This is a genomic window from Streptomyces sp. (assembly GCF_036524955.1).
Classification (GTDB): Bacteria; Actinomycetota; Actinomycetes; order Streptomycetales; family Streptomycetaceae; genus Actinacidiphila.
Window position 1 is genome coordinate 1 of record NZ_DATDBG010000267.1, and the last position, 44678, is coordinate 44678.

Below are 44678 nucleotides of genomic sequence, written 5' to 3' on the forward strand. Positions count from 1 at the left end.
CCCCGGCCTTCGTCCGGGCCCGCGCCTTCGCCTTCGCAGCGGCCTGCCTGCGGGCCTCCTCCGCGGCGGTCCTCGCGGCGTCGGCGGCCCTGTGCTGGGCGGCGGCCTGGCCGGACACCTTCCGGGCCAGCGCACCGGTCACGTCCACGGCCTGGGTGAAAACGGTGTCCCCGGCGGGCGCGGCGGAGTGGGCCCGCCCGGGGCTGGCCGCCGCCGTGGCACCGAGGGCGCCGAACGCGCCGGCCGCGGAGAGTACGGCGGCGCCGGCGATCGAGACCCGGCCCCGTCCGGGGCCGCGACGGGCACGGCGGTGCTTCCGGCCGGAAGCGGGCAGAACGGTGAACGCCATGAGGCGGCGTCGCTCCTTTCCTTCCTTCTCGCCTGCCGGGTCAGCTGACGGGTTCGGAGCAGGAAGGTCTCCTACGGGGCCGCCGCCACTGGGCGGAAGGTCCCGATTCACCCCAGGGACACGGTGGTTCCCCGGCTCCCCTGACGGGGACTCGGCGATGGACGCCCGGTGCCGCCGGACGCGGCAGGTGCGGACGGGCACCGAGACGCTAACCGGGCACCGGTCCGTCCATCAAACAGATCGGGCGATATGTAGCGTGGGCCACACACATCCGCCCAGTGATCCTAAACACCCGGAAAGCCTCCGGAAACGCCCGGAACCCCGGCGCCACCAGGGCTGCCGGGGTTCCGGGCGTCGCGGTCGCGGAGCTTTCCGGACGGGGGATCAGGTGACGATGTTCACAGGCCCGATGCCCAGTTCGCGCACCGGCTCGGCGATCGCCGAGGCGTCGCCGACGAGGACCACCACCAGGCGGTCCAGCGGGAAGGCGTTGACCACCGCGGCGGTGGCCTCCACGGTGCCGGTGGCCGCCAGACGCGCGTACAGCCGGGCCTGGAAGTCGTCCGGGAGCTGCTGTTCGACCTGGTCGGCGAGAGTGCCGGCGACCGCGGCTGCGGTCTCGTAGCGCAGCGGCGCCACGCCGACCAGGTTCTGCACGGCGACGTCGCGCTCCTCGTCGGTGAGCCCGCCCTCGGCGAGGGTGCGGATGACCTGCCAGGTGTCGGCCAGGGCGGGCCCGGTGACCTCGGTGGCGACCGAGCCGCTGATGCCGAGCAGCGCGGCGCCGGTGCCGTCCGCGGACGACAGCACCACCTGACCGAAGGCCCGTACGCCGTAGGTGTAGCCCTTCTCCTCGCGCAGCACGCGGTCCAGCCGGGAGGTGAGGGTGCCGCCGAGGCAGTACACGCCGAGCAGTTGCGCGGCCCACACCGGGTCCTGCCGGTCCGGGCCGGTGCGCCCGATGAGCAGCTGGGTCTGGACGGCGCCCGGCCGGTCCACGATCACCACGCGGGCGGTGTCGTCCGAGGTGATCGCCGGGCGCGGGCGGGGCGCGGCCTCGGCTCCGGTCCACCGGCCGAGGGTGGCGTCCAGCAGTGCCGGCAGGTCGATGCCGGTGAAGTCGCCGACCACGACGGCGGTCGCGGTGGCCGGCCGGACGTGGGCCTCGTAGAAGGCACGGACCGACTCGGCGTCGATCCTGCGGACGGTGTCCTCGGTGCCCTGGCGGGGCCGGGAGCAGCGCAGTTCGGCCGGGTAGAGCTCCTTGGACAGGGCCATGGCGGCGCGGCGGGCCGGGTTGGCCAGCTCGTGCGGGATCTCGTCCAGCCGGTTGGCGACCAGGCGCTTGACCTCGTCCTCGGGGAAGGCGGGGGCGCGCAGCGCCTCGGCGAGCAGGCCGAGCGCCTTGTCCAGCCGGGAGGCGGGCACCTCGAGGGAGACCCGGACACCGGAGTGGTCGGCGTGCGCGTCCAAGGTGGCGCCGCAGCGCTCCAGTTCGGCGGCGAACTCCTCGGCGGTGTGCTCGTCGGTGCCCTCCGACAGCGCCCTGGCCATGATGGTGGCCACGCCGTCCAGGCCTTCCGGCTCAGCGTCCAGCGGCGCGGCGAGCAGCACCTCGACGGCGATGACCTGCCGGCCGGGGCGGTGGCTGGTGAGCAGGGTCAGGCCGTTGGACAGGGTGCCGCGCTCGGGCGCGGGAAAGGCCCACGGCTTCGGCTCACCGGCCTGCGGCTGCGGATGGAACGTCATGACCGCGGCGGTGTCGTTCACAGCTCACCCTCTGCTTTCTGGTTCTTGCCGGTCGGCTCGTAGACCAGCACGGCGCGGTTGTCGGGCCGCAGCCGGGCCGCGGCCACCTCCCGAACCTCTTCGGGGGTGACGGACAGCACCCGCTGGACGGCGGTCAGCGCGAGCTGCGGGTCGCCGAAGAGCACCGCGAACCGGCACAGTTCGTCCGCGCGCCCGCCCACTGTCGCCAGCCGGTCCAGCCACTCCCGCTCCAGCTGCGCCTGGGCCCGCTCCATCTCCTCGGGCGTGGGGCCCTCGGCCGCGAACCGGGCCAGCTCCTCGTCCACCGCGGCCTCGATCACCGGCAGTTCGACCCCGCTGGACGCCTTGATGTCCAGCCAGCCCAGCGACGGCGCGCCGGCCAGCCGCAGCAGCCCGAAACCGGCGGTCACGGCGGTGCGGTCCCGCCGTACCAGCCGGTTGTGCAGCCGGGACGACTCGCCCCCACCGAGCACCGTCAGCGCCAGGTCGGCGGCGTCCCCGCCCCGGATGCCGTCCTGCGGCAGCCGGTAGGCGGCCATCAGGGCGCGGGCGGGCACGTCCTCCTCGATCACCTCCCGGAGCTGGCCGCCCATGGTGTCGGGCAGCGATCCGTCGCGGGGCGCGGGCTTGCCGTCGTGCGCCGGGATGGAGCCGAAGTACTTCTCGACCCAGCCCAGCGTCCGCTCCGGGTCGATGTCGCCGACCACCGCGAGCACCGCGTTGCCGGGTGCGTAGTACGTGCGGAAGAACGTACGGGCGTCCTCCAGGGAGGCGGCGTCCAGGTCGGCCATCGAACCGATGGGGGTGTGGTGGTAAGGGTGACCGTCGGGGTAGGCGAGGGCGGTGAGGCGCTCGAAGGCGGTGCCGTAGGGCACGTTGTCGTACCGCTGGCGGCGCTCGTTCTTCACGACGTCGCGCTGGTTGTCCAGGCTCTCCTGGTCCAGGGCGGCCAGCAGGCTGCCCATCCGGTCTGCCTCCAGCCACAGGGCCAGTTCGACCTGGTGGGCGGGCATGGTCTCGAAGTAGTTGGTGCGCTCGAAGCTGGTGGTGCCGTTCAGCGAGCCGCCGGCCCCCTGGACCAGCTCGAAGTGGCCGTTGCCCTTCACGCTGGCCGAGCCCTGGAACATCAGGTGCTCGAAGAGGTGGGCGAGCCCGGTACGGCCCTTGACCTCGTGCCGGGAGCCGACGTCGTACCAGAGGCAGACGGCCGCGACCGGGGTGAGGTGGTCCTCGGAGAGCACCACCCGCAGGCCGTTCGCCAGGCGGTGCTCGGTGGCTGTCAGGCCGCTGGAGTGTGCCTCCGGCGTGGCCGTGTGACCCATGGGCAAGCTGTCCTTCCGGTCGCGTGCGCGTGACTGCGTACAGTGCTGCCACTCTAGGCAAGCGAGTCGGGGGTCCGCGAAGTTCCCGCCGTACCGCGCGGTCGTGCCGGGTAGTGGTCCACGCTGTCGGTGGCGCGGTCCACAATGGTCGGCGTCAGTCCACCGGTCCAGATGAGGGAGCGCCGCCGAAATGGCCCGCCGCACGACGAAGACCCCGCCCCCCGACGACTTCGAGGAGCGCATCCTCGACATCGACGTCGTGGACGAGATGCAGGGCTCCTTCCTTGAGTACGCCTACTCGGTGATCTACTCACGCGCGCTGCCCGACGCCCGCGACGGTATGAAGCCGGTGCACCGCCGCATCGTGTACCAGATGAACGAGATGGGCCTGCGCCCGGACCGCGGCTTCGTCAAGTGCGCCCGTGTCGTCGGCGAGGTGATGGGCAAACTGCACCCGCACGGCGACGCGTCGATCTACGACGCGATGGTGCGGATGGCGCAGCCCTTCTCGCAGCGGCTGCCGCTGGTCGACGGCCACGGCAACTTCGGCTCGCTGGACGACCTGCCCGCCGCCATGCGGTACACCGAGGCGCGGATGTCCGGCCCGGCCCAGCTCATGGTGGAGTCGATCGACGAGGACACCGTCGACTTCGCCCCCAACTACGACGGCCAGGAGCGCGAACCCGGCGTCCTGCCCTCCGCCTACCCCAACCTGCTGGTCAACGGCGCGTCCGGGATCGCGGTGGGCATGGCCACCAACATGCCGCCGCACAACCTGGGCGAGGTCGTCGCCGCCGCCCGCCACCTCATCCGGCACCCGGGCGCCGACCTGGACGCCCTGATGCGGTACGTGCCGGGCCCGGACCTGCCGACCGGCGGCCGGATCATCGGCCTGACCGGCATCCGGGACGCGTACGAGACCGGCCGCGGCACCTTCAAGATCCGCGCGACGGTCTCCGTGGAGGACGTCACGCCGCGCCGCAAGGGCCTGGTGGTCACCGAACTGCCGTTCACCGTCGGCCCCGAGAAGGTCATCGCCAAGATCAAGGACATGGTCGGCGCGAAGAAGCTCCAGGGCATCGCCGACGTCAAGGACCTCACCGACCGCGAGCACGGGCTGCGCCTGGTCATCGAGATCAAGAACGGCTTCAACCCGGAGGCCGTGCTCGAACAGCTCTACAAGCTGACGCCGATGGAGGACTCCTTCGGCATCAACAACGTGGCCCTGGTGGACGGCCAGCCGCTGACCCTCGGCCTCAAGGAGCTCCTGGAGGTCTATGTCGACCACCGCTTCGAGGTGGTGCGCCGGCGCAGCGAGTTCCGCCGTACCAAGCGCCGCGACCGGCTCCACCTGGTGGACGGCCTGCTGGTCGCGCTGGTCGACATCGACGAGGTCATCGCGATCATCCGGGCCAGCGAGAACGCGGCGCAGGCCAAGGAGCGGCTGATCGAACGGTTCGGCCTGTCGGAGATCCAGACGCAGTACATCCTCGACACCCCGCTGCGCCGCCTCACCCGGTTCGACCGGATCGAGCTGGAGTCCGAGCGGGACCGGCTCACCGCGGAGATCGCCGAGCTGACCCGGATCCTGGAGTCCGACGCGGAGCTGCGCAAGCTGGTCTCCTCCGAACTGGCCGCGGTCGCCAAGAAGTACGGCACCGAGCGGCGCACCGTGCTGCTGGAGTCGGCCGGCACGCCGGTCGCCGCGGTACCGCTGGAGGTCGCGGACGACCCGTGCCGGGTGCTGCTCTCCTCCAACGGTCTGCTGGCCCGTACCGCGGGCGGTGAGGAGATCGGCGACGGCGGCGGCAAGCGCGCCAAGCACGACGTGATCGTGTCGGCGGTGCCGACCACGGCCCGCGCCGACGTGGGCGTGGTGACCTCGGCCGGCCGCCTGCTACGGCTCACCGTGATCGACCTGCCGGTGCTGCCGGACACCGCTGGCGCTCCGTCGCTGGCCGGCGGCGCGCCGCTGACCGAGTTCCTGTCGCTGGAGGAGGGCGAGCGGGCGCTGTGTCTGACCACGCTCGACGAGTCCTCGCCGGGGCTGGCGCTCGGCACCGAACAGGGCGTGGTCAAGCGCGTGGTCCCGGACTATCCGGCCAACAAGGACGACCTGGAGGTCATCTCCCTCAGGGAGGGTGACGCGGTGGTCGGCGCGGTCGAGCTGCGCACCGGCGAGGAGGACCTGGTCTTCATCACCGACGACGCGCAACTGCTGCGCTATCCGGCCTCGCAGGTACGGCCGCAGGGCCGCCCGGCGGGCGGTATGGCGGGTATCAAGCTCGCTGAGGGCGCGAAGGTGATCTCCTTCACGGCGGTGGAACCGGCGGCGGAGGCGGTCGTCTTCACTCTGGCCAGGAGCGAGGGCACCCTTGAGGGCGCCGGTGAGGGCACGGCCAAGCTCACCCCCTTCGACCAGTACCCGCGGAAGGGCCGCGCCACCGGCGGCGTGCGCTGCCAGCGATTCCTGCGGGGTGAGACCGGGCTGCTGCTCGCCTGGGCCGGACCTGTCCCGGCCCGCGCCGCCACGGCCGCCGGCGCCCCGGCCGACCTGCCGCCGAAGGACCCCCGCCGCGACGGGTCGGGCGTCCCGCTGGCCAAGCGGGTGGCGGTGGTGGCGGGGCCGGTGTAGGCGGACCGGCGCGCGATCTCCTGCTGGGACCGTGCCGCGCGGGCGTACGCCGCGCGGTGGTCCGGCCGCCGTCGGCGCCTGGCCGCTGCCGTACCGGCAGGGCCGCGGCCGAGGCGGCTGCCCATGGTCGGCTCGGGTCGTCCCGCGGCAGCGCGGGAACCGTGCTCGGCCATGGCGTGCGTGGCACCCGGCCGCGCCGCCGGGCCTGGGTGCGGGAGCGTCGGCGGCGCCGGTTACGCTCGGGCGCGTGACCATGTGTACGCGGGCCTCGATCGAGCTGGCCGAGCCGTTGGCCGGGACCGCGGCCGTCGCGCGGACGTGGCTGCTGATCGAGCAGCCGGGGCCGTGGGGCGCGAAGGCGCTCACCGGGAGCAGGCTGGACCCGGCAGTGGGCCGCGCCCTGGACCGGGCCGCGAACGGCACCGGCGTGCGGGTGGCGCTGATCCGCCGACCCGGCCCGCACGCCGACCGGCACCGGCCCAGCCGCCGCCGGGTCCTGCTCGCGCACACCGCGCCCCACGACCCGTGGGTCCGCACCGCCGACCTCGCGGACCCGGCGGACCTGACCGGCCTGGACTTCGCGGCACTGGGTGCGGGCGCGCACGGCGGTTTCGGGACCGGGTACCAGGGGCCGCCGATCGTCGCGGTGTGCACCAACGGCAAGCGCGACCGCTGCTGCGCCCTGTACGGCCGCCCGCTCGCCACAGAGCTCGCCGCCTCGGACGGTCAGAACGTCTGGGAGATCACCCACCTCGGCGGCCACCGTTTCGCACCGACCATGCTCGTACTCCCCTACGGCTACACGTACGGCCGGGTGGACGGCCACCACGCCAAGGACGTGCTGGAGGCGGCGCGCTCCGGGCGGGTCGTACTGGACGGCTGCCGGGGCCGGTCGGCCTGGGACCGCCCGGGGCAGGCGGCCGACCTGGCCGTACGCGCCCTGACCGGCGAGGGCCGGGCGGACGCGGTCACCGTGGAAGGTACCGAGGAGGCCCCCGGCGGGTGGGCCGTACGGGTCGCGCACGCCGACGGGCGGGCCTGGCGGGTCGCGGTGGCGCGGACCGTGTCGCAGCCGCCGCGCCCGGAGAGCTGCGGCGCGGCCCTCGGCACTCCGGCCCGCGCAGAGGTCACGGGCATCGAAGCGGTGGCCGGGGGCGGGGTCGGCCGGCCCCGCCGAGCGCAGGGCGCCGCCTGACGTTCTTCACGAACTCCGTGGTCGTCCTGGCCGGTTCGACCGTCGCGTGCCGAAGGTCCGGGTTGAACGCCTTGAGTACGCCCTCCAGGTCGCGGGTCCGTCGGCCGATCGGCCGGTGCGCCCAAGCACGGACAGAGCGGGAAGATCCAGGTCCAAGTGCAAGCCCAACAAGCAGAAACCTTCACCCCACCAGGTGAAGGGGCGGCACCGCGTGGTGCTGAGAGCCACCGCCGCGGTGCCAGGGGCTGCCGCCGCGGTGACTACACGTCGATACGGGACCGGTCCAGCGTCGCCGCCGAACTGGTGATGAACTCCTTGCGCGGCGCCACCTCGTTGCCCATCAGCAGGTCGAACGCCTGCTCCGCGGCCTCCAGATCGCTGATGTTGATCCGCCGCAGCGTGCGGTGCCGCGGGTCCATCGTCGTTTCGGCGAGCTGGTTGGCGTCCATTTCGCCGAGGCCCTTGTAGCGCTGGATGCTGTCCTTGAAGCGGATGTTGCGGCGCTGGAGGTCGAGCACGGTCTGCCGCAGTTCGTTGTCGGAGTAGGTGTAGACGTACTTGTCCTGGCCCTTCTTGGGCTGGACCAGTTCGATGCGGTGCAGCGGCGGCACCGCTGAAAAGACCCGGCCTTCCTCCACCATCGGCCGCATGTACCGCTGGAAGAGCGTGAGCAGCAGGCAACGGATGTGGGCGCCGTCCACATCGGCGTCGGCGAGGAAGATCACCTTGCCGTAGCGCGCCTGGTCGATGTCGAAGGTGCGGCCGGAACCGGCCCCTATGACCTGGATGATCGCGCCGCACTCGGCGTTCTTCAACATGTCCGAGACCGAGGACTTCTGGACGTTGAGGATCTTGCCGCGGATCGGCAGCAGCGCCTGGAACTCGGAGTTGCGGGCCAGCTTGGCGGTGCCCAGCGCCGAGTCGCCCTCGACGATGAACAGTTCACTGCGCTCCACGTCGTCGCTGCGGCAGTCGGCGAGCTTGGCGGGCAGCGAGGAGGTCTCCAGGGCGGTCTTCCTGCGCTGCGCCTCCTTGTGCTGCCTGGCCGCGATCCGGGTCCTGGCGGCGGCGACAGCCTTGTCCAGCACGGCCCGCGCCTGGGCCTTGGTGTCGCGCCGGGCGGAGGTCAGGAACTCCTTGAGTTCTTTGGCCACCACCGTGGCCACGATCCGGTTGGCCGCCGAGGTGCCCAGCACCTCCTTGGTCTGCCCCTCGAACTGCGGCTCGGCGAGCCGGACGGTGACCACCGCTGTGAGGCCCTCCATCGCGTCGTCCTTGACGATGTCCTCCTCGGCGACGCGCAGCATCTTGGTGGCCCGCAGCACCTCGTTGACGGTCTTGGTGACGGAGCGCTCGAAGCCGCTCACGTGGGTGCCGCCTTTGGGGGTGGCGATGATGTTGACGAAGGACCTGGTGGTGGTCTCGTAGCCGGTGCCCCAGCGCAGCGCGACATCCACGCCCAGTTCGCGGGTGACCTCGGTGGGCGTCATGTGGCCGCGGTCGTCCAGTACGGGCACGGTCTCCTTGAACGTCCCGGTGCCGGTCAGCCGGAGCACGTCGCAGATCGGCTTGTCGGGCGCGAGGAACTCGCAGAACTCGCTGATCCCGCCGTCGAAGTGGAAGACCTCCTCGACCGGCTCGGCCGACTCGATGCCGCGCTCGTCACGCACCACGATGGTCAGCCCGGGCACCAGGAAGGCGGTCTGGCGGGCGCGCTGGTGCAGGGTCTCCAGGGAGATCTTGGCGTCCTTGAGGAAGATCTGCCGGTCCGCCCAGTAGCGCACGCGGGTGCCGGTACGGGTCCGGGGGATCCTCTTGGTCTTGGTCAGGCCGCCAGCCGGGTCGAAGGGCGCGTCGGGTCCCGCCCCGGTGAAGATCCCGGGGACGCCACGGCGGAAGCTGATGGCGTGGGTGTGACCGCCGCGGTCCACCTCGACGTCGAGCCGGGACGACAGGGCGTTCACCACCGACGCGCCGACACCGTGCAGACCGCCGGAGGCCGCGTACGAGCCACCGCCGAACTTGCCGCCGGCGTGCAGTTTGGTCATCACGACCTCGACGCCGGACAGTCCCGTCTTGGGCTCGACGTCGACCGGGATGCCGCGGCCGTTGTCCCGTACCTCGATGGAGGTGTCCTGGTGCAGGATCACCTCGATACGGGCGCCGTGGCCGGCCAGCGCCTCGTCGACGGAGTTGTCGATGATCTCCCAGACGCAGTGCATCAGGCCGCGACTGTCCGTCGATCCGATGTACATACCCGGCCGCTTGCGGACCGCTTCGAGTCCTTCGAGGACGAGGAGGTGCCGCGCGGTGTAGTTGGAGCCGTCGCGATCTGCGCCCGTCAGCAGCGCGGAGGGCGGCACGGATGTTTCGGCGGTCACGCGGGCAGCTCCTCGATCCGGATGTTCTCTGAAGTTTTACGGCCGTGTCGGTGAGAGGGTACCGAGGCCGGACCGGGGAGTTGTCATGCGACCCGGCCCCGGGAACGCCCATACTAGCCTTTATCGAGTATCCGTTCGATAACCCGTGGGAGTGATAGACATGTCACGTTCCCAAAGACGCATGAACCATTTAGGCTCCGGGCACGTCCTCTCCAATACCTGGCAAGCCAGCCGAGGTGCAGATCCGGACAACACATCCATATGCGACATCTGACGCAACTGACTCCTATCCGCCGCCAATCGGTAACACCCAGTCATTCCGAGGTCGGTTCTCAAGGAAAAAGGGCCGACAGCGGGAACGTTTTCGACCTGGTTGGATGTTGACCCTGGTACGACAGCTCGTCGAGCTAGAGAAGAGGCGACGTGACTACTGTTCTGACCCCCGCAAGTCCGCTGACAGCGGCAGACCGCTGCGACCGTTGCGGCGCTCAGGCCTACCTGCGCGTCGTCCTCGTCAGTGGCGGAGAGCTGCTCTTCTGCGCACACCACGGCCGGAAGTTCGAGCCGGAACTCAAGAAGATCGCATCGGAAATACAGGACGAGACCGGCAGGCTGACCGACACCCCGGCCTCGGCGGGAGACGACGAGCGCTGACACGTCGCACCCGCGACGAGGTCGCACAGGCGACGAGTTCGGACCTGCGGGCGGACAGACCCCTCCAGGGGGTGTCCGCCCGCCGGCCTGCCCGGATCCTTCTTTCTGCGGCGTGCGGTCGCCGGGCTCACAGGTACGGCGCGACCAGCGCCGCCATGGCGGACATCCTCGTGTAGACCCCCGGGTACGCGGCCTGCGCGCAGCCCGTCCCCCACGAGACCAGCCCCACCAGGCGGCCCGCCACCACCAGCGGCCCTCCGCTGTCCCCCTGGCAGGCGTCCCGGCCGCCACCCTCAAGTCCCGCGCACATCATGGTGGCCCGTACATAAGTGCCGTCCGCACTCCCCGGGTACGCCTCCTCGCAGACCGTGTCCGCGAGAACTGCGACGGACGCCGCATGCAGCACGTTGGCGTAGTCGGCGTCCCCGGTCGTGTCACCCCAGCCGTACACCTGCGCCGCCGTACCCGGCACGTAGTCCGCGGTGTCCGACGACTCCGCCATCGCGATCGCGGCGCCGCTCGGCAGCGCCTCCCTCAGGGTGAGCACCGCGATGTCCCCGGAGTTGGTCACCGGATCGAACTCCGGATTCACCCACACCTGCGACAACCTCAGCTCCACGCCGTCGGTCCCGGACAGATCGGTCCGGCCCTCGATGACCCGCAGATCCTTGAGCTGCCGCCAGTCGGAGACGCCCAGCACCTCACTGCCGAGACAGTGCGCGGCGGTCAGCACCGTACGGGGCGCGACGGCCACTCCCCCGCAGAACTGCCCCGAACGCTCGGCGCCGAAGCGGGAACGGCTGGCAAGGGCGACCGCCCATGGCTGCTGGTCCGTGGTGGTCGGGGCGCCCCCCACCACGATCCCGTTGGCGGCGGCCGGCGCCACGGGAGCGGTCAGTGGTACGGCGAGGGCGGGCAGCAGCGCCAGCGCACCGGCCAGTACGGTGCGGCGGCCGTTTCTTCTGGCATTCGCGGCCCCAACTGGACTCACCGCACTCACTGCACTCGCTGCACTTGTGACGCTTGTGGCACAGCCATCGCGTGCGCCACGGCGTACGGCACGGCTTATGGCATGGAAGGCGGAACGCATGCGGCCTCCTGACTCTGTGGGTAACTCCGGATACCCAGAGTTATCGACAGAGCCGGAGGCCGCATCCGCAAGACACGCCGATCCGGGTCGCGGCCGGGGTCGCACCCGGCGCGTACCGGACTCCCTGCGAAACGTGAGCCGAGCGCGTCAGTCGAGGTAGTCGCGCAGCACCTGCGAGCGCGACGGGTGGCGCAGCTTGGACATGGTCTTGGACTCGATCTGGCGAATCCGCTCGCGCGTGACACCGTAGACCTTGCCGATCTCGTCCAGCGTCTTCGGCTGGCCGTCGGTGAGGCCGAAGCGCATCGAGACGACGCCGGCCTCCCGCTCGGAGAGCGTGTCGAGGACTGAGTGGAGCTGCTCCTGCAGAAGCGTGAAGCTGACCGCGTCGGCCGGGACGACCGCCTCGGAGTCCTCGATGAGGTCACCGAACTCGCTGTCGCCGTCCTCGCCCAGCGGGGTGTGCAGGGAGATCGGCTCGCGGCCGTACTTCTGCACCTCGATGACCTTCTCGGGGGTCATGTCGAGTTCCTTGGCCAGCTCCTCCGGGGTGGGCTCGCGGCCCAGGTCCTGGAGCATCTGGCGCTGGACGCGGGCCAGCTTGTTGATGACCTCGACCATGTGCACCGGGATACGGATGGTGCGGGCCTGGTCGGCCATGGCGCGGGTGATCGCCTGCCGGATCCACCAGGTGGCGTAGGTGGAGAACTTGAAGCCCTTGGTGTAGTCGAACTTCTCGACCGCACGGATCAGGCCCAGGTTCCCTTCCTGGATCAGGTCGAGGAAGAGCATGCCGCGGCCGGTGTAGCGCTTGGCCAGCGACACCACGAGCCGGAGGTTGGCCTCCAGCAGGTGGTTCTTGGCCCAGCGGCCGTCCTCGGCGATGATCTCCAGCTCACGCTTGAGCTTGGGGGCGAGCTTGTCGGCCGCGGCCAGCTTGTCCTCGGCGAACAGGCCGGCCTCGATCCGCTTGGCGAGCTCGACCTCCTGCTCGGCGTTGAGCAGCGGGACCTTGCCGATCTGTTTGAGGTAGTCCTTGACCGGGTCGGCGGTGGCGCCGGCGACGGCGACCTGCTGGGCCGGCGCGTCGTCCTCGTCGTCGTCGGAGAGCACGAAGCTCTCGGACTCCGCCTTCTCCGGCTCGTCGTCGCCCTTGCCGGGCACGACCTCCTCGATCAGGTCCTCCGCCTCGACTGCCTCGTCCTCGCCGGGCGAGGCTGCGGTCTTCTTGGCCGCCACCTTCTTGGCGGGGGCCTTCTTGGCAGCCGTCTTCTTGGCGACGGTCTTCTTCGCGGGTGCCTTCTTGGCTGGGGTTTCCGCCTCCACCGATGGCTCCACCGTGGTCTCGGCCTCGGGCGGCGCCTCGGGAGCGACGGCCTTGGGCGCTACGGTCTTCTTGGCAGGGGCCGCCTTGGAGGCGACCGTCTTGGTGGCAGTACGCTTCGCCGGACTCTTGGCTGCGACGCTCTTACGGGTGCGCTTGGGCGCCTCAGCGGCAGTCACCATCAGCGTCACACCCTCCTCGTCGAGGACCTGGTTGAGGCTGCGCAGAACGTTCTTCCACTGGGTTGCCGGAATCTGGTCCGCTTCGAACGCCCGACGCACGTCGTCGCCGGCGATCTGGCCCTGGGCCTTACCCTGCTCGATGAGCGCCATCAGAGACTCGGATTCGGCGATCTCGGACGGGAGCGTACGGGATGTGCTGGCCGACACGAACAACCTCTCGGAACGATGGGAACGACTCGGTGGATCCGCACTGCGGCTCAGCGCCAGACGCGACGCTGAATATTCCTCGTACGGCCGCCACCTCTTAAGTCATCGCGCTGCCTCGTCTGGCGTTACGCCCAGCTTACGTGGCCCGAGTCACACCCCAAATCGTTTGATCAACATTGAAACCGGACATCTGCCGCCAAGGGTCGGCCGGGCCCGGTACGGATGGGGCGAGTGGGGGACGGGGCGGGCACGGACGCGCCGGTACGGAGGCCGGTACCCGACGGGGTCGGCGCCGGTGCGAGTGGGCCCACCGCACGGGGGCCCGCGGGCGGGGCCGCCGCCGGTCCCCGTGGCGCGTGGTGCGGTGCGGGACCTGCGGCGGCCGGGGCGCGGTCAGTGCTCGCGGGGGGCGGGAACGACGTTCTTGTCGGGGGCGGCGGCCGGCTGCTCGGTCGGCACCGCCAGCAACTGGCGCATCGCAGCCTCGGCCGTACCGCCGTCGCCCTCGGCGAGCGCTTCGACGATGCGGTGGTGCAGGCCGACGGAGGTGTCGCCGGGGCGCTCGCAGCCGGTGACGGTGCCGCCGGAGACATGCAGCGCGGAGGAGACGATCCCCGACAGGTGCTCCAGCATGCGGTTGCCGGCGACCTGGAGGAGCAGGGTGTGGAACTCGATGTCGGCGCGGGTGAAGGTGAGCGCGTCACCCTGGGCGGCGGCGTGCGCCATGATCTCCGCCATGTCGGCGAGGCGCTGCTGTACGTCCTCGCGGCCGTGCCCAGCGGCGAGCCGGGCGGCCAGCGGTTCGATGGTCCAGCGCAGTTCGAGCAGTTCGCGGCGCTGGTCGTCGCGCTGGGGGCCGAACGCGCGCCACTCGATGATGTCGGGGTCCAGCAGGTTCCAGTCGCTGACCGGGCGGACCCGGGTGCCGACGTTCGGTCTGGCGCTGACCAGGCCCTTGGCCTCCAGCACGCGCAGGGACTCGCGCACCACCGTGCGGGAGACCTCGAAGCGCTGGCCGATCTCCTCGGGGACCAGGGGCCGGTCGGCGCCGAGGTCTCCGGAGACGATCATCTGCCCGAGCTGCTGGACGAGTTGACCGTGCAGTCCCCGGCCCCGACTGCCGCCCGCGCGGCGGCCGACCCGGCTCATGTCCGGCTCCACGCCTTCCCAGGACGCGAGTCCGGGTCGGTCGGTACCGGGGGCTTCGGCGTTCGAGTAGCGATCCAGCTCGCCCGGACCGGCGATACCGGAGTCGGTGGAGCGAGCCGCGGTCATCATGGAATGCGCAAGGGTACTCACGCATCCTTTGTCGGCGATGCACCTGCGGGCCTTGAGGGCTTTGCTGAAAAGCACACGAAAGGGTGAGCGCTCATCACCTCATAATTGACGCTTATGGGGATGAATCGCCACTTGTTACTGGTGGGCGGTCAGTTAGATCGGTTGTTACGGGAGTTGACCGGCCTCCGCACCGCCTTCGGTGGCCCCCTCGACAACCCTGGCGTGCCGTGGACTTGGCGTGAGCCCTTCTTCTTGTCGATGTCCTTGACGATGTCCTTGACGCCGCGCACGTCGGCGACCGCGCAACGAGCTTGCCGCGCAGGCCCCGGCCAGCGCCGTGAGCGACAACGCGAGGGCGATGACGAACGGTTGGGTGACGAAGCGCAGCACACCGGAGGCCGTGCTGCCGCCCTCCTGCGGCGCTCCGCTCACCACCGACCACAACGCATCACCGGCGTCGACGAGTTCGGCCGCCACCCGCTTTCCGAGGAGTGCCCCTACGGCCGGTGCGACCAGCACCGGTACGGCGAGGACGACCGCGAGCCCGAGCGCGGTGGTGCGGAGGACCGCCGCCGCGAGCACTCCGACACAGGCGCAGCCGATGCAGAGCGCCGCCCAGCCGACCAGTGCGGCGGGGACGGCGAGGGGGTCGGGCGCCCGGCCTGAGCCGAGAGGGGAACGCAGCAGCGCGAGATCGACGGTGGCTGCCAGCGCTGCGAGGACAAGGGCGGCTACCGCGCTGACCGCGAGCTTGGCGGCGAGCAGGCGCGGGCTGCGGGGCTCCGGACCGTAGCCAGGTGCGAGCGCGGGGTAGCGGTATTCCTGCCCGTAGGTCAGCGCGCCGAGAGCTCCGGCGCCGATCGCGGCGGCGGGCAGCGGCAGTTCTGCCGGCCAGCCGGAGATCAGCCTCAGCGGCGCGGCGGGGGTGGTGCCGACGCGCGTCACGAGGAGAGTGGCGAGGACCGAACCGAGCAGCGCGGTCGCGGCGATCGGCCACGGAGTACGCAACCCGAGGCCCCGGCGCACCTCGTAGCCGAGCGGACGGACGGGGCCGGTGCGGCGCCCGGTTCCCCGCGGCGGCGCGTACCTCCGCCGGTACGTCAGCGCGTTGTCGCTGCTCCCCTCCGCGGACACGGCCGGGTCCGCGGTCTCGTCGGCGAGCTGGTGCAACAGGATCCCGTGCCGGTACGCGGTTTCCCCGACGACCGCCGCGCTCGGCCCGTACACCGCGATCCGGCTCCCGCTCGCTGCCACCACCTCGGCCCCTTTTTCGCTCAGCAACTCCCCCAGCCGCCCGGCATAAGGGGACCGCACGGCCACATGCGGACGCAGCCGGGTCCGCGCGAAGTGCGCGGCCGATTCGTCGGCCACGAGCCGCCCGTGGTCCAGTGCGATCACATGATCAGCGGTACGCGCCATCACCCGCGCGTCCCTGCCGGTGAGCAGGACCGCCCCGCCACCCGCCGCGTGCAGCCGGACCAGTTCGTGCACCCAGGCTGCCTCGCGCGGCGGCAGTCCCCGCGCGGGGTCGTCCAGGATCAGCGCGCGGGGTGAGGCGAGAAGCGCCACAGCAACGCCGAGCCGCCGGTCCATGCCGAGCGAGTACGTGCCCAGCCGCTGCCCGGCGACGGCCTGGAGTCCTACGAGGTCCAGGACTTCGTCGGCGCGGGACGGCGGCACCCCGAAGGCGGCGCACAGCATACGGAGATGTCCGCGGGCGGTACGTCGCGGGTGCCCTGGCACATCACCGACCAGCGCGCCGATCTCCCGCACGGGATCGGGCAGATCGTGCAGCGGACGGCCGTCGACGAGGGTGGTGCCGCGCCCCGTCTCCATCCCGAGCAGCAGGCGCAGGGCGGTGGACTTGCCGGACCTGGCCGGCCCGACCAGCGCGGTCACCTCGCCCGCACGGACGTCGAAGGTCAGGCCGGCGACGGCGGGCGGCGCCTTGCGGCGGGACGTGCTGGTCAGTCCGATGGCCTGGATCACCTCAGCACCATAACCCCCAAAAGGTACAGAAGCCCCGAAAATTACACCTCGGGTCGCAGCATCGGCGGATTGAGCAACGTCGCGCCACCGGCCCTGAACAACTGTGCCGGACGCCCACCCTGACGCGTCGTCGTCCCTCCGGTCGGCACCAGGAACCCCACCGTGCCCGTCACCTTCCGGTGGAAGTTGCGCGGATCGAGCGCCACGCCCCACACCGCCTCGTAGACCCGCCGCAACTCCCCCACCGTGAACTCGGGCGGACAGAACGCGGTGGCCAGCGACGAATACTCGATCTTGGACCGCGCCCGCTCCACCCCGTCCGCGAGGATCCGGCTGTGATCGAATGCGAGCGGCGCGGCGTCGCCCGCGTGATCCTGACCGGCCTCCCCCAACAACGTCCCCACCGGGGCCCACCGGGCACTCTTCGCATCGCCTCCCGCGCGGGGTGCGGGCAGATCCGGCGCCAGTACCAGGTGCGCGACGCTGACCACCCTCATCCGAGGGTCCCGCTGCGGGTCGCCGTAGGTGGCGAGCTGCTCCAGGTGCGCGCCGTTCTGTGCGCGCAGGCCCGTCTCCTCGGCGAGTTCGCGGGCCGCGGCCTGCGAAAGATCCTCGTCGATGCGCACGAACCCGCCCGGCAGCGCCCACTTCCCCTGGAACGGCGGCTCACCACGACGGACGGACAGCGCGCACAGCGCGTGGTCCCGCACCGTGAGCACCACCAGGTCGACGGTGACAGCGAAGGGCGGAAAGGCCGACGGGTCGTAGGGCGACATGCCGCGATCATAGTCGTCTGCCTGACGATAATCAGCCGGATCGGCAGCACTTCGCGATCAATCCCCGAGGTTTTCCCACCGCCGGGCATTCCCTGCCGAGCCCCCGGCCAGGCGCCTGGGCGCCTCGCCGTCCTGATCGCTCAGCCCTCCTTTCCGGGGGAGCGCCGGTGCCGGATGTGCGGCACACCGCGGAACGATTCCTCACCGTCCTCCTTCCTGGGGAGCGCGTCATGGCGGGGGCATCCTCGCTCGGGGTCTCCCGCACGGCTCGACGCGGGCGGCGGGCAGGGCGGGCGTGCACGGGGCGGGCGGTGCGCGGGTCCGGGACCCGTACCGCGTATTCGGGGAGCCTCACGGAACCCGGCGGGCGTTTGCGGCGCCTTCCGGAGCCCGGCCGTGCGGTGCGGCGCCGCGCGGGACCACTCACCGGCGGGTTCGGACACGGTGGCCTCCGGGTGAGTGGCGGCCGGGTCCTCGACCGGCTGGTCCCGCCGGTCCGCGGCGGGCCTTGGCCGCGGCGATCACCCGGTCGCGGCGTTCCTGTCGCAGGCAGCGGCGGAGCAGTTCCGGGTCCAGGCCCTCGTTGACGGAGTGGTGGAGCAGCCGGGCGAAGGTGTAGTGCGGTTCGAGTTCGAGGGCCAGACCGAGGGCCACGCGTGCCTCGGCCTCGTCACCGGAGGACCACGCGACCCATCCGGCCAGGGTGAGGGGTGCCGCCGCGTGCTCGCCGTAAGGCCCGGCACAGCGGCGGGCCAGTGCTCGCCACAACCGCAGGGCCGCGTCCGCCTGCGCCGGTTCCATCCATTCCGCGGCCCGGTCGCGGGTCCGCCTGTCCTGCAGTCCGAGGATGATCGCCGCCGCCTCGTCGTCGCCGAGCAGCTTGTCGTCCCGCTGGTCGCCGCGGGCGGGATCGGTGACCGGCGGCGCTGCGCGGAACCTCTCCAGAGCGGCACGAGCCAGCGCGAGGGTGCGGTTCCTGGCGTCCTCGCCGTCACCGTCGGCCAGCATGCGCGGCACCAGTTCGGCACACGCCATGTCGAGGGCGGTCTCTTGCCCGCGGTTGCGTGGCTGGGCGGGCTTGAGCCTGGATTCCATGTCGCGGAGCGAGGCCGGGGCGGGCAGGCCCACGTAGGCGGCGGTGGCGGCGATGTTCGACGTACCGGGCGGTGGAAGCGCGACCCCGTCCTCCGGTGTGGCGGCCTCCTCGGGCCGGCAGTAGGACCACCAGCGGCCCGCCGACACGCACAGGGCCTCGACGACAGGCACGTTCAGCTCGCCGCAGGCGACGCGCAGCAGCTGGGCGAGTGGTCGCAGCCGCACCGTCACCTCCGACGACCGCTCGCCCTCGCACGGGTCCTGGCAGAGGAAGGCAACGACGGCATCGGGCCGGGCGCCGCGCCGCGTGCTGTTGTTCACCAGGCATTCGGCGAGTTGCCTGGCGACCTCGGGCCATTCGTCCGGGTCCTGCGGGAGCCCGAGCCGGAGTCGGCCGCCGAAGCGGCCGTGCACTCCGTGCAGGGCCACGAGGACGATGCTGTCGTTGGGATGGAAACCCATCAGAAAGGGCAAGGCGTCTGCGAGCTCGGCGGGGCCGCGCAAGGTGACCTTGACGTCGACCGCCCGTTTTGATGACTGTCCGTGGTTGATCTGGTTGCTCTGCGTCATGAGTCGACGATGGCGCATCGGGCATGTTCCGCACCAGACCCCCCAAAAAAACCTGTGGATAACTTCCGCAGAGTTATCCACAGCTCACGGAGTGCAGTTCGCGGGATGTCGGTGCTATGGGGTTGCATGGAGCCATGACCGAAACGACCACCGCGCTGCGTACCGCGGCCGACACCGTACTGAGCCGACTCGTCGGCGCCGAGCCGGGCGCCGCGAGGCTCCGTGAGGACCAGTGGCTCGCCGTCGAGGCACTGGTCGCGCACGGCCGCAGAACCCTGGTCGTGCAGCGCACCGGATGGGGCAAGTCGGCGGTCTATTTCGTGGCGACGGCCCTGCTCCGCGAACGCGGCAGCGGACCGACGGTGATCGTGTCACCGCTGCTCGCTCTGATGCGCAATCAGGTGGAGGCCGCGGCGCGGGCGGGAATCAGGGCCCGCACCATCAACTCCTCCAACAGCGAGGAGTGGGGAGACGTCGAAGCCGGGGTCGCAGCCGGCGAGGTGGACGTGCTGCTGGTGAGCCCGGAGCGGCTCAACAACCCGGACTTCCGCGATCAGGTGCTGCCCAAGCTCGCTGCGACGACGGGCCTTCTCGTCGTCGACGAAGCGCACTGCATCTCGGACTGGGGCCACGATTTCCGCCCCGACTATCGGCGGCTGCGCACGATGCTCGCCGATCTGCCGCCGGGCGTGCCCGTCCTGGCCACGACGGCGACGGCGAACGCCAGGGTGACCGCCGATGTGGCGGAGCAGCTCGGCACCGGTACCTCCGGCGACGAGGAAGGCGCGCTCGTGCTGCGCGGGCCGCTGGACCGCGAGAGTCTGTCACTCGCCGTGCTGAGGCTGCCGGACGCCGCCCACCGGCTGGCCTGGCTCGCCGACCACCTCGGCGCACTCCCGGGCTCCGGCATCATCTACACCCTGACAGTGGCCGCCGCGGACGAGATCACCGCCTTCCTGCGGCAGCGCGGCTACGTGGTGGCCTCCTACTCCGGCCGGACGGAGAACGCCGAACGCCAGGCCGCCGAGGCCGACCTGCTCGCCAACCGGGTCAAGGCACTGGTGGCCACATCGGCGCTGGGCATGGGCTTCGACAAACCCGATCTCGGGTTCGTCGTCCACGTCGGATCGCCCTCGTCGCCGATCGCGTACTACCAGCAGGTCGGCCGGGCCGGACGCGGCGTCGACCACGCCGAGGTGCTGCTGCTTCCCGGCCCTGAGGACGCGTCGATCTGGCGGTATTTCGCGTCCCTCGCCTTTCCACCGGAGGAGCAGGTCCGGCGCACGCTGGACATCCTCGCCGCAGCGGAGAGGCCGCTGTCCGTCCCCGCGCTCGAAGCTCGCGTCGATCTGCGCCGCTCCCGGCTGGAGATCATGCTCAAGGTGCTGGACGTGGACGGCGCCGTACGCCGGGTGCGCGGCGGATGGACCGCCACCGGGAAGCCCTGGGGCTACGACACCGAGCGCTACGCCTGGGTGGCGCGTCAGCGCGAGGCCGAGCAGCAGGCGATGCGGGAGTACGCGAACGCGACGGGTTGCCGGATGGAGTTCCTGCGCCGGCAACTGGACGACGGGCAGGCCGCGCCGTGCGGGCGGTGTGACAACTGCGCGGGCGCCCGTTTCCCGGTGGAGGTCTCCACCGCTGCACTGGATGCCGCCCGGGCTGCCCTCGGCCGGCCCGGCGTCGAGCTGGAGCCGCGCAAGATGTGGCCGACCGGCCTGGAGGCGACAGGGGTGGCGCTCAAGGGCCGGATCCCGGCCGCCGAACAGGCGGCGCCGGGCCGGGCCCTGGGCAGGCTCTCCGACATCGGCTGGGGCAACCGCCTTCGCCCGCTGTTCGCCGAGGGCGCCGCCGACCAGCCGGTGCCACCCGACGCGGTGGACGCGGTGGTGCAGGTGCTCGCCGAGTGGGCCACGGGTCCCGGTGGTTGGGCCTGCGGAGAGCCGGACGCGCCCGAGCGCCCGGTCGGCGTGGTGGGCGTCGCCTCGCGGCGGCACGGCCGACTGGTCGAGTCGCTGAGCGCCCGGATCTCGGGAGTCGGCCGGATACCGCTGCTCGGCCAGGTGGACTACGCGGAGAACGGCGACCCCGGCGGCGTGCCGCGCAGCAACAGTGCGCAGCGGGTGCGGGCGCTGCAGGGAGCCTTCTCGCTGTCCGGTGAGTTGACTGCGGCGCTCCGACAGACACCGGGTCCGGTGCTGCTGGTGGACGACTTCGCGGACACCGGGTGGACCCTCGCGGTCGTCGCTCGGCTGCTGCGGCGAGCCGGGGCAACCGCGGTGTTCCCGCTGGTCCTGGCGGTTCAGGGATGAGCGGGCGGTGGCCAGCGGACAGCGGACGGCCGCGAGTCGGCGGGGATCTATACGGCGGACAGGTCCATACCGGTCGGAGACTCCAATTGCCCGTTGCCGCACAGCAACACGGGAGGAAGAATTGGGGGCGGATCCCCGATCGGCTCTTGGAGCCCCCTGACCGGCGTGTGCCCGCAGCCGGTCCACGGGTGTATCCGTGAAGGGAGGACCGTGACCATAGGCTTCGTTACGGCGACGTCCACCGCTACCGCCTCCCGCGCCACGCGCAATCTGGAACCGGCCGACTGGACCGGCGCCGTAGTGCCGTTGCTGGCCAATCCGCGTGACGTGATCAAGGACCTGCACGCCCGGCACCTGCCGTGCCCGTCCACGGCGGTGGTCGCGGTGTACGACGCGGACGGGCGGATACGGGCGAGCGCGTCGTTCACCGGTCGCGGTGGCGTGGTGGACGGCTGGGAGCGGCGCAACGCCCTGCTGTCCCATCTGCGCCGGGTGATCCCGCACGACCTGCGGCTGCGCCACCCGGTGCGGACCGCCGTACTGCTCGTCTGCCGGGACGGCTCCACCGGGTGGACGGAGGAGGACGGCGCGTGGATGTGGGGTCTGCGGGACGCCTGTGTCCTGCACGGCCTGCGCTGCGGGTCGTACGTGGCGCTCACCGGCGACGGGTGGAGCGTCATCGGTGAGAACCGCACCGGTCGAACGCCGAACGCCACCTCCTGGTCCCGGCGGGCAGCGACCGCATCGGCGCCGCTTTCCAGCGGGACCCCGCGGCCACTGCCCCGGGCCGCCGTGCTCTGACCGTCAGGCGCTCGCACCCAGCAGCGTGTTGATCCTGGCCGGGTCGCCGCACACGATGAGCAGCACCCCCGCGCGGGAGAGCGCACCCGCGAGTGCGCGAGGCATCGTTTCGTCAGTGCCGCCGTTCATCGCCACGACCACGACGGGCCGGCCGGTGGCGCGTTCGGCGCGGATGTCGGCGTAGAAGACGTCGTCGGCCGCGTCGTGCTGAGCCCAGTAGGAGGCCTCGCCGAAGGAGAGTTCGTGCGCGGCCCAGGGGTGCGGGTCGCCGGTGGTGAGGACAAGGATCTCGCCGGGCGGACGGCCGGTGTCCAGCAGCAGGTCCACCGTCTCGTCCGCGGCGTCGACGGCGCCGGACACGGGAGCGGGGATCAACTGGATCCGGGCGGTGGTGGGTTCGGCGGCGGGTTCGGGAACGGAGGCACGCCGCGGCGGCGCCGGGGTGGCTGCCTTCGGCGGCGCCGGTCGCGGCACCGGGGGCCGCGGCGGACCGGGTACGGGACGGGGGGCCGACGCACTCCGGCCGCTGGCCGGAGCAGTGCGGGGACCCGGGACACTCTCGTGAATCGGAGGCTCCTCGGGGGTGAGAGGCATGAGTTGATGTCTATCAAATACGCAGTGAATGCGCAGCGGGGGACGGGGCCTGGATCAGAAATCGAAACCGAGTTGTTCCCCTGTGTCGACGCCCTCCCGGACCTTCTTCAGGTGCTGCCAGCGCGGCATGGCGTCCAGGTACGACCAGGACAGGCGGTGCAGCGCGGTCGGGCCCAGCTCCTCAAGGGCGGCGCGGTGGACGGGCGAGGGATATCCAACGTTCTCCGCGAATGCGAACGGGGCGTATTCCAGGCCGAGTTCGGCCATCGCGGCATCCCGCCGCACCTTGGCGATGACGGATGCGGCGGCCACCGCGACACACGACTGGTCTCCCTTGATGACGGTCCGCACCTGCCAGGACCCGCCCAGGTAGTTGTGCTTGCCGTCGAGGATGACCGCGTCGGGCTGCTCTGGAAGCGCCGCCAGCGCGCGTTCCGCCGCCATCCGCAGCGCGGCCGTCATCCCGAACCCGTCGATCTCCTCCGGAGAGGCGTGGCCGAGCGCATACGAGCTCACCCACTCGGTGAGGACGGCGGCGAGCCGCGTGCGGCGCTTGGGGGTGATGAGTTTGGAGTCGGTCAGGCCGTCCGGCGGGCGGCGCAGTCCGGTGATTGCGGCGCACACGGTGACGGGTCCGGCCCAGGCACCGCGCCCCACCTCGTCCACACCGGCGACGGTCCGCACCCCGAGGGTGGCGCGCATCGAGCGTTCGACGCTGTGAGTAGGTGGTTCGTAGGCCATGGCAGCTTCAGACTACCCTTCGGCGAAACGGCCGCCACAGGGGGGCGTTCAGGCCGTGGCGGCCCACTCCGGAAGGGTTTCGGTCCGTTCGGTCCATGTACGCGGCGGTTCGCCGCCCGGCCGGGACGCGACCATGCCGCCGACGATGGCGCAGGTGGTGTCCACGTCACCGCCCGCTCGCGCCGTTGTCCAGAACGCGCGCTCGTAGTCACCGAGATTCCGGGCCGCTGCCCACAACGTGAACGGCACCGTGTCGTGGGCGCTGGTCCGCCGCCCGCAGCCGAGCACGGCGGCGACGGTCGCCACGTCGGCGTCGTCGAGCATGTCGCGGGCTCGCCCGATTCCGGAATGCACGGCGCTGCGCGGTACGAGGTCCAGCACCGCGCCGAGCAGCGCCTCGGGGTCCCGCGGGCCGGCCGGGTCGGCGGTGAGCGCGGCGGCGACGGCCACCGCCGTCGCGCCGGCCACCGCCTCGCGGTGCTGGTGGGTCGGGTACGCCGAGAGCTCCGCCTGGTGGGCGGCCTCTGCGGGGTCGCCGGCGTACCAGGCGCCCAGCGGCGCCACCCGCATCGCGGCTCCGTTGCCCCATGACCCCTGCTCGTTGAACAGACCCGCGGCCAGTTCCCGCCAGTCCGCGCCCTCCTGCCGGATCAGCCGCAGCATCCGGTTCACGGCCGGGCCGTAGCCGCGGTCGAAGTCGTGGTGCTCGGCGAAGGACAGCGCCAGAGCGTCCTGGTCGATGCGCCCGTACCGGACCACGACCGCCAGCACCGAACAGGCCATCTCCGTATCGTCGGTCCAGCCCCAGGGACCGGGCGGCAGCTCGCCGTGCTGCAGCAACGCATAGTTGGCGGGGACGAAGAACTGCGATCCCAGTGCGTCCCCGACCGCCAGCCCACGGAGGCTGGCCAGGGCGCGGGAGGTACGTGCGGCTTCGGAGGAGTCAGCGGTCATGGCGTCGAGAACTCTGACAGCGCTCCTGATCCGGGTCAATCACCGTGTGCCGCAACTCACCCGGCGCCGCCGCCCGGCGGGCCGGGGGTGCCCCACCGCTCGAACGGCCGGTCGAGGAAGTAGTGGCCGTCGGGTCCGAGCAGCAGTGAGCGGGTCTCGGCGTTGGCCGGGTTGGACAGCGTCTCGAACTCCTCCACCGTCCAGTGGAACCAACGCATGCAGAACAACCGCATGGTCAGCCCGTGCGTGACCAGCAGGACGTTCGACGGGAAGTCCGGCTTCTCGAAGGCCCGGTACAGCGTCTCCAGGAACGAGCCGACCCGGTCGTAGACATCGGCGCCGCTCTCCCCCATCGCGAAGCGGTAGAAGAAGTGGCCGTAGGCGTCGCGTGCCGTGCGTTGCCGCTGGATGTCGTCCACGTCCTGCCAGTTGCCCCAGTCCTGCTCACGCAGCCGCGGCTCCTCCCGCGCTCGGACCAGCCAAGGGTCCAGGCCCAGCGCCTGGTAGGTGTGCCAGGTGCGTCGGTACGGCGACACGAACGCCTGCACCCGCTCCCCGCCGAACAGCTCGCGCAGTTGCGCCCCGGCTTCCGCGGCCTGCCGCCGACCGCCGGCGGTGAGCTCCAGGGCATGGTCCGGCACCCGTTCGTAGATGGTGTCGTCCTCGTTGCCCTGGGACTCGCCGTGACGGATGAGCACGATGCGGCGAGGGCGTCCCATGAAGATCAGCCTATTGCCCGCTCATCCCTCCGGCTCGGCGGTCGCGCCGGAGCGGAGACCGAAGCCTGAACGCGCCCGAGCCGGAGCGGAGCCCCGAGGCCGGGCCTGGACCCATAGCGGAGAGCCGGGCCCCGCGCCGGACTCACCGCGACCGGCACCGGCCCAGCCGCCCGTGCAGCCGGCACCAACCCGGCCGGCCCGTCGCAGCGCAACGTCTCCCGCGGTCAGCCCGCCGCCCGCGCCGCCCACTGCCTGCTGAAGTACACCAGCCTCGCCGGGTCCGACACCGTACGGATGCCGACCAAACCCTGCCCCCCGAACTCCGGCACCAGTACGCCCAGAATCTCGGCCCCGGCCGTGGCCACCACCGCCACCTCGCCGTTGACCTCGGCCGCACGCGCCCGCGTCCCCGCCGGGATCTTCACCGCCAGCCCCGCGAGGAAGCGCCCCACCTTCCGCGCGCCCAGCACCGGACGCCGCACCACGCCCGGCCGCCCGCCCCCGTCCGACCAGGCCACCACGTCGTCGGCCAGCAGTTCCTCCAGCGCCGGCTGGTCCTGCTCGGCCGCGGCACGTATCAGCTCCGTCACCACCAGTCGCCGCTGCTCCCCGCTCTCCTCGGCGCGCGCCGCGCCCTCCCCCTCCGCCACCCGCTGCCTGGCCCGCCGCCACATCGCCAGGCAGCGCGCCTCTGTCAGACCCAGCACCGCCGCGGTCTCCGCGGGCCCGTAGCCGAAGACCTCGTGCAGCACATATGCGGCCCGCTCGGCCGGCGGCAGCCGTTCCAGCAGGACGAGGCGCGCCATCGACACGGACTCGCGCCCCTCCGCGCTCTCCAACCGGTCCAGCACGCCGTCCTCGGTCAGCACCGGCTCGGGCAGCCAGGGCCCAGCCTGCGCCTCACGCCGTCCGCGCGCCGTCTCACCGTGGTGCAGAGCGTCGCCGAACACCTCGCGCACCAGCCAGGCATACGGATCACCGGGTGCGCCAGGACCCAGCCGCGCCAGCCCGGCGACCGCGTCCCGTACGACGTCTTCCGCGCCGCGGGCCGAACCCAGCATCCGGTACGCGGCCCCGAACAGCCGTATTCGCTGAGCGGCGAGACCGTCACCGCCCGCCGTCGCGGCCTCCCCGGCGGCGGCACCGTCTTCCCTCAGACCGTCCACGCCTGCACCACATCCACCACATCACCCGCCACGGACACCACGTCGGCGTCCAGTCCGGCGCGTTCGGACAGCCGCGCCACCGCTCCGTCGCGGTACTTGCCGTGTTCGGTCGCCGAATCCCACATCGACAGCACCAGGAAGTCGTCCCCGGCGCCCTCGCCGAATACACCGCGCAGCATGCCCGGCGAACCGGCCATGGCGGGATTCCACACCCGTTCCTGCACCGCAGTGAAGTGGTCGACGCGGTCGGGCCGCACCTTGCACAGCGCCACCCGCAGCAGATCCGTGTCGTCGAACCGCGGCTCGAAACCGACCTTCACATCCAGCCGGTGTTCGAAGAGCCGCACGGTGAGCATCTCGAAGGTGCCGTGCTGTGCCACCGCGATGCCGTCGTGCGGACCGGCCATGAAGGCGTCGTAGGAGCGCTGCCCGTCCCAGAACGCGAAGATGTGCGCCACCCCGGGCTGTGCCCGGCTCCAGCCGCCGCCCTGGCCGCGAAACCCGGGCTGCCCCCTGAGCGCCGCCCACCCGCGCTGTCCCCGGTCGAAACCGGCCCGATCGACGACGCCGCACCGTATCCACTTCACCAACACCGCGCCATCGTAGTGGCGTTGAGCCCCTCTCTCGCCCCAACAGCCTCCCCGCAGCCTGCCGGTACCGCCCGCCTCCAGCCCTGCCCACCGACGCCCCTGGCGCACCGGGCGACGATCACCGGCGCACCCGGCCGACGGTCACCGACGCCGTCGGCCCTGCCCTCGGCAGACTCTCACCGGACAGCACGATCCGGGGACCTCGCCCATCCGGCCGGGGGCACGACGAGGGGGACCGGCCGGTAACCGGTCCCCCCTGTCCGCTGCGTCAGCCACGTCCGCGGGCTACGCCAGGACGTTGCCCGTGACGCGCTCGCGCGCGGTTGTCAGCTGCACCCGCTGGTCGACCCGCAGCCCTCGCAGAGGTAGCAGCTTCCGGCGCGGCGCATCTTCGTGCCGCAGGAGAAGCAGAGCGGGGCGTCGGCGTTGAGGCCGAGCTGGATCTCCAGGAGCTCGGTGGAGTTGTGGGCCTCCTTGGGGGCGGGCGCGGCCGCGGCGGGCTTGGCGACCGACAGCCGTGTGCGGGACTCGGTTCCACGGGGCTGCGTCCCGCTCGACTCCACCTCGCGCCGCTCCACCTCGCGGGGAGCGGACTGCGCCAGGCCCTCCACGTCGAGCTCGTCCTCCGTGGGCTCGTACGAGCCCGTGTCCAGGTGCCGTTGGCGCTCCTCGGCGGAGTGGATGCCGAGGGCGGACCGGGTCTCGAACGGCAGGAAGTCCAGCGCCAGGCGGCGGAAGATGTAGTCCACGATGGACTGCGCCATCCGCACGTCCGGATCGTCCGTGAGGCCGGCCGGCTCGAACCGCATGTTGGTGAACTTCGATACGTATGTCTCCAGCGGGACGCCGTACTGCATGCCGACCGACACGGCGATGGAGAACGCGTCCATCATGCCCGCGAGGGTGGAGCCCTGCTTGGACATCTTGAGGAAGACCTCACCCAGGCCGTCGTCCGGGTAGGAGTTGGCCGTCATGTAGCCCTCGGCACCGCCGACGGTGAAGGACGTGGTGATGCCGGGACGGCCCTTGGGCAGGCGCTTGCGGACCGGACGGTACTCGACGACCTTCTCGACCTGCGCCGGAGCCTCGGCGACGGCCTCCGCCACGGCCTCCTGCTTCTTCTTGGCGGACAGCGGCTGGCCGACCTTGCAGTTGTCGCGGTAGATCGCCAGCGCCTTGAGGCCGAGCTTCCAGCCCTCGAAGTAGACCTCCTCGACCTCCTCGACGGTGGCCGACTCCGGCAGGTTCACCGTCTTGGAGATGGCGCCGGACAGGAACGGCTGCGCGGCGGCCATCATCCGGACGTGCCCCATGGCGGAAATCGCCCGCTCGCCCATGGCGCAGTCGAACACCTCGTAGTGCTCGTGCTTGAGGCCGGGCGCGTCGATGACGTTGCCGTGCTCGGCGATGTGGGCGACGATCGCCTCGATCTGCTCGCCCTGGTAGCCGAGCCGCTTGAGCGCCGCCGGGACCGTGTTGTTCACGATCTGCATGGAGCCGCCGCCGACCAGCTTCTTGAACTTGACCAGAGCCAGGTCCGGCTCCACTCCGGTGGTGTCGCAGTCCATCATCAGGCCGATGGTGCCGGTGGGCGCCAGCACCGACGCCTGCGCGTTACGGAAACCGTTCCTCTCGCCGAGCCGGATGACGTCCTGCCAGGCTTCGGTGGCCGCCGCCCACACCGGAGTGTCGAGGTCGTCCATGCGCCTGGCCACGGCGTTGGCGTCCGCGTGCTGCTTCATGACGCGGCTGTGGGCGTCCGCGTTGCGGGCGTAGCCGTCGTACGCGCCGACGACCGCGGCGAGTTCGGCGGACCGCCGGTAGGACGTGCCGGTCATCAGGGAGGTGATGGCGCCGGCCAGCGCCCGGCCGCCGTCGGAGTCGTACGCGTGCCCGGTCGCCATCAGCAGCGCGCCCAGGTTGGCGTAACCGATGCCGAGCTGGCGGAAGGCCCGGGTGGTCTCGCCGATCTTCTGGGTCGGGAAGTCGGCGAAGCAGATGGAGATGTCCATCGCGGTGATGACCAGCTCGACGACCTTGGCGAAGCGCTCGGCTTCGAAGACCTGGTTGCCCTCGCCGTCGTCACGCAGGAACTTCAGCAGGTTCAGCGAGGCGAGGTTGCAACTGGAGTTGTCCAGGTGCATGTACTCGCTGCACGGGTTGGAGGCGGTGATCCGGCCGGTCTCCGGCGAGGTGTGCCAGTGGTTGATCGTGTCGTCGTACTGGATGCCCGGGTCGGCGCAGGCCCAGGCGGCCTCGGCCAGCTTGCGGAAGAGCGCCCTGGCGTCGACCTCCTCGATGACCTCGCCGGTCATCCGGGCCCGCAGGCCGAACTTCGAGCCGGATTCGTACGCCTTCATGAACTCGTCGTTGACCCGGACCGAGTTGTTGGCGTTCTGGTACTGGACGGAGGTGATGTCGTCGCCGCCCAGGTCCATGTCGAAGCCCGCGTCGCGCAGGGCGCGGATCTTCTCCTCCTCCTTGACCTTGGTCTCGATGAACGCCTCGACGTCCGGGTGGTCCACGTCCAGGACGACCATCTTGGCCGCCCGGCGGGTGGCGCCGCCGGACTTGATGGTGCCCGCGGAGGCGTCCGCGCCGCGCATGAAGGAGACCGGCCCGGAAGCGTTGCCGCCGGAGGAGAGCAGTTCCTTGGAGGAGCGGATACGGGACAGGTTCAAGCCGGCGCCGGAGCCGCCCTTGAAGATCATGCCCTCTTCCTTGTACCAGTCGAGGATCGACTCCATGGAGTCGTCGACGGACAGGATGAAGCAGGCGGATACCTGCTGGGGCTGGGCGGTGCCCACGTTGAACCACACCGGGCTGTTGAAACTGAAGACCTGGTGCAGCAGGGCGTACGTCAGCTCGTGCTCGAAGATCTCGGCGTCCGCGGGGGACGCGAAGTACCCGTGCTGCTCGCCCGCCGCGCGGTAGGTGCGCACGACGCGGTCGATGAGCTGTTTGAGGCTCCTCTCGCGCTGCGGACCGCCGACCGCGCCGCGGAAGTACTTGCTGGTGACGATGTTGACCGCGTTCACCGACCAGAAGTCGGGGAACTCCACGCCGCGCTGCTCGAAGTTGATCGACCCGTCGCGCCAGTTGGTCATGACGACGTCACGGTGCTCCCAGACCACCTCGTCGTACGGATGCACGCCGGGGGTGGTGTGGATGCGCTCGACCCGCAGGCCCTTGCTCGCCTTCGACCCCTTGGTGCGCGAACCGCGTGCCGGGCCGCTCGTCGTCTCTGTCATTCCGCCTCCCTATACGGGCAAAACGCCCTGAAGTGCGCGGATCTTCCCGCAACACGATGTTGTCTGCCGCCTTCGCGCACGGGGCGCTCCGGCACATCCGGGTCCTGGGCGCCGCTCAGTCGACGGCCGCGGGCGCGGGGACTCCGAGGTCCGCGTCGAGCCCGCCAGGAGTGGTGGGGGGGAGCTGCTCGCGCAGCTCCGTGATGGCCCTCTCGAAGTCCTCGAGCGAATCGAACGCGCGGTACACGGAGGCAAAGCGCAGATACGCGACCAGGTCGAGGTCCTGGAGCGGGCCGAGTATGGCCAGTCCCACGTCGTGGGTCGACAGCTCGGCGCTGCCGGTGGCTCTGACAGCCTCTTCGACGCGCTGCCCGAGCTGGGCGAGGGCGTCCTCGGTGACGGGCCGGCCCTGGCACGCCTTGCGTACGCCGGCGATCACCTTGTTCCGGCTGAACGGCTCAGTGACGCCGCTGCGCTTGATCACCATCAGGGACGCGGTCTCGACGGTGGTGAACCGCCGGCCGCAGTCCGGGCACTGGCGCCGGCGGCGGATCGAGGCCCCGTCGTCGGTCGTACGACTGTCCACGACACGGCTGTCGGGGTGCCTGCAGAAGGGGCAGTGCATCGTTCCCACTCCCTTCCTCACCGATGGTGAGCGCACGACAAAGAGGCTTGCGCGAGACCGTTCCCGACCCCCGAAGCAGCCACAAGCATAGGCGATCACACCGACACAGGAGCCGTTGGATCCGCTTCGCAACCACAACTTGTGGTGGCCCGGTCCCATCCAACCACTAGATCTGGTGGCCGTGGACCCGGGGGTCCGATCCGCGTGTCGCGACCACGGAGCGGACTCGGGGTGCCTCAGAGCGTAGGTGAACGCGTCGTTCGACCCGCCACCGGGGTGGCGGTGACACACTGATGGCGCCTTCCCGGAGCCTTTCCGAGGCCACCCCGACGGGAGCCGGACGGATTCCCGACGCCTTCCGGAGCGGACTCGGAACGAGCGCTTCAGGGAAACGCCGCAAACGCCGCAATCGAACTTTCATTCGAGTCATACACCCAGTACCTTGATCACGTCAGCGGATTTATACAAATTCACTCGAACGTGTGTTTGGCGCAACCTTTCGAAACCCACTACCGTTGTACTAACCGCCCGGGCCCGTGAGGCCGGGCCGACCGCAGTCCATGCGGTGGAGAACATCTCGAAAGGGGCCGTAGTGACCACCACCGCAGAGAGCGTCACTTCCCCAGTGACCGCACCTGACCGCACCCCGGATCGAATCGGCCCGTTGGACGTGATGAACGAAGAGAACACCCCGAGGCCCGCGCGCTCACTTCCCGGACGGCCCCCGGGTATTCGCGCCGACAGCTCGGGGCTCACCGAACGGCAGCGGCGCGTCATCGAGGTCATCAGGGACTCGGTGCAGCGCCGCGGATATCCGCCGTCCATGCGCGAGATCGGCCAGGCCGTGGGACTGTCCAGCACCTCCTCAGTGGCCCATCAGCTCATGGCGCTGGAGCGCAAGGGGTTCCTGCGGCGCGATCCGCACCGGCCGCGGGCGTACGAGGTCCGCGCCTCCGACGCCGGCCATCCGCAACCCACCGACACCACCGGCAAGCCCTCCGCCTCCTACGTGCCGCTGGTCGGCCGTATCGCGGCCGGCTCCCCCCTCCTCGCCGAGGAGTCGGTCGAGGACGTCTTCCCCCTCCCCCGCCAACTGGTCGGCGACGGCGAACTCTTCGTCCTCAAGGTGGTCGGCGACTCGATGATCGAGGCCGCCATCTGCGACGGCGACTGGGTGACGGTACGCCGCCAGCCCGTCGCGGAGAACGGCGACATCGTCGCGGCGATGCTCGACGGCGAGGCCACCGTGAAGCGGTTCAAGCGGGACAACGGCCATGTGTGGCTGCTGCCGCACAACGCGGCGTACCAGCCCATCCCCGGTGACGAGGCCACCATTCTCGGCAAGGTGGTGGCGGTGCTGCGGCGCATCTGACCGGCGCGCCTTCTCCGACCGGGCCCCGGAATCACTGTGCCGATTCCGGGGCCCCGCTGTACCGGCCGCAGGCCGCGTACGGCCCTACGGTCCCTGTCAGCCCTTCGCCGCCGCGTCGATCGCCGCCAGCGACTTCCGTACCTGGTTGCGGTCCGTGGTGTACCAGAACTCCGGCATCGAGGAGCGCAGGAACCCGCCGTAGCGGGCCGTCGCCAGCCTCGGGTCGAGGACGGCCACCACTCCCCGGTCGCCGCTCGCCCGGATCAGCCGCCCGGCCCCCTGAGCCATCAGCAGTGCCGCGTGGGTCGCCGCGACCGCCATGAAGCCATTGCCGCCATGCTCCTCCACCGACTTCTGCCGGGCACTCATCAGCGGATCGTCGGGCCGCGGGAACGGGATGCGGTCCATCACCACCAACTGGCAGTTCACCCCCGGCACGTCCACGCCCTGCCACAGCGACAGCGTCCCGAAAAGGCAGGTGCGCGCGTCCTGCGAGAACGTACGGATCAGCTCGCCGAGGGTCTCCTCGCCCTGGAGCAGCACCGGGTGGTCCAGCCGCCCGCGCAGCGCCTCAGCCGCCGCTTGGGCGCCGCGCATGGACGAGAACAGCCCGAGCGTACGGCCGCCCGCCGCCTCGATCAGCTCGGCGAGTTCGTCGAGCATGTCCTCGCGGTTGGCGTCCCGGCCGGGCTGGTTGAGATGCCTGGCCACGTAGAGGATGCCCTGCTTGCGGTAATCGAAGGGCGAACCGACGTCGATGCCCTGCCAGGGCGGCACGTCCTCGCCCTCGGTGCCTTCCGGGGCCAGTCCCAGCGAGGCGGCCACGCCGTTGAAGTCGCCGCCCAGCTTGAGGGTGGCGGAGGTGAGGACCACCGACCGCTCGGTGAACAGCTTCTCGCGCAGCAGCCCGGAGACGGTCAGCGGCGCGACCCGAAGCGACGCCCCGAAGCGGTCGTGCCGCTCGCACCACACCACGTCGTACTCCGAGCCCAGCAGCAGCCGTTCGCTGACCTCGTGGACGTGCTCGACCGAGGCGAGGGCCTGTTTGCGGACCGCGTCCTCGTCCTGGACGGACTTGTCGCGGGTGTCTCCGAGAGCGGTGATCACCTGGCGGCAGGCGTCGCGCAGCGCGGCGAGCACGTAGCCGAGGTCTTCCGGGATCTCCTCCAGGCGCCCGGGCAGGGCCAGCTCCATCACACGCTCGAAGCCCTCGCCGGCGCTGAGCAGCGCGTCGGCCGCCTTCTCGTTGACCAGCTTGGCGGCGCGTTTGACCGCGCGGTTGACACCGATCGGCGAGAGTTCGCCGGTGGCGACGCCGGTGACCCGCGAGACCAGCTCATGGGCCTCGTCGATGATCAGTACCTCGTGACCGGGCAGCACCGGTGCGCCCTCGATGGCGTCGATCGCCAGCAGCGCGTGGTTGGTGACCACCACGTCGGCGAGCTTGGCACGCTCGCGGGCGGCCTCGGCGAAGCACTCCGCCCCGTAAGCGCACTTGGTGGCGCCCAGACACTCGCGGGAGGTGACCGAGACCTGGCTCCAGGCACGGTCGGAGACGCCCGGGGTGAGGCCGTCGCGGTCGCCGGTCTCGGTCTCGTCCGCCCAGTCGCGCAGCCGCAGCAGGTCCTGGCCGAGCTTGCTGGTCGGCGCGGCGGCCTCGAAGGGGTCGAAGAGGCCGTCATCCTCGTCCTGCGGCACACCCTCGTGGAGGCGGTGGAGGCACAGGTAGTTCGAGCGGCCCTTGAGCATCGCGTACTGCGGTTCCCTCCGCAGGAGGGGGCGCAGCGCCTCGACCGTGCGGGGCAGGTCGCGCTCCACGAGCTGCCGCTGGAGGGCCAGGGTGGCGGTGGCCACCACCACCCGCTCGCCGTGGGCGAGCGCGGGCACCAGATAGCCCAGGGACTTTCCGGTGCCGGTGCCCGCCTGCACGAGCAGATGGGACTGGCCGTCCACGGCTGCCTTGACGGCTTCGGCCATGGTGACCTGGCCGGCCCGCTCCACCCCGCCGACGGCGGTGACGGCGGCGTGCAGCAGGTCGGTGAGGGCTGGGGATCCCCCCGCTGAGGATGGGGGGACGGTCGTGGGTTCCATAGGGTGGCCAGCCTACGGCGAACCACTGACAACGCCGCCCGAGTCCGCCGGTCCCGGTCATTCCCCGGACATTCCCGGGGTCCTCGCGGTCGGGCGGTGCTAGCTTCTGGTCATATGCAGTGCGAGAGCCGTTTGACGCTGGATGCCTCCGCCGCCGAATACGTCATCGACGTAGCGAATGCCGTACGCGAACCTGCGCTGGGCGGCGAGAGAGCGGCGGATCTGACCAGGCTGGAAGGGCTCCTCGGCGCACTCGCGGAATTCGCCCGCGACCCCGCCGTACAGGTGTACGCGATCACCGACCGCTCCCTGCTCACCGACGGACGGCTGACAGCCGACGAGCGGCAGCGACTCGACCGCTGGTACCGGGACGGTCTCCTTGAGGTGCTGCCGCGTGCCGACGACCGGATTCTGGAGTTGGCGGACGCGCTGGAACTGCGGGTGGTGAGCGCCGACAATTTCCTCGACTTCCACCGCGCCTATCCGTGGATTCCGGGCAACCGCGACCGTTTTCTGCGCCCCTTCGCGCTGCCCGACGGCCGCCTGGGCGTACGGCCGCGGATCATGCCCGTGGCACCGGAGTGGGAGGTCTCCCGCAAGGAGGAGGAAGGGCTGCTGCTGGAAGCGGGGGTCTACCGCCGCTGGGCGCCGTCCGCGCACCGCTCCGTGCTCAGCCGGGACTGGCGCTGCCCCGAGCCGGGCTGCCCGCTCTTCGGAGCCGGTGACCGGCCGAGCAACGCCCTGCCGCGCCGCCGCCGGGACAAGGTGCTCTGCCCGACGCACGGCCTGCCGCTCACCGACGCCGGCCCCCGTCCGCGCCGCGCCCAGGTCAAGGTGGTGATGGACGGCACGGTCAGGGGCCGCTTCATGGTGACGGCGGGCGAGCCGCTCGCGGTCGGCCGCGCGCCGGCCGACGGCGGGGTGGCGCTCGGCGCGTGGATCGACGACGCGGCGGTCGACTCGGTGAGCCGCACCCATGTGGTGTTGCGTTACGAGGGCACGGGGTTGACGGTGGTGGACGAGCGCAGCGCCAACGGGACACGGGTGCGCCGCGTCCGCCCGACCGGCGACGAGCTGCTGCCGCTGCACCGCGGCACGGTGTGGAAGCTGCGCCGGGGCGACTCGATCGTGCTGCACGATCGACTGGAACTGCTGCCCAGCGGTCGTCAGTTCGTCTTCGAGGAGGACGTGACGGACGGTACGGTCGGACCGTGGCAGACCGGGGCCGGCGCGGACCCGACGATGCTGAGCGTGCCGCGGCAGTGGCACGAGGTGGGTCGGGCGGACGGGCGGGACGATGAGCATCAGTGAGCCTTCAGCAGGCCGCGAACGGGCGATCGGTGACCCTTCGGTGAGCGGGGACGGTGTGTCGGGCGAGATCGAGGTCGGTACGGTCCTCAGTGGTCGCTATCGCCTGGAGGAGTCGCTGGGCGGCGGCGGTTTCGGGCGGGTGTACGCGGCCCGTGACGAGGGCCTGGGCCGCCGGGTGGCGGTGAAGGTGCTGACGCTGCGCGCCGAGTGGGCGGACGGCGAGCGCGATCAGCGCCAGCGTCGGTTCCGCCGGGAGGCGATGGCCGCCGCGGCGCTGAGCCACCCGAACGTGGCGACCGTCCACGACACCGGCGAGCACGCGGGTCGGCCCTACATCGTCATGGAACTGCTGGAGGGCACCGATTTCCGGCAGGTGCTGCTGGCCCGCGGCGGGCTGCCGGTGGCGGACGTGCTGTCGTACGGCGCGCAGATCTGCGCCGGGCTGCAGCACGCGCACGAGCGCGGGCTCGTCCACCGGGACGTCAAACCGGAGAACCTGATGCTGCTGCCCGACGGCAACGTCAAGATCTGCGACTTCGGCCTGGTGGCGTCGCGCGACCCCTCGCTGACCCGCTACACCGATCCGCACGCGGTGATGGGTTCCCCGCCGTTCTTCTCGCCCGAGCAGGCGCAGGGGCGGGAAGTCACCGAGCAGTCCGACCTGTACTCGCTGGGCTGCGTGCTGTACGCGATGCTCGCGGAGGGGCCGCCGTTCACCGCGGACTCGGCGGTCGGCTACGCGTATCTGCACGTGCACGAGGTCCCGGAGCGGATCGAGAACCGCCGCCCCGAGGTGCCGGCCGAACTCGCCCATCTGGTGCACCGGATGCTTGCGAAGCAGCCTGCGGACCGGCCGGTCAGCGCGAGCGAGGTGGCCGCCCGGCTGCGCGCGATACGGAGTCGCACGCCCGTGCCGCGTACCCCCACGGCGCTCGACCGCGGCGCCCGCCATGTGCTGTGGACGCTGCTGGAGGAGGGTGAGGGGCTGCTCGCCGCGGGCCGGTTCGCGGACGCCGACCGGCGCTACTGGCAGGCGCTTCAGCAGGTCGCCCGACAGAGTGCCGAGCACGGGGAGAACGAGGCCGCCTCTTTCGCGGCGCTCTTCGGCCGGGCCCGGGCGCTGGAGGGGCTGAACGGCGCCGCGGCCGTGGTGCGCCGCCTGGACGAGCTGGCGCGCAACACCGCCGACGCGCTGGGCGCCGACCATCCGCTGGCGCGCTGCGTGGCCTCCTATGCCGCGGTCAGAGCAGTACCCGAACGGTGACGTCGGCAGCGAGCCGGAAGGTGTCGCCCGGGCGCAGCGGCGCGCGCTCGTCGGTGGCCAGCCGGTAGCCGTGCACCCACGTGCCGTTGGTGGAGCCCTCGTCGGTGATCCAGGCGGAGCCGTCGATCTCGACTCCGATCGTGGCGTGCAGCCGGGACAGGTTGTCGTGCACGGCGAGGAAGCTGACGGCCGGGCAGTACTGGGCGTCGCGCCCGAGCCGTATGCGGACACCGGGTTCCACGGGCACGATCTCCCCACTGGGGAAACGCAGCCGCAGCGCCCGGGGAGGTGCGTCCCTGCGGGTCTTGGCCTGGCGGGGCAGCGAACCGGGTACCCGGCTCATCACCCGGGTGTGTTCGGCGTCCGGCTCCACCTGGGGCAGCACCGCGGTGGGATCGGGATCGCTGTCCTCGTCCCGTACCGGCGTCATCAGGGAGAAAGGCACAAAGCAGCCCTGGCACACGAGCTGGCCCGGCTGCACACCCGTCGTACCGCACTCCGGGCAGGCTCCGACGCCGGTCGCCTCGGGCATCCCCGCCTCCTCGCCTCCACATCCGATACCGCAATCGTATCGACTCGACGGGGCGTCAGGGGGCCGCGTGCAGGGGGTTGTGGACAGTGCCGTGGACGGCGGCGTGCGGGCGCTCGGCACGGTCGCGGTAGCCGTCGAGGTGAAGGCGGTTGCGGTTCAGGCAGAGCCGGTCGATCCGCGGGGTGAGCAGGTCGAAGGTGATGAACCGCTCACTGAGTTCGGGAAAGCGAGCCTGGTGGCGCAGGATCTCGTCGCGGACGAGGGCCCAGAACTCCGCTTCCGGCACGTCCAGTTGCCGTTCACACAGCGGTGCGAGATAGCGCAGCACGCCTACGAAGAGCCCCGAGTGGATGAACTGGGTGAGGAATTCCGGCGGCTCGGTGAGCAGTACGGCGCGGACGGCCGCCGGCAGGGAGGCGTGTTCCGGCAGCGCCGGCGCGGAGATGTTGATGTCGTCCACGAAGTCCTTGACCGCCAGCCGCACCGGAACGTCGTGCTCGTCGAAGACCACGATGGCGTTCTCGCCGTGCGGGGAGAAGACCGTGCCGTAGCGGTAGAGGAAGTGCAGCAACGGGGGCAGCACAGCCGCGAACAGATGCCGCAGCCAGACCCGCGGGGCCAGTCCGGAGCGCTCCACGAGTTCCGCCGTGAACGCGCGTCCCGCCGGGTCGGTGTGCAGCAGCGCGGCCAGGGTGCGGGCGCGTTCGCCGGGGTCGAGGTATGCGGTCAGCGGTTCGCGCCAGATGCAGCCGAGCAGCTCCCGGTACTGGTACGGGACGGTGGGCAGCCCGTCGTACTGGGGGTGGGCGACGGTGACGGAGGCGACCTCGCCGAGCAGGATCACCCGTGTCTCGTCGCGCAGGAAGCGGTCCTGGTCGCGTACCTCGTGCACCCAGGCGGTCACGGCGGGGGCGGCGAGGGTGCGTTCGGTGGGCAGGCCGCGCCAGACCAGGGTGTTGAGAACGGACAGCGGGAGCTTGACGGTACGCCGTTCGGGGCGGCTGATGTTGAGGAAGGTGCGGACCGACTGCTGGGGCAGCCGGAGGTCGTTGTCAGTGGTGAGGTGCATGATGGATCCGTCGGCGATCGCGGGCGCGAACAGCGGGGCGACGACCTGGTCCCACTGCCACGGGTGCACGGGCAGGAGCAGGTAGTCGGCGGGGTCGCGGTCCCGGTCGGCGATGGTGTGGCGAAAGTGGTCGAGGGTGGCGGGGGCGAGCTCCTCCGCGTAGAGCAGATCGGGGGTGGCCAGCGTGGCGGTGCCGCGGTACTGGGCGAGGTCGCGGTGGACGGCGATCCACGGCAGCCGTTGGTGCGTGCGCGCTTCGGGGGCCCAGCGGGCCGCGTCGGCGTCCGAGAATCCGATACGCCCCTTGTTGGCGACCAGCCAGGGATGGCCGGTCTGATGCCCTTCGAGCTCCGCGTAGTCGAGGTCGGCGAGTTCGGCCACCAGTAACGCGGTGGCGTCCAGCCGTACGTCGGCGCGCAGCGTGGCAAGGAGTTCCCTGATCAGGTGCCCGGTGGTGTCCCCGCCGAGCCCCAGCACACCGTCGTGGCCGTGCGTCAGGAAGTGCAGCGGGTCGCCGGTCGGCCCGATGCTGTCCGCGTCCACGTACCAGCTGCCGTACGACCCCCGGCGCGCGCGGAACCGGTAGGTGATCTCGGGGCTGAGCGTCAGGCGGTACGAGGCGGGGCCCACGGCGGGCTCGGGCACCGGGACGATCACCTCCTCGTACGCGAACTCGGCGAGCATCTTGGCGAGCAGACGCCGGGCCGCGTGCTGCCAGGCGGCGGCGTCGGACGGGGGTGCTGGGATCACGGTGGGCTCCGGCGGGGGTTCAGAGGAGGTGGCGCAGCACGCGGTCGCGGATCATCAGCGCGGCGCGCTTGCCGGGGAGTTCGACCTCGGCGGACAGGCGGAAGCCCGCTGTCAGGAACGCGGAGACGGAGGGGGTGTTGCGCAGATCGGGTTCGGCGACGACGCGGGTGCAGGCGGGCCGGTGGTCCAGGACCAGCCCGGAGACGGTACGCAGCAGGGTGCCGCCCAGGCCCCGGGCGCGGTCGGCGACGCCGCCGATGAGCAGGTGGACGCCGGTGTCGTGCGGCCGGGCCGGGTAGTAGCGGGCGACCGGGTCGAGGTCGGCGCGGTAGATCTCCCAGTAGCTCATCGGGGTGCCGTCCAGGACGCCCAGGCAGGGGACGCTGCGGCCGTCGCCGTGGAGCTGTGCGCTCAGGTGCTTCTCGGTGATGTGCTCGTCGCCGTCGAGTTCCCAGAACTCCGCGACGGCCGGGTCGTTCATCCAGCGGGTGATCAGGGCGAGGTCACGGTCGACGCCGACCGGTACCAGCCGGAAAGACCCGGCGGGCGTCTCGGCGGCGTCCCAGGCGGCGATGTTGTCGAGCAGGTCGGCCAGGGGTCCGTGGCCGTCGTCGTCCGCGGGCGCCGTGGGGGTGTCGGCGGAGAGGGCGGCGACTTCGGGGGGCAGTTTCAGGTCGAGGGTGTCCTCGGTGCCGGAGTCGGCGGGTGGCAACGGAACTCCTTCCTCTTCCGGGGGTGCGGACTCTTGGTTCCGGGGTTGTTGGGTCCCCGCCCGCCGCGGTGCGGGGCCGCGGGGTTTCGGGGCGCGCGCTGCCCGGCTGCGGGGGCGCTCAGCGGGCCAGCGGGTTGGGGATCGTGACGTACACCGACTGGGTGTCCACAGGGCCGACTAGTTCGTCCATCCCGTGCAGCCGGGTCAGCAGGTTGGCCTTGCAGCGCAACCGCGGGAGGCCGAGCAGCTGCTCGGGCAGCGTGCTGTGCCCGCCCGCCCGGGTGAGGAAGCGGCGGAAGGCGGCGATCAGCACCTGTTCGTCGGCCAGCCGCTGGGAGCCGAAGGCGCCGATCAGACCGAGGACGTTGTTGATGCCGAGGTAGTAGGCAAAGCGTTCGTCGGCGGTCTCGTCAGCGACGAAGGTGTCGCTGGCGGCGCCGATGCCGGGCAGCCGTCGTTCGAGGGCCGCGCGGTGGGACGCACGGAAGTAGAAGCCCTGGTTGTCGCGGTAGCGTCCGCCGCACGGCCAGCCATCGGCGTCCAGCAGGACGAGGGTGTTCTGCTGGTGCGCCTCCAGGGCGATGCCCGCCTCGCCGTCCAGCCACAGCACGGGTCGGACCACCGCGTCCAGGTAGCGCAGGAACCACTCGGTGGCCACCGCCGTGGGGGGCCTGCCGGTGCGGTCCGCGAGACGCCCGACGAGTACGGCCAGCCGGGAGTACGGCATTGGCGCCGGCTCGCCCGGCCAGGGCCGCGGCGAGGTCAGTCCGGCCACGCAGTGCGCCTGGTCGCCGGGGCCGAAGGGGTTGTGCCGCAGCATCACGTCGAGTCCCGGGACGGGTGCCCCGTCCAGCCCGTCCACGCCGAGCCAGGCAGGGTCGCGCACGATGTCGAAGCGGGGGTGGACGGCGTGCCACTGGGCGGCCAGGCCGCCGCGCAGCAGACGGTGGACCTCGGTGCCGCGCAGTAGTTCCCTGCGGAGGTTCTCCCGGCGGGAGTTGGTGATGCGCAGGCCCAGCGAGAGTTTGAGCATGGTGGGGGCGCCGGGCCGGTAGACCGTGCGGACCGACGAGGTGGGGTGCCAGGGATCGCCGAGCGGTCCGAGGTCGCGCAGCAGCCCGGCGTCGAACAGGGCTTGCACGTCCGGCCGGTGGCGGATGTCGCGGGCCTGCCAGGGGTGCAGCGGAAGGGGGGCGGCGCTGTCGGGGAGCGCGAGGCCCGGTCCGGCGAGCGCGGCGAGCAGATCGGGCGCCGGCACCGTACGCCCGCGGTCGGTCCAGGCGGAGTCGGTGGCGAGCAGTGAGGAGTCCACGGCGAGCCAGTGCAGGGAGAAGGAGCCACGGCGCTCCGGCGAGTACGCGGCGCTCTCGGCATCCCCGACCCCTTCGCGGGCCTTGGGCGCCGGGTGCAGTGGGTGGCCGAGGATCAGCGCCTGTTCCGAGTCCAGGAACGGCAGTTCGGGCTCGGCCGGTCCCGGCCGCTCGCGGCGCTCGGCGATGAACGCGGCGGTGCGCCGTACCGAGTCGGCCACCCGGGCGACCAGGTCGGCGGACCCAGCGGCGCCGCCTCCGGCCTCGCGGGCCAGCAGGGCGGCCAGGGCCACCGCGGTCAGTGGGGCGCGGCCGGGTTCGCCGGGATCGGTGGCTGCGGGAACGGCTTCTGTCAGGCCGTCAGCAGACGGGCCGCTCGTCGCCATGTACGCGGGGCCGAGCCGGTGGTGCCCGGTCGGGGACCAGTGGAGGACGGCCGCCCGTACCTCGGTGCCGCTGGTGGGCAGCGGGACGGTCAGCAGTCCGTCCTCCGTCCGGGTGACGCCGGTTTCCCGGGCCCAGCAGCGGAGCAGGTTCTCGGTACCGGCGGCGTCGGCGGCACCGTACGGATCGGGGTGCCCCAGCGGATCGGGGTCGGGCATGGCGGGGTGCGCGCGTTGGGGCGGCAACGTCGTGGCTGTGGCGGCCTGGTCGAGGGGGACGGATGCGGTCATGCCAGGGCTCCACTCGTCGGTACCGCGGCGCGGCGGTGCGGTCGGGGGTCACCGCGTCGCGGCGCGGGCCGCGGGGAGCGGTCGGATGCGGGCGGGAGGACAGGTGCGTTCATTCCGTGGCCGCCCGGGGTGCGCGCCGGGCGGCGTCAATGGCTCCGGCGAGTCGGTCCAGGACGGCCTCGGTCTGCTCGTCGGTGATGGTGAGCGGGGGCAGCAGCCGGACGACGCTGCCGTGCCTGCCGCCGAGCTCCACGATCAGGCCGCGGCGCAGTGCCTCCCGTTGCACGCGGGCGGCGAGCTGCGGGGCCGCGGGCAGGGCCCCGTGGTCGTCGGGTCCGGCGTCGGCGTCGACGAGTTCGACGCCGATCATCAGTCCGCGCCCGCGTACGTCGCCGACGCACGCGTGGTGGGCGGCGAGGCCGCGCAGACGGCACAGCATCCGCGAGCCGACCGTCTCGGCACGTTCATGCAGGGCGTGCTGCCGTACGTAGCGCAGGGTGGCGGTACCGGCCGCCATCGCCAGTTGGTTACCGCGGAAGGTGCCCGCGTGGGCGCCGGGCTGCCAGGCGTCCAGCTCCTGGCGGTAGACGATCACGGCGAGCGGGAGGCTGCCGCCGATCGCCTTGGAGAGCACCATGACGTCGGGCACGATGCCGCTGCGCTCGACCGCCCAGAAGGTGCCGGTGCGCCCCACCCCGGTCTGGACCTCGTCCACGATCAGCGGGATGCCGCGATCCGCGGTGATCTGCCGCATCCGCCGCAGCCAAGCGTCGGGCGCCGGGATCACACCGCCCTCCCCCTGCACGGGTTCGAGCAGCATCGCGGCGGGCGGCTGCACGCCCCCCTTGGGGTCGTCCAGCAGGTGCGCGGTCCAGCGCGCGGACAGCTCGGCACCCCGGTCGCCGCCGGTCCCGAACGGGCAACGATAGTCGTACGGGTACGGCAGCCGGGTGATCCGCGCGTCCGCTTCGCCGACGCCGGCCCTGGCCGCCGTGTCGCCCGTCGCGGCCAGCGCGGCGGCCGTCATGCCGTGGTAGGCGCCGGAGAAAGCCAGGAGACCGCCGCGGCCGGTGGCGATCCGGCTGAGCTTGATGGCGGCCTCGACGGCGTCGGTGCCGGCCGGACCGCAGAACTGGATGCGGGCGGTGTCGGCGAACCCCGGCGGCAGGGTCTCGAACAGGGCGGTGGTGAACGCGTCCTTGACCGGTGTGGCGAGGTCGAGGACGTGCAGTGGGGCGCCGGAGTCGAGGACGCCCTTGATGGCCTCCAGGACGACAGGGTGGTTGTGACCGAGGGCGAGGGTGCCCGCGCCGGACAGGCAGTCCAGGTACCGGCGGCCGTCGGCGCCCTCCACGGTCATCCCCCGGGCGCGGACCGGCACGACGGGCAGCGACCGGGCATACGTACGCGCGGCGGATTCGCGCTGGGCCTGCCGACGGAGAATCCCCTCTCCCACGGACCCGGCGGAACCGTTGGTTCCCGCGGAACCCCAGCTGCCCGGGGAACCCGCGGAGCCCGGCGGCCCCGCGGCACCCGAGCCGCTCGCGGAGCCCACCGCCCCCTCGCTGACGTCGAAGTCGTCGGCCGGTGGCACCAGTTGTCCCGGTGCGCTGGAAGTGGCCGCCACGTGCTCTCTCCTCCGGATCGGCGTCCGTGCAAGTCGTCCCCGTCCGTACTAACGACGGGGTGACGCGCCGATCACGGCCGTCCGGCAGACTTTCCGTGCGCAACCGCGCGGCGCCTCACCGGCGTCTGTCGGACCGTCGGCACGAACGACACTCAGGGAGCACCCTCGATGCCATCGATACGCAGGCCGTTGGTGGCCGCCGCGGCCACGGCCGCACTCCTCGCCGGTGCGGCCACCGGGTGCGGCCTCAACGGCAGTTCGGCGGACCCCGAGCCCACCGGTTCGGTGACGGCCGGTGACGACTACGGGCTCCCCACCTCCTTCCCCACCAGCCTGGACGACCTGAAGAAGTGGGAACAGGCGTACCGGCGCGGCGCCTGGAAGGACTGGGCCAAGGACACCTGGCCGCGCAAGTCGAAGGAGTTCGTCAACCCGGTGATCGACGGTCTGTGGAGCGACGACCGGATGAGGGACGCGAACCAGAGCGACAAGCGTGTCTCCGAGAACCTGGCGGCCGACCTGGGCAGGACCGACCCCGAGCCCGCGCCCGTACCGGCCCATCCAGTCGCGCCGCCGTACCACACCAACGCGCCCGGCGTCGGGAAGCTGTTCTTCGACGGGCCCAGGGGGTCGATGGTCTGCTCGGCCACGGTGGTGGCGGACCCGGCCCGCCCCGGCGCGTCCAACCTGGTCTGGACGGCCGGCCACTGCGTGCACGCGGGCGCGGCCGGCGGCTGGTACCGCAACATCGCCTTCGTTCCGTCCTACAACGACAGTGCCCTCGGCCTCGCCGAGTTCGGGGGCGACGGCCGCGATGTCCTGGCGCCGTACGGCGTGTTCTGGGCGGACTGGGCCGCCACCTCCGACCAGTGGATCGCCACGGGCGCCGAGTCGGGCGGCCAGGGATCGCCGTACGACTTCGCGGTGCTGCACGTGGCGCCGGCGCAGGGCACGGGCGGCCGGTCACTGGAGGAGACGGTCGGTGCGGCGATGCCGGTGTGGTTCGACGCGCCCTCGGCGACGAGGATCGGCACCGTGGGGACCTGGGGCTATCCCGCTGCGGCGCCCTTCGACGGCCAGCGGATGTACGACTGCGTTGGCCGGCCGGGCCGGCTGTCGCTGAGCCCTCAGTCCCCGACGGAGTACCGGCTGGGTTGCACGATGACGGGCGGTTCCTCGGGCGGTGGGTGGTTCGCCGTCCGCCCCGACGGGACGACGGCGCTGGTCAGCAATACGTCGATCGGGCCGGTGACGAACACCTGGTTGGCGGGGCCGCGCCTGGGGCCGGAGGCGCAGAGCGTGTTCGATGCGGTGAGCGCGAAATTCGGCTGAGCGAGGCCGGCGTGTGCTGGGGAAACGTGCTGTGGAAAACGGGTGGGGACCGCCTCCCGAGGGA

At 71.7% G+C, this 44678-nt stretch carries 32 protein-coding genes, 1 pseudogene and 1 riboswitch; of the genes and pseudogenes, 9 read left to right on the forward strand and 24 right to left on the reverse strand.

The window, feature by feature from the left end:
* From VIW71_RS21370 to VIW71_RS21380, 3 genes and pseudogenes are all read right to left on the reverse strand, one after another.
* Positions 1–349: pseudogene (locus tag VIW71_RS21370) on the reverse strand (hypothetical protein); the annotation flags it as partial.
* Between the two features lie 15 nt (positions 350–364).
* Positions 365–516, reverse strand: a riboswitch (cyclic di-AMP (ydaO/yuaA leader).
* A 217-nt stretch (positions 517–733) separates the two neighbouring features.
* A complete protein-coding gene (locus tag VIW71_RS21375) occupies positions 734–2098 on the reverse strand; it encodes a M16 family metallopeptidase (RefSeq protein WP_331624097.1) in 1365 nt (454 codons plus the stop codon).
* A 17-nt stretch (positions 2099–2115) separates the two neighbouring features.
* Complete coding sequence (locus VIW71_RS21380) at positions 2116–3441, reverse strand: M16 family metallopeptidase (protein ID WP_331624063.1); 1326 nt, start codon at positions 3439–3441, stop codon at positions 2116–2118.
* 190 nt (positions 3442–3631) lie between these two features.
* Here VIW71_RS21380 and VIW71_RS21385 point away from each other — a divergent pair, with 190 nt between their 5' ends.
* Together VIW71_RS21385 and VIW71_RS21390 are read left to right on the forward strand one after the other, a co-directional pair.
* Complete coding sequence (locus VIW71_RS21385) at positions 3632–6076, forward strand: DNA gyrase/topoisomerase IV subunit A (RefSeq protein ID WP_331624064.1); 2445 nt, start codon at positions 3632–3634, stop codon at positions 6074–6076.
* Between the two features lie 247 nt (positions 6077–6323).
* Positions 6324–7271 (forward strand): sucrase ferredoxin, encoded by a 948-nt coding sequence (locus tag VIW71_RS21390; RefSeq protein WP_331624065.1) that lies wholly within the window; start codon positions 6324–6326, stop codon positions 7269–7271.
* A gap of 260 nt (positions 7272–7531) precedes the next feature.
* Here the strand turns inward: VIW71_RS21390 and VIW71_RS21395 are convergent, their stop codons facing one another.
* Complete coding sequence (locus tag VIW71_RS21395) at positions 7532–9652, reverse strand: DNA gyrase/topoisomerase IV subunit B (protein WP_331624066.1); 2121 nt, start codon at positions 9650–9652, stop codon at positions 7532–7534.
* 423 nt (positions 9653–10075) lie between these two features.
* On the opposite strand from VIW71_RS21395, the gene VIW71_RS21400 reads away from it, so the two are divergent.
* Positions 10076–10306 carry a DUF7455 domain-containing protein gene (locus VIW71_RS21400; protein WP_331624067.1) on the forward strand — a complete coding sequence of 77 codons (231 nt, stop codon included), beginning with the start codon at positions 10076–10078 and terminating at the stop codon, positions 10304–10306.
* A gap of 127 nt (positions 10307–10433) precedes the next feature.
* Here the strand turns inward: VIW71_RS21400 and VIW71_RS21405 are convergent, their stop codons facing one another.
* The 6 genes from VIW71_RS21405 to VIW71_RS21430 all read right to left on the reverse strand — a co-directional run bounded on the left by VIW71_RS21405 (position 10434) and on the right by VIW71_RS21430 (position 18817).
* Positions 10434–11297, reverse strand: a complete 864-nt coding sequence (locus VIW71_RS21405; protein WP_414720803.1) for a S1 family serine peptidase — start codon at positions 11295–11297, stop codon at positions 10434–10436.
* A gap of 246 nt (positions 11298–11543) precedes the next feature.
* A complete protein-coding gene (locus VIW71_RS21410) occupies positions 11544–13109 on the reverse strand; it encodes an RNA polymerase sigma factor (RefSeq protein ID WP_331624068.1) in 1566 nt (521 codons plus the stop codon).
* Between the two features lie 393 nt (positions 13110–13502).
* Positions 13503–14408, reverse strand: a complete 906-nt coding sequence (locus VIW71_RS21415; RefSeq protein WP_331624069.1) for a FadR/GntR family transcriptional regulator — start codon at positions 14406–14408, stop codon at positions 13503–13505.
* A 144-nt stretch (positions 14409–14552) separates the two neighbouring features.
* A complete protein-coding gene (locus VIW71_RS21420) occupies positions 14553–16376 on the reverse strand; it encodes an ATP-binding cassette domain-containing protein (protein ID WP_331624071.1) in 1824 nt (607 codons plus the stop codon).
* A gap of 41 nt (positions 16377–16417) precedes the next feature.
* Entirely contained in the window at positions 16418–17152 is a 735-nt protein-coding gene (locus VIW71_RS21425; protein ID WP_331624072.1) for an NUDIX hydrolase, read from the reverse strand.
* Positions 17153–17575: 423 nt separating this feature from the next.
* Positions 17576–18817, reverse strand: a complete 1242-nt coding sequence (locus tag VIW71_RS21430) for a DUF4192 domain-containing protein (RefSeq protein ID WP_331624073.1) — start codon at positions 18815–18817, stop codon at positions 17576–17578.
* Positions 18818–18951: 134 nt separating this feature from the next.
* Between VIW71_RS21430 and VIW71_RS21435 the strand changes: the two genes are divergently transcribed.
* Together VIW71_RS21435 and VIW71_RS21440 are read left to right on the forward strand one after the other, a co-directional pair.
* Complete coding sequence (locus VIW71_RS21435; RefSeq protein WP_331624074.1) at positions 18952–21129, forward strand: RecQ family ATP-dependent DNA helicase; 2178 nt, start codon at positions 18952–18954, stop codon at positions 21127–21129.
* Positions 21130–21339: 210 nt separating this feature from the next.
* Positions 21340–21930, forward strand: coding sequence for a hypothetical protein (locus VIW71_RS21440; RefSeq protein ID WP_331624076.1), 591 nt, complete (start codon positions 21340–21342; stop codon positions 21928–21930).
* Between the two features lie 3 nt (positions 21931–21933).
* Here the strand turns inward: VIW71_RS21440 and VIW71_RS21445 are convergent, their stop codons facing one another.
* The 8 genes from VIW71_RS21445 to nrdR all read right to left on the reverse strand — a co-directional run bounded on the left by VIW71_RS21445 (position 21934) and on the right by nrdR (position 30570).
* On the reverse strand, positions 21934–22524 hold the full coding sequence (locus VIW71_RS21445; RefSeq protein WP_331624077.1) for a hypothetical protein: 591 nt from the start codon (positions 22522–22524) through the stop codon (positions 21934–21936).
* 54 nt (positions 22525–22578) lie between these two features.
* The gene (locus VIW71_RS21450) at positions 22579–23265 is read right to left on the reverse strand and encodes a ribonuclease HII (RefSeq protein ID WP_331624079.1); all 687 of its coding nucleotides are present in this window, start codon (positions 23263–23265) and stop codon (positions 22579–22581) included.
* Positions 23266–23313: 48 nt separating this feature from the next.
* Positions 23314–24219 (reverse strand): ADP-ribosylglycohydrolase family protein, encoded by a 906-nt coding sequence (locus tag VIW71_RS21455; protein ID WP_331624080.1) that lies wholly within the window; start codon positions 24217–24219, stop codon positions 23314–23316.
* Between the two features lie 56 nt (positions 24220–24275).
* On the reverse strand, positions 24276–24938 hold the full coding sequence (locus tag VIW71_RS21460; protein ID WP_331624081.1) for a phosphoglycerate mutase family protein: 663 nt from the start codon (positions 24936–24938) through the stop codon (positions 24276–24278).
* 224 nt (positions 24939–25162) lie between these two features.
* The gene (locus VIW71_RS21465; RefSeq protein ID WP_331624082.1) at positions 25163–26104 is read right to left on the reverse strand and encodes a sigma factor-like helix-turn-helix DNA-binding protein; all 942 of its coding nucleotides are present in this window, start codon (positions 26102–26104) and stop codon (positions 25163–25165) included.
* Positions 26092–26697: a YdbC family protein gene (locus VIW71_RS21470; RefSeq protein ID WP_331624083.1), complete on the reverse strand. Its 606-nt coding sequence runs from the start codon at positions 26695–26697 to the stop codon at positions 26092–26094. Before VIW71_RS21470 ends, VIW71_RS21465 begins: the two co-directional genes overlap by 13 nt.
* Positions 26698–27020: 323 nt before the next feature.
* Positions 27021–29945, reverse strand: a complete 2925-nt coding sequence (locus VIW71_RS21475) for a vitamin B12-dependent ribonucleotide reductase (RefSeq protein WP_331624084.1) — start codon at positions 29943–29945, stop codon at positions 27021–27023.
* A gap of 115 nt (positions 29946–30060) precedes the next feature.
* Positions 30061–30570, reverse strand: coding sequence for a transcriptional regulator NrdR (gene nrdR / locus VIW71_RS21480; RefSeq protein WP_331624085.1), 510 nt, complete (start codon positions 30568–30570; stop codon positions 30061–30063).
* 592 nt (positions 30571–31162) lie between these two features.
* Here nrdR and lexA point away from each other — a divergent pair.
* The gene (gene lexA, locus VIW71_RS21485) at positions 31163–31942 is read left to right on the forward strand and encodes a transcriptional repressor LexA (RefSeq protein WP_331624086.1); all 780 of its coding nucleotides are present in this window, start codon (positions 31163–31165) and stop codon (positions 31940–31942) included.
* Positions 31943–32038: 96 nt separating this feature from the next.
* On the opposite strand, the gene VIW71_RS21490 is transcribed toward lexA, so the two are convergent.
* On the reverse strand, positions 32039–34033 hold the full coding sequence (locus VIW71_RS21490; RefSeq protein ID WP_331624087.1) for an ATP-dependent DNA helicase: 1995 nt from the start codon (positions 34031–34033) through the stop codon (positions 32039–32041).
* 132 nt (positions 34034–34165) lie between these two features.
* On the opposite strand from VIW71_RS21490, the gene VIW71_RS21495 reads away from it, so the two are divergent.
* Entirely contained in the window at positions 34166–35344 is a 1179-nt protein-coding gene (locus tag VIW71_RS21495; protein WP_331624089.1) for an FHA domain-containing protein, read from the forward strand.
* Entirely contained in the window at positions 35331–36608 is a 1278-nt protein-coding gene (locus tag VIW71_RS21500) for a serine/threonine-protein kinase (protein WP_331624090.1), read from the forward strand. Before VIW71_RS21495 ends, VIW71_RS21500 begins: the two co-directional genes overlap by 14 nt.
* Here the strand turns inward: VIW71_RS21500 and VIW71_RS21505 are convergent.
* The 5 genes from VIW71_RS21505 to VIW71_RS21525 all read right to left on the reverse strand — a co-directional run bounded on the left by VIW71_RS21505 (position 36586) and on the right by VIW71_RS21525 (position 43111).
* Entirely contained in the window at positions 36586–37140 is a 555-nt protein-coding gene (locus tag VIW71_RS21505) for an FHA domain-containing protein (RefSeq protein ID WP_331624091.1), read from the reverse strand. The two genes, VIW71_RS21500 and VIW71_RS21505, sit on opposite strands and share 23 nt — an antisense overlap.
* 55 nt (positions 37141–37195) lie before the next feature.
* Complete coding sequence (locus VIW71_RS21510) at positions 37196–38959, reverse strand: IucA/IucC family protein (RefSeq protein ID WP_331624092.1); 1764 nt, start codon at positions 38957–38959, stop codon at positions 37196–37198.
* A gap of 19 nt (positions 38960–38978) precedes the next feature.
* On the reverse strand, positions 38979–39671 hold the full coding sequence (locus tag VIW71_RS21515) for a GNAT family N-acetyltransferase (RefSeq protein WP_331624093.1): 693 nt from the start codon (positions 39669–39671) through the stop codon (positions 38979–38981).
* A gap of 118 nt (positions 39672–39789) precedes the next feature.
* On the reverse strand, positions 39790–41655 hold the full coding sequence (locus VIW71_RS21520; RefSeq protein ID WP_331624095.1) for an IucA/IucC family protein: 1866 nt from the start codon (positions 41653–41655) through the stop codon (positions 39790–39792).
* 109 nt (positions 41656–41764) lie between these two features.
* Positions 41765–43111 carry a diaminobutyrate--2-oxoglutarate transaminase gene (locus tag VIW71_RS21525; protein ID WP_331624099.1) on the reverse strand — a complete coding sequence of 449 codons (1347 nt, stop codon included), beginning with the start codon at positions 43109–43111 and terminating at the stop codon, positions 41765–41767.
* Between the two features lie 339 nt (positions 43112–43450).
* Between VIW71_RS21525 and VIW71_RS21530 the strand changes: the two genes are divergently transcribed.
* The gene (locus VIW71_RS21530) at positions 43451–44614 is read left to right on the forward strand and encodes a trypsin-like serine peptidase (protein ID WP_331624096.1); all 1164 of its coding nucleotides are present in this window, start codon (positions 43451–43453) and stop codon (positions 44612–44614) included.
* Positions 44615–44678 lie beyond the last annotated feature (64 nt).

Excerpts from the sequence above, each read along its gene's own strand:
- VIW71_RS21520 (WP_331624095.1), bottom strand. The coding sequence starts at position 41,655 with ATGACCGCATCCGTCCCCCTCGACCAGGCCGCCACAGCCACGACGTTG.
- VIW71_RS21430 (WP_331624073.1), bottom strand. The coding sequence starts at position 18,817 with ATGACGCAGAGCAACCAGATCAACCACGGACAGTCATCAAAACGGGCG.
- VIW71_RS21450 (WP_331624079.1), bottom strand. The coding sequence starts at position 23,265 with ATGGCCTACGAACCACCTACTCACAGCGTCGAACGCTCGATGCGCGCC.
- VIW71_RS21435 (WP_331624074.1), top strand. The coding sequence starts at position 18,952 with ATGACCGAAACGACCACCGCGCTGCGTACCGCGGCCGACACCGTACTG.
- VIW71_RS21460 (WP_331624081.1), bottom strand. The coding sequence starts at position 24,938 with ATGGGACGCCCTCGCCGCATCGTGCTCATCCGTCACGGCGAGTCCCAG.
- VIW71_RS21425 (WP_331624072.1), bottom strand. The coding sequence starts at position 17,152 with ATGTCGCCCTACGACCCGTCGGCCTTTCCGCCCTTCGCTGTCACCGTC.
- VIW71_RS21375 (WP_331624097.1), bottom strand. The coding sequence starts at position 2,098 with ATGACGTTCCATCCGCAGCCGCAGGCCGGTGAGCCGAAGCCGTGGGCC.
- VIW71_RS21380 (WP_331624063.1), bottom strand. The coding sequence starts at position 3,441 with ATGGGTCACACGGCCACGCCGGAGGCACACTCCAGCGGCCTGACAGCC.
- VIW71_RS21455 (WP_331624080.1), bottom strand. The coding sequence starts at position 24,219 with ATGACCGCTGACTCCTCCGAAGCCGCACGTACCTCCCGCGCCCTGGCC.
- VIW71_RS21445 (WP_331624077.1), bottom strand. The coding sequence starts at position 22,524 with ATGCCTCTCACCCCCGAGGAGCCTCCGATTCACGAGAGTGTCCCGGGT.
- VIW71_RS21500 (WP_331624090.1), top strand. The coding sequence starts at position 35,331 with ATGAGCATCAGTGAGCCTTCAGCAGGCCGCGAACGGGCGATCGGTGAC.
- VIW71_RS21530 (WP_331624096.1), top strand. The coding sequence starts at position 43,451 with ATGCCATCGATACGCAGGCCGTTGGTGGCCGCCGCGGCCACGGCCGCA.
- VIW71_RS21475 (WP_331624084.1), bottom strand. The coding sequence starts at position 29,945 with ATGACAGAGACGACGAGCGGCCCGGCACGCGGTTCGCGCACCAAGGGG.
- VIW71_RS21385 (WP_331624064.1), top strand. The coding sequence starts at position 3,632 with ATGGCCCGCCGCACGACGAAGACCCCGCCCCCCGACGACTTCGAGGAG.
- nrdR (WP_331624085.1), bottom strand. The coding sequence starts at position 30,570 with ATGCACTGCCCCTTCTGCAGGCACCCCGACAGCCGTGTCGTGGACAGT.
- VIW71_RS21490 (WP_331624087.1), bottom strand. The coding sequence starts at position 34,033 with ATGGAACCCACGACCGTCCCCCCATCCTCAGCGGGGGGATCCCCAGCC.
- VIW71_RS21505 (WP_331624091.1), bottom strand. The coding sequence starts at position 37,140 with ATGCCCGAGGCGACCGGCGTCGGAGCCTGCCCGGAGTGCGGTACGACG.